Origin of the sequence: Sphaerochaeta associata (genome assembly GCF_022869165.1) — a bacterium.
In the GTDB taxonomy this organism is placed as follows: Bacteria; Spirochaetota; Spirochaetia; order Sphaerochaetales; family Sphaerochaetaceae; genus Sphaerochaeta; species Sphaerochaeta associata.
On record NZ_CP094929.1, the window covers coordinates 2362533 to 2420203 of the forward strand.

56 protein-coding genes (1 of these 56 only partly in view) are annotated in these 57671 nt (G+C 50.9%); 47 read left to right on the forward strand and 9 right to left on the reverse strand.

Annotated elements, in window-relative coordinates:
- Positions 1–42: 42 nt before the first annotated feature.
- The 5 genes from mcrC to MUG09_RS10955 form a co-directional block, all read right to left on the reverse strand.
- Positions 43–1101 (reverse strand): 5-methylcytosine-specific restriction endonuclease system specificity protein McrC, encoded by a 1059-nt coding sequence (gene mcrC / locus MUG09_RS10935; RefSeq protein ID WP_244771463.1) that lies wholly within the window; start codon positions 1099–1101, stop codon positions 43–45.
- Entirely contained in the window at positions 1098–3488 is a 2391-nt protein-coding gene (locus MUG09_RS10940) for an AAA family ATPase (RefSeq protein ID WP_244771464.1), read from the reverse strand. The genes mcrC and MUG09_RS10940 overlap by 4 nt, the downstream gene beginning before the upstream one ends.
- Before the next feature lie 507 nt (positions 3489–3995).
- Entirely contained in the window at positions 3996–7130 is a 3135-nt protein-coding gene (locus tag MUG09_RS10945; RefSeq protein WP_244771465.1) for a type I restriction endonuclease subunit R, read from the reverse strand.
- Between the two features lie 14 nt (positions 7131–7144).
- Positions 7145–8347 (reverse strand): restriction endonuclease subunit S, encoded by a 1203-nt coding sequence (locus MUG09_RS10950; RefSeq protein WP_244771466.1) that lies wholly within the window; start codon positions 8345–8347, stop codon positions 7145–7147.
- A 1-nt stretch (position 8348) separates the two neighbouring features.
- On the reverse strand, positions 8349–10916 hold the full coding sequence (locus MUG09_RS10955) for a type I restriction-modification system subunit M (RefSeq protein ID WP_244771467.1): 2568 nt from the start codon (positions 10914–10916) through the stop codon (positions 8349–8351).
- A 395-nt stretch (positions 10917–11311) separates the two neighbouring features.
- Here MUG09_RS10955 and MUG09_RS10960 point away from each other — a divergent pair, with 395 nt between their 5' ends.
- The 14 genes from MUG09_RS10960 (at position 11312) to MUG09_RS11025 (ending at position 23181) form a co-directional block, all read left to right on the forward strand.
- A complete protein-coding gene (locus tag MUG09_RS10960) occupies positions 11312–11695 on the forward strand; it encodes a helix-turn-helix domain-containing protein (RefSeq protein WP_244771468.1) in 384 nt (127 codons plus the stop codon).
- Between the two features lie 6 nt (positions 11696–11701).
- Positions 11702–12421 carry an ImmA/IrrE family metallo-endopeptidase gene (locus MUG09_RS10965; RefSeq protein WP_244771469.1) on the forward strand — a complete coding sequence of 240 codons (720 nt, stop codon included), beginning with the start codon at positions 11702–11704 and terminating at the stop codon, positions 12419–12421.
- A 760-nt stretch (positions 12422–13181) separates the two neighbouring features.
- Positions 13182–13673, forward strand: a complete 492-nt coding sequence (locus MUG09_RS10970; RefSeq protein ID WP_244771470.1) for an RNA polymerase sigma factor — start codon at positions 13182–13184, stop codon at positions 13671–13673.
- Between the two features lie 118 nt (positions 13674–13791).
- Positions 13792–14004 carry a hypothetical protein gene (locus tag MUG09_RS10975; protein WP_244771471.1) on the forward strand — a complete coding sequence of 71 codons (213 nt, stop codon included), beginning with the start codon at positions 13792–13794 and terminating at the stop codon, positions 14002–14004.
- On the forward strand, positions 13994–14515 hold the full coding sequence (locus MUG09_RS10980) for a hypothetical protein (RefSeq protein ID WP_244771472.1): 522 nt from the start codon (positions 13994–13996) through the stop codon (positions 14513–14515). Before MUG09_RS10975 ends, MUG09_RS10980 begins: the two co-directional genes overlap by 11 nt.
- Positions 14508–14900: a DUF2800 domain-containing protein gene (locus MUG09_RS10985; RefSeq protein ID WP_244771473.1), complete on the forward strand. Its 393-nt coding sequence runs from the start codon at positions 14508–14510 to the stop codon at positions 14898–14900. Before MUG09_RS10980 ends, MUG09_RS10985 begins: the two co-directional genes overlap by 8 nt.
- A gap of 154 nt (positions 14901–15054) precedes the next feature.
- Entirely contained in the window at positions 15055–16518 is a 1464-nt protein-coding gene (gene istA / locus MUG09_RS10990) for an IS21 family transposase (RefSeq protein ID WP_244771474.1), read from the forward strand.
- Positions 16515–17306, forward strand: coding sequence for an IS21-like element helper ATPase IstB (gene istB, locus MUG09_RS10995; RefSeq protein WP_244771475.1), 792 nt, complete (start codon positions 16515–16517; stop codon positions 17304–17306). The genes istA and istB overlap by 4 nt, the downstream gene beginning before the upstream one ends.
- Complete coding sequence (locus MUG09_RS11000) at positions 17296–17661, forward strand: hypothetical protein (RefSeq protein WP_244771476.1); 366 nt, start codon at positions 17296–17298, stop codon at positions 17659–17661. The genes istB and MUG09_RS11000 overlap by 11 nt, the downstream gene beginning before the upstream one ends.
- Before the next feature lie 96 nt (positions 17662–17757).
- Positions 17758–18522, forward strand: coding sequence for a DUF2800 domain-containing protein (locus MUG09_RS11005; protein WP_244771477.1), 765 nt, complete (start codon positions 17758–17760; stop codon positions 18520–18522).
- On the forward strand, positions 18522–19085 hold the full coding sequence (locus tag MUG09_RS11010) for a DUF2815 family protein (RefSeq protein WP_244771478.1): 564 nt from the start codon (positions 18522–18524) through the stop codon (positions 19083–19085). Before MUG09_RS11005 ends, MUG09_RS11010 begins: the two co-directional genes overlap by 1 nt.
- An 87-nt stretch (positions 19086–19172) precedes the next feature.
- The gene (locus MUG09_RS11015) at positions 19173–21113 is read left to right on the forward strand and encodes a DNA polymerase (protein ID WP_244771479.1); all 1941 of its coding nucleotides are present in this window, start codon (positions 19173–19175) and stop codon (positions 21111–21113) included.
- Positions 21114–21142: 29 nt separating this feature from the next.
- Complete coding sequence (locus MUG09_RS11020) at positions 21143–21544, forward strand: DUF7768 domain-containing protein (RefSeq protein ID WP_244771480.1); 402 nt, start codon at positions 21143–21145, stop codon at positions 21542–21544.
- Between the two features lie 209 nt (positions 21545–21753).
- Positions 21754–23181 (forward strand): hypothetical protein, encoded by a 1428-nt coding sequence (locus MUG09_RS11025; RefSeq protein WP_244771481.1) that lies wholly within the window; start codon positions 21754–21756, stop codon positions 23179–23181.
- Positions 23182–23528: 347 nt separating this feature from the next.
- On the opposite strand, the gene MUG09_RS11030 is transcribed toward MUG09_RS11025, so the two are convergent.
- Together MUG09_RS11030 and MUG09_RS11035 are read right to left on the reverse strand one after the other, a co-directional pair.
- On the reverse strand, positions 23529–24245 hold the full coding sequence (locus MUG09_RS11030) for a restriction endonuclease (RefSeq protein WP_244771482.1): 717 nt from the start codon (positions 24243–24245) through the stop codon (positions 23529–23531).
- A gap of 490 nt (positions 24246–24735) precedes the next feature.
- Positions 24736–26889, reverse strand: coding sequence for an AAA family ATPase (locus MUG09_RS11035; RefSeq protein WP_244771483.1), 2154 nt, complete (start codon positions 26887–26889; stop codon positions 24736–24738).
- Positions 26890–27126: 237 nt separating this feature from the next.
- Here MUG09_RS11035 and MUG09_RS11040 point away from each other — a divergent pair, with 237 nt between their 5' ends.
- The 5 genes from MUG09_RS11040 to MUG09_RS11060 all read left to right on the forward strand — a co-directional run bounded on the left by MUG09_RS11040 (position 27127) and on the right by MUG09_RS11060 (position 31973).
- Positions 27127–29547, forward strand: coding sequence for a virulence-associated E family protein (locus MUG09_RS11040; RefSeq protein WP_244771484.1), 2421 nt, complete (start codon positions 27127–27129; stop codon positions 29545–29547).
- A 165-nt stretch (positions 29548–29712) separates the two neighbouring features.
- Positions 29713–29994 carry a VRR-NUC domain-containing protein gene (locus MUG09_RS11045; RefSeq protein ID WP_244771485.1) on the forward strand — a complete coding sequence of 94 codons (282 nt, stop codon included), beginning with the start codon at positions 29713–29715 and terminating at the stop codon, positions 29992–29994.
- On the forward strand, positions 29975–31348 hold the full coding sequence (locus tag MUG09_RS11050; protein ID WP_244771486.1) for a DEAD/DEAH box helicase: 1374 nt from the start codon (positions 29975–29977) through the stop codon (positions 31346–31348). Before MUG09_RS11045 ends, MUG09_RS11050 begins: the two co-directional genes overlap by 20 nt.
- Positions 31345–31566: a hypothetical protein gene (locus tag MUG09_RS11055; protein WP_244771487.1), complete on the forward strand. Its 222-nt coding sequence runs from the start codon at positions 31345–31347 to the stop codon at positions 31564–31566. Before MUG09_RS11050 ends, MUG09_RS11055 begins: the two co-directional genes overlap by 4 nt.
- Positions 31563–31973, forward strand: a complete 411-nt coding sequence (locus MUG09_RS11060) for a DUF1492 domain-containing protein (protein ID WP_244771488.1) — start codon at positions 31563–31565, stop codon at positions 31971–31973. Before MUG09_RS11055 ends, MUG09_RS11060 begins: the two co-directional genes overlap by 4 nt.
- An 849-nt stretch (positions 31974–32822) precedes the next feature.
- On the opposite strand, the gene MUG09_RS11065 is transcribed toward MUG09_RS11060, so the two are convergent.
- Positions 32823–33137 (reverse strand): hypothetical protein, encoded by a 315-nt coding sequence (locus tag MUG09_RS11065; protein WP_244775411.1) that lies wholly within the window; start codon positions 33135–33137, stop codon positions 32823–32825.
- On the opposite strand from MUG09_RS11065, the gene MUG09_RS11070 reads away from it, so the two are divergent.
- From MUG09_RS11070 to MUG09_RS11110, 9 genes are all read left to right on the forward strand, one after another.
- Positions 33138–33254: an HNH endonuclease gene (locus tag MUG09_RS11070; protein WP_244775379.1), complete on the forward strand. Its 117-nt coding sequence runs from the start codon at positions 33138–33140 to the stop codon at positions 33252–33254. It begins immediately after the preceding gene.
- Positions 33255–33487: 233 nt separating this feature from the next.
- Positions 33488–33922, forward strand: a complete 435-nt coding sequence (locus tag MUG09_RS11075; RefSeq protein WP_244771489.1) for a P27 family phage terminase small subunit — start codon at positions 33488–33490, stop codon at positions 33920–33922.
- Between the two features lie 34 nt (positions 33923–33956).
- The gene (metK, locus tag MUG09_RS11080; RefSeq protein WP_244771490.1) at positions 33957–35120 is read left to right on the forward strand and encodes a methionine adenosyltransferase; all 1164 of its coding nucleotides are present in this window, start codon (positions 33957–33959) and stop codon (positions 35118–35120) included.
- A complete protein-coding gene (locus MUG09_RS11085) occupies positions 35110–36354 on the forward strand; it encodes a site-specific DNA-methyltransferase (RefSeq protein ID WP_244771491.1) in 1245 nt (414 codons plus the stop codon). The genes metK and MUG09_RS11085 overlap by 11 nt, the downstream gene beginning before the upstream one ends.
- A complete protein-coding gene (locus tag MUG09_RS11090) occupies positions 36347–36652 on the forward strand; it encodes a hypothetical protein (protein ID WP_244771492.1) in 306 nt (101 codons plus the stop codon). The genes MUG09_RS11085 and MUG09_RS11090 overlap by 8 nt, the downstream gene beginning before the upstream one ends.
- Positions 36649–36960, forward strand: coding sequence for a hypothetical protein (locus tag MUG09_RS11095; protein WP_244771493.1), 312 nt, complete (start codon positions 36649–36651; stop codon positions 36958–36960). Before MUG09_RS11090 ends, MUG09_RS11095 begins: the two co-directional genes overlap by 4 nt.
- On the forward strand, positions 36953–37243 hold the full coding sequence (locus MUG09_RS11100) for a hypothetical protein (protein WP_244771494.1): 291 nt from the start codon (positions 36953–36955) through the stop codon (positions 37241–37243). Before MUG09_RS11095 ends, MUG09_RS11100 begins: the two co-directional genes overlap by 8 nt.
- On the forward strand, positions 37221–37466 hold the full coding sequence (locus tag MUG09_RS11105) for a hypothetical protein (RefSeq protein ID WP_244771495.1): 246 nt from the start codon (positions 37221–37223) through the stop codon (positions 37464–37466). Before MUG09_RS11100 ends, MUG09_RS11105 begins: the two co-directional genes overlap by 23 nt.
- Before the next feature lie 64 nt (positions 37467–37530).
- On the forward strand, positions 37531–37779 hold the full coding sequence (locus MUG09_RS11110) for a DUF4314 domain-containing protein (protein ID WP_244771496.1): 249 nt from the start codon (positions 37531–37533) through the stop codon (positions 37777–37779).
- On the opposite strand, the gene MUG09_RS11115 is transcribed toward MUG09_RS11110, so the two are convergent.
- A complete protein-coding gene (locus tag MUG09_RS11115; protein ID WP_244771497.1) occupies positions 37736–38485 on the reverse strand; it encodes a hypothetical protein in 750 nt (249 codons plus the stop codon). The genes MUG09_RS11110 and MUG09_RS11115 overlap by 44 nt on opposite strands.
- A 207-nt stretch (positions 38486–38692) precedes the next feature.
- On the opposite strand from MUG09_RS11115, the gene MUG09_RS11120 reads away from it, so the two are divergent.
- From MUG09_RS11120 to MUG09_RS11210, 19 genes are all read left to right on the forward strand, one after another.
- On the forward strand, positions 38693–39598 hold the full coding sequence (locus MUG09_RS11120) for an amidoligase family protein (protein ID WP_244771498.1): 906 nt from the start codon (positions 38693–38695) through the stop codon (positions 39596–39598).
- A gap of 80 nt (positions 39599–39678) precedes the next feature.
- Positions 39679–40125, forward strand: coding sequence for a gamma-glutamylcyclotransferase family protein (locus MUG09_RS11125; protein WP_244771499.1), 447 nt, complete (start codon positions 39679–39681; stop codon positions 40123–40125).
- Positions 40118–40297 carry a DUF5049 domain-containing protein gene (locus MUG09_RS11130; protein WP_014271424.1) on the forward strand — a complete coding sequence of 60 codons (180 nt, stop codon included), beginning with the start codon at positions 40118–40120 and terminating at the stop codon, positions 40295–40297. The genes MUG09_RS11125 and MUG09_RS11130 overlap by 8 nt, the downstream gene beginning before the upstream one ends.
- Positions 40298–40433: 136 nt before the next feature.
- A complete protein-coding gene (locus tag MUG09_RS11135; protein WP_014271423.1) occupies positions 40434–40658 on the forward strand; it encodes a DUF7678 domain-containing protein in 225 nt (74 codons plus the stop codon).
- 107 nt (positions 40659–40765) lie between these two features.
- Positions 40766–42331 (forward strand): terminase large subunit, encoded by a 1566-nt coding sequence (locus tag MUG09_RS11140; protein ID WP_244771500.1) that lies wholly within the window; start codon positions 40766–40768, stop codon positions 42329–42331.
- 18 nt (positions 42332–42349) lie between these two features.
- Complete coding sequence (locus tag MUG09_RS11145; RefSeq protein WP_244771501.1) at positions 42350–43678, forward strand: phage portal protein; 1329 nt, start codon at positions 42350–42352, stop codon at positions 43676–43678.
- Positions 43611–44339, forward strand: a complete 729-nt coding sequence (locus MUG09_RS11150; protein ID WP_244771502.1) for a head maturation protease, ClpP-related — start codon at positions 43611–43613, stop codon at positions 44337–44339. The genes MUG09_RS11145 and MUG09_RS11150 overlap by 68 nt, the downstream gene beginning before the upstream one ends.
- A gap of 29 nt (positions 44340–44368) precedes the next feature.
- Positions 44369–45553: a phage major capsid protein gene (locus MUG09_RS11155; RefSeq protein WP_244771503.1), complete on the forward strand. Its 1185-nt coding sequence runs from the start codon at positions 44369–44371 to the stop codon at positions 45551–45553.
- A 12-nt stretch (positions 45554–45565) separates the two neighbouring features.
- Positions 45566–45814 carry a head fiber protein gene (locus tag MUG09_RS11160; protein ID WP_244771504.1) on the forward strand — a complete coding sequence of 83 codons (249 nt, stop codon included), beginning with the start codon at positions 45566–45568 and terminating at the stop codon, positions 45812–45814.
- Positions 45815–45883: 69 nt separating this feature from the next.
- Positions 45884–46429, forward strand: a complete 546-nt coding sequence (locus MUG09_RS11165) for a hypothetical protein (protein WP_244771505.1) — start codon at positions 45884–45886, stop codon at positions 46427–46429.
- Position 46430: 1 nt separating this feature from the next.
- Entirely contained in the window at positions 46431–46949 is a 519-nt protein-coding gene (locus tag MUG09_RS11170) for a hypothetical protein (RefSeq protein ID WP_244771506.1), read from the forward strand.
- Positions 46946–47404 (forward strand): hypothetical protein, encoded by a 459-nt coding sequence (locus MUG09_RS11175; RefSeq protein WP_244771507.1) that lies wholly within the window; start codon positions 46946–46948, stop codon positions 47402–47404. Before MUG09_RS11170 ends, MUG09_RS11175 begins: the two co-directional genes overlap by 4 nt.
- An 18-nt stretch (positions 47405–47422) precedes the next feature.
- Positions 47423–48382, forward strand: a complete 960-nt coding sequence (locus MUG09_RS11180; RefSeq protein ID WP_244771508.1) for a phage tail tube protein — start codon at positions 47423–47425, stop codon at positions 48380–48382.
- 5 nt (positions 48383–48387) lie between these two features.
- On the forward strand, positions 48388–48837 hold the full coding sequence (locus MUG09_RS11185) for a hypothetical protein (protein WP_244771509.1): 450 nt from the start codon (positions 48388–48390) through the stop codon (positions 48835–48837).
- Positions 48838–49061: 224 nt separating this feature from the next.
- Positions 49062–51386: a hypothetical protein gene (locus MUG09_RS11190; RefSeq protein ID WP_244771510.1), complete on the forward strand. Its 2325-nt coding sequence runs from the start codon at positions 49062–49064 to the stop codon at positions 51384–51386.
- The gene (locus MUG09_RS11195; RefSeq protein ID WP_244771511.1) at positions 51387–53192 is read left to right on the forward strand and encodes a hypothetical protein; all 1806 of its coding nucleotides are present in this window, start codon (positions 51387–51389) and stop codon (positions 53190–53192) included.
- A 12-nt stretch (positions 53193–53204) separates the two neighbouring features.
- On the forward strand, positions 53205–54251 hold the full coding sequence (locus MUG09_RS11200; RefSeq protein ID WP_244771512.1) for a hypothetical protein: 1047 nt from the start codon (positions 53205–53207) through the stop codon (positions 54249–54251).
- 15 nt (positions 54252–54266) lie between these two features.
- Complete coding sequence (locus tag MUG09_RS11205) at positions 54267–57584, forward strand: hypothetical protein (protein WP_244771513.1); 3318 nt, start codon at positions 54267–54269, stop codon at positions 57582–57584.
- A protein-coding gene (locus MUG09_RS11210) for a hypothetical protein (protein WP_244771514.1) crosses the window boundary here: on the forward strand, positions 57563–57671 show its start. The gene runs 239 nt beyond the window's last position; 109 of the gene's 348 nt are visible here — the first part of the coding sequence; the start codon lies at positions 57563–57565; its stop codon lies beyond the right edge, outside the window. Before MUG09_RS11205 ends, MUG09_RS11210 begins: the two co-directional genes overlap by 22 nt.

Below are 57671 nucleotides of genomic sequence, written 5' to 3' on the forward strand. Positions count from 1 at the left end.
TTCGCTTAAGTAAAATCGATGTTTCCAACATCAATACTTAATTCATGCTACCCCGAAGTATTCCTCCACAATTGCATTTAGCTGGTTAGCGATAACTTGGAATTCGCTGTTCAAATCTAACGTCTTCACACTGATTTTGTTCCCACTCATGCGGTACCCAGCATCCGGCTGGATCATTTCATCCGTCTTTGCATATAGAAGCATTCCGGCCACTTCGTAAGGTTTGTCGCCAATACTTGCAGTCTTGTTCTTCACATACGTAAATATCTGATAAAGGTTGCCGGAATGGATGGTATGCTTATCATATTGGGACTGGGTGGATTGTGCCCAAAACTTGGCATCGATGATAAGAATCTTATCTTCGTGCGACAGTGTAATATCGCTTTTCATTTTCGGGAGCATGGTTTCGAATCCGTCATCGAGTGCCCAGGGAATTTGAGAGGCGCTCGCTTTTAATCGAGGGTATTTCTTGCTGTAATACTCAAGGATGAATTTTTCATATAACTGGAACATTTTCTGTTGATCCACGTATGAGGCCAACTTGTATGCTCCCTGATCAGTTGACAGGAGCATGCCCTCGAGGATGAACTGGCAGAGACCTATCAGCATCCGGTAGGTGTTGTTGTTGCGATGGAACCTTAGGTCAAACCACCGTATCGATGATGGCTCGATGGTGTCCACATTCGAGAAGAACAACATCTCCTTTTTCAGCTCATCCTTGTATGTTGTCTCTACATTGGCATGACGCAGGAGGATCATAACGGTAGTTTTCAGGATTTGGTTGAGTTGGTTGTTCTCAGTCAGCTCATCGTATTCGCAGGTCAACACCTGTTTGTGTTCAACCTTGTTTCGGACAGTTCCTGGCATGTCGATCTTTCCACGCATCACTGCCAGATCTTCTGTGAAATTCTGATACTCCCGATACAACCCCTGCTTCAATTGGAGTCCGATACCCTTTGCCAAGATGGAAGCAAACAGATTATGGATGTTGTCGAATTCTTCCTTAGCGATGTCCTCAAAGTTTTCCTGATGCAACGCGGTGAATGCGTAGGACAGCATATAGTAGATATTCTTGATAAAGACATTCCCATATTTCTTCATTGGAACACACCGAGCAGCAGACTCTCCCACCGCTGCAGTTTATTGGGATCATCGAACCAGTATTCACTCAGCATGGGAAGGATTTCAAACTTGACTACTGATTCAAGCCACTCTTCAGAAAATTCATTCTGACCGCAGAAATAGCTGTGGCCGATGCAGAATCCTTTGCCCAGTGATTTGTCCAGCGAGATTTCCTTATTCAATTCCTTCACCCTGGCCAATAACTCATTGAGAGTCTCTTCATCTAAGGAATCCCGATACCGTAAAAAACCATCCGAATCAAATCCCGGTTCAAGTTCAAAGAAGCTGAAACGACGGCGAAGGGCGTAATCGATCATAGCGAGACTACGATCGGCCGTATTCATCATGCCGATGATATACAGATTCTTTGGAACAAAGAATGACATCCCGTTATACGCTAGCGTCACCTTAGCCCCCCGGTAATCACGCTCTAACAACATGAGGAGCTCTCCGAAAATCTTGCTTAAATTCCCCCGGTTAATTTCGTCTATAATGAAGAAAAACTCTTTGTTAGGTTGGTTGGCGGCCTTCTGGCAGAATCGGTAAAAAATCCCAAACTTCAGCTCAAATTTGTCCTCCACCGGCTTATATCCCATCATGAAATCTTCGTATGAGTAGCTTTGGTGGAACTGTACAAACTCGATTCGGGTATCGTCCTTCTCTCCGATGATAGAATACGCAAGACGCTTTGCAGCGAAAGTCTTACCCACTCCTGGGGGGCCTTGGAGTATGATGTTCTGCTTGTTCTTCAAGACTGCTACCAGTGTATCGTATCGGTTTTCTGGCATGTATACTTCCTTCAGAAAGTCATTTTTCCCATAGGCCTCGACATGGTCCTTTGCAGCAACCGGATTCTCCTCACGTATAAGATCCATTATGAAATCAAATTCCCCGTTGGTGAGCTTGAAAAGGCTACCCTGCGGATTCCTGAAATATTCCATCCTCTCAAGCTCGGGACACTCTTTTAATGTTTGGTAGTCAATCGGTACGGAAAGGCCTTCGATCTTTTCAAAATAGATCTTCTCACCATCCTGCTCAGCGACAACCTTCCCGAGCGCAACAATCTTCTTGATCGGATTGGATTCATACCCAATGATTTGATCTCCTGCTTTGGCATCCAAGAAGTTCTGAAAAATACGACGTTTATTTCCGTTGTCGTTATAGAGTGTATATGACTGTTCCTCCCCCACAGCGATATCTGAGAAACTCCAGATCTTGGGATTTGCATTCAACCACCAATAGCCGTGTATATCTTTCCCATCAGGCGGGGTAGCATATAATGCTACCTTGCTCAAATCGACTTTATCCAGGGCAACGGCTAGTTCATCCCTAAGTTTCCACACAAAACTGCCTTGATCATCTTTACTTGCTTGACGGCCAACATAGAGTATCGGCCACCAGCGTAAGTTCTCATGGTCGTCTTTCCTGTGAGGACAGCCTGTTTTTTCGGCTATACGACGAGCGAGGGAGACCGACCCGCTATTGTAGAAATTTTTATTCTCTCCATATTTAGTCTCAAGTTGAGTGCATGTTGCCATACCACCGTAATCCTTAAACCTCTTCATGATCTCAAGACTGCTAGGGGTAAAGATCTCTTTGTCATTGAGAAGCTCAATCCATTTTTCCATTGAAATTTCTGGTGAGTACTCTACGGGGATCCATGAATCATCTGAGATCAAATCCTTCTTTGAATAATAGCGGCTGATGTAGAAACCAACATCGATGGTCAACGTCTTTAATTCTGGATCCGGATAGCAACTGGGAGTCAAGTGCTTCTCAAGAAGATCTACCAATTCCTTGTCTTTATGCAGTTCGTTGCAGATTTCGTTATACAGCAGAATGCTGTTTCGAATATTGTCGGCATATGCACCTTTTTTGAATCGGTAGTCACTGGACAACTCGTGGGCTACAGTCTTCATCTCTCCAAATTTATAGATGTAGTACTTGTCCGGATACCTGAGCCATAAATACGTACTTATTGCGTTTTCATTCTGATAATGTTGCTTCGCTCCTTCTCCATATTTTTCAAGCAGGATGGCAGATTGTGTTTTAAAAGCTTCAATGCGCTCAAAGACTTCTTCGTTTTCATCGAACAGTGCAATGAACATTGCCCGAACTTCCTCAGGAGCCCGAACAGCAAACTCTTTAATCATGTTGGAGGGAAGAAAGTTCATTGAGGCGAGCAGGTTCTCTGTCTTGGCAAGCGAGTTTGTCAGCATGGAGGCAAAATCTACTGAGTTCACCTCCCAATTGTCTTGGAAACATTTCACAGCTTCCCATTTATATTTCTCATCAGTCCATTGGGTGGTTGCGAAATCCTGTTTATACTTCTCTAGTACAGTTTCCAAGTGAACTTTGTCAATCATGCTACGACTCCTTCTTCTATACGCGTACGACAGCCTTTTAGAAATTGGGTTCCTTAAAAATCCAGAAATCTACCAATGTATCGTCATATCGCTGTAGAGCAAGGATGAAGAACCTAAATACGGATACACCACCATATTGCGAGGAGACTTGTCGGGCATTACACGTTCCGAGTTAGAAAACTATTTCTTCCAGCAGATCCGAGGCTTCTCCTTTCAATCATCACGGGTTGTGGAAAACCCATACAAGATTTTAACACAGAAATGTTTATAGAGGTGATTTTATTCCCTTCCAGTAATTATAAAGGCAATCCCAAATTTAACCCTAAAATACTGCCACAACATCGTCTTCGTTTTTTCTTCACTGAATGTAATTTCATTCTAGCCAAGACCATGTTATACACATATCTTACAGTAAACTTCAGCAATCACCTTTGTTTGTTCTCTATCATTATGTAGCGCAAAATCCGGAAATGAGACTTTTTTATGTTTTTTAAGTCGAAATACTAATCAAACTTCAAACCCACCTTTAATGATAAACTCCCTCAGGAGCTTGTCAATTTTCGCATTGACTCTGTACTCCTTGATTTTTGTTTTTTCCTCACTTTCGAAATATATTCTTGCTTTCGTCCTATCTACAGTGCTTTTCAAATCCTCGAATCGTCCATACTCATTGATATTTATTGCTGTCGTTCGGGGCTTCATAAGTCTCCTCAACTTTCTCTCATCCAAACCGAATACCGAAGCTAGCTTGTGTATCTGATCGTTCTTGATCCTTGCCTGGTATTCAACTACATAATCCCTAAATGATTTCCCTGTCTCGATAATAACGCTCCCTCTTTGGACATCGTGCAAAAAAAGAGCTGCATACTTTTGTTCTTCCTGCGTAAGTGCGGCAAATGACTTGTGAAGGTCGTCCAGTGTTTTCTGCTTCTCTTTCTCATCGCCTAGGTTGAGAGCTTTTAGATACTTCTCGAACCGTGAATCCATGTATTCCCTATCAATCCTTCCGGTATCAATTTCCGTAAGGTTTCCGTCTATCGGATAGGGAATCTCATCAGGGATTCCTCCCCCACCGCCATCACCATTGAAAAGTTCCTTGTATCGTTGTGCAAGTATGAGATATTCATTTTCATTGAACGCCACCCTAAGAGTTTTCTTGTCATCACCCTCGCCGAAGGAATATATGGATTTTTCCCACACGAATCCCTGTACTCTTGCAGCTTCAAGGTAATCATTCAATTTCTTGAAAAGAGATGCAAACTTCGCCTTCTCAGAATTGCTGTCAGGGAGCTTTTCACGATCTGGAATTCCGGCTTGGATGAAAAGATCGGAAATCTCTGCATAAATAGAATTCAGCTTCTCCAAGTTCATATCCAGCTTTTCGACGAAAAGATCGAAAGGTCTGTCACCAGAATACAGTTTCACTGCCTTCTCAATATTCTTTCCCATCGTGTGGGGTTGCCTGTAGTATCTGATAGTCCCAAAAGGCTTGTCTTGACCGAATATCCGGTTAGTCCGAGAAAATGCCTGGATGATATTCTCGTACTTCAACACCTTGTCAAGGTACAAGGTGTTCAACCATTTGGAATCAAACCCCGTAAGCATCTGATCCACAACGATCAAGATGTCAATCTGCTTCTCAGGGGTCCGTTCTATCAACCGATAAGGATCCTTGTGGGCTAGCCTGTTTGCAATATCCTTTTTAAACTTACCATAATTGGAAAGGGTAAAGTCTTGGCCGTATCGAGCATTGTAGTCCCTTACGATCTCAATAAGACCCTCCTCCTTGAATTCAGACCCCCCGTTATTATCTATCCCAGGATCGAAAAGACAGGTCACTTTCACATATGATCCCGCCGGCTTCAACAGCTTGTAGTAGGTGATTGCCTCGTTTATACTACTGGTCGCAAAGATCGCATGAAACTTATACCCATGACTTAAGGTTAGCCAATTTTCAAGAATATCTGTGACTACTGTTTTCTGATGTTCGCTGGAAAGATATTGCGATTGGGGAATGTAGTCCTCGATCCCCTTGATTCGTCTTCCGTCCGCAGTTAAATAGCCCACCATGGGAACATTGTTCATGTAATGGTAATAGATCCTGCTTTTCTTTGGATTCATCACCGCCTCAGCTTCTGTTGCTGCTTTTGCTTTATCCAATGCAACGGATTTCCTCAGGTCCTTATCCCTAAACGTAAGCACCTTGTATGGATCAAACCCAAGGACATTCCGATCACGTATCCCGTCTGCAATACTATATCTGTGAAGTTCATCCCCAAATACTGTAGACGTAGTGCTTTTCTTTTTTTGGTTATCGTCGAGAATCGGAGTACCTGTAAACCCGAAGAACATTGCCCTAGGAAAGGTTTGCTTTATAGTCAGGAGCATCTGCCCAAAAGTGGAACGATGCGCTTCGTCCACGATGATCACCATCCTCTTGGAGTTGATCTTGGCCAAGTCCCTGGCACCGATTCCATCATCATTGATCCTGCTCATCTTCTGTATCGATGTGACTATGAGTGTGTCAGCGGGATCAGTACTTTTCAATCTCGATATTAGAACATAGGTATCCTCTGTTGCTTGGACATCCTCAGTTTCGTTTGCGAATGCTCGGTATTCCTTGAGTGATTGGGTTCCAAGTTCAATCCTGTCCATGAGGAACACTACCTTATCGGCATCCTTGGAGTTGGCTATCAGCTGGGCAGACTTGAAGCTTGTCATGGTCTTCCCGGATCCTGTTGTATGCCAAATGTACCCGCCCCGCATTTCTCTTCCATCCCAGAGGGCTTTCGAGACGCGATCCGAGATCGCGCTAGCTGCATAATACTGGTAGCTCCGCATTACCTTGAGAATGCCGTCGGAGCCATCGGCCACAGTATAGAAGCCAATCAGCTGATGCGCCATCGGTATTGAGAGGAGCGAAGATGCAATATCTTGCCATCCATTGATCGGCTCATTATTGAAATCCGCCCAGTGAAAGTAATAGTCTTTGACAAAATTCCCTTCAGGACCCGGATTTGCGAAGTAAACCGTCTCGTTCGGCTCCATAGCTACAAATACCTGTATAAGCGAGAAGAGTCCTGAAAAAACTCCCTCGTATGCATACTTTTCAATCTGGTTGTACGCTTGACTGACTGAGATACCGCTCTTCTTCAATTCGATATGGATCACGGGCATCCCGTTAATCAACAACATCAAATCACCCCTTCGATCATTAGCGACGGCCTCACATGAGGGAAGGTCTGGTTGTTGTGCTATTTGATACCTGCTTTGTCCAGCTGCAATCTCGTTGCGGTCATATATTTTGAGGCTAATTTCCTTTCCAAGGTGCTCTATATCATTCGGGTTGTCTCGCTTGATGGAGACGGTCTTGCCGTTGATGAAACCATTCAGCCTGAGAGGAGTTCTCAAAGCCACGATTTGTTCCAGTATCTGCTGCATCTCACTATCGGTCAGTGGGTAGCCATTAAGCCTATCACGAATCATATTGTTGTTATTAAGAATACGTCGCCAGTTCTCAACCAGATCTTTCTCAGTTGGATGCTTGATTACTTGATGTTCCCATCCTTTCCGGGAAAGGACTTCTATGAGAGCCTCTTCAAATTCGGATTCCTTCGTGAATACTGTAGTAGCTTGAGGCATATTTATAACCACCTTTATATAAACATTTTATCGAGCATTGATTTTTTTACATTCGTGAGCTTTTCAAGTTTTCGATGATGAAGGGTGATAAGGTTATCAATAGATAGAAATAATTCCCCAATTCTTTTTTGCTCAACGGTAATGGGTGAATTATATGTAAAAGAATTCAGCTCATCTCTGTTGATCTTGGGCATACCTGAGCGCTTAGAAACGGATACGGTGTAACGGTAAAAATAGTCTGACTGAATTAAGGCAAAAAGGAACTTTTGATCAAGCCCATTTTTTGAATTTAAAACATAAGCATCTGCACTTGTAAGCCCTTCAAACCTCATGAATGCGTACTTTCCTAGCTGTGGGTTGATTTTTCCATATATGATATCTCCATCATAGAAATGAAACTTTCCGCTTATTAAATTCTCTTCTTTTACGGTCTTCACATTATCAAATACACGACCAGTAAAGGACTCAATATTCCCAGGTGCGACATGAGGCAAATCATCATAGTCACCACATTTTGGATCAACCATTTCTGTTGAAATATCAACAGTATCTGACCACTTACGCTGTTCCCAAGGGTCAGTAAAACCACCGAATCTTATTTCAGGAACATTTGAACCGTTTTTGGGGAACATTTTCTCAAGCATGGCTTTCTTGACCGAAACCAGTTTGTCACACTTACGCTGATGAAGGGTGATAAGATTGTCTAGGTTTTTGAAAGTGATTCCAATACGTTCCTGCTCTGCTCTATCAAGAGGAACTCGGATCTCAATCTCAGCCAAATCGCTTGCATTGATTGCAGGATAGCTCGTACCGGTACATCTATCCAAAACATTTTTCACAAATCTATCTTCTTGTATCCGGCTAAACAGAAACCGGCTGTCAATATGCGGCCTCATCTGAGCATAGCCAGTGGAAAAGACGAAGTTATCATAAGGTAATTCAAAGAGATAGTTGTTTCTCTGATATGGCCTGACAGTCTGATAAAATACATCGCCCTGTTTTGCAAGACGTTGTGCCCGAGATGGTGCGGATTCACGTTTTTCTGTTCGATGACTTATCATGTCAGTACCAACAACCGATTCCAGGTCTACATACTCAAAGCTATCTGGCAAAACAGAATTAGGATTGAAGTCAGCAATTTTTCCCAACTTACGCTGTTCCCAAGCATCATCAAATTCAGCAAATCGAATTACAGGTTTCTTTACATTCTCTAGCATATCACTCCACTCCCAACAATGACATGAATTCGGCAAGACCTTTCAGGTCATGGTTGCTACCCGTGAGTTCTTTCACCATGGAACCCAAGGCAAATTCGGTCTCACATAGGTCATCCTCAATTTCTGAGAAGGTAGTTTTGTACTTCTCAGCAAGCGACCTAACCTTAGTTACAAGCTCATCCAGGATTGCATTGGGAATTGAGTGGATGCTAGCCAATAGAGGGGCGATCCATTTAGCCTCGAGCAATGATCTTGCATCCTCATAAGACAAGCCCTCTATTACAGTTTTAGTCTTATTGTGGAGCGCAATACTCTCCTTTTTTAGTTTAGACTTCAACTGTTTCTCTTCCATCATAAGGCTATTAATAAGAAGCACCTTTTCTTCAAACGAATCCTCAGGTATTAAATATCCTTTCTTTTTATCAGCCATCAATTTTTTTGCTTCTTTGACAATCCAGGATGAAAGGAAAGAATCTTTCGCTTCATTGATCCCCTCTGACTCTTTTTCTTCCTCAGATAAACCATCCAATATCTCTGCATAGGTGCCATTGATCTCATATATCCTATCCTCAATCGCATGTAGGTGGTCACTCTCATCTTTGAGCAGAGTCTTTTCAACCAGTTCAAAGGGGATCACACGCCCCCTCCAACCATCCTGGACCTCTTCTTCCTTCTTGGTGACCATCCTTGGGTCTGCCTTTTTGGTTGCTTCAAATCCTTCCGTCTGCAGTATCTCCAAATCTATCGCTATGTTTGTCCATTCATCATCCAACAATTGATAAACATCATATTTATCGACCAGAGGAAGACCTTCAAAACGTGCAAAAATATCATCACTGAGAAGTAACTCTTCGTTTGTGATTTTTACACTCTCGAATCCATCAATCAGATCATTCCTGAGTCTATCTTCAAAACTTTCAAAGGAACTCTTAAAACTCTCGACAAATTTAATAACGCTAGGATGAGTCTTCACAGCCTCCCGTATATCATCCACAGCCAAAGTTCTGGGACCATCACCTTTGATAAACAATTTTTCCTCAAGACCAGGAAAAGCTTTCCAATATTCATGCAGGTCTTCAATCTCATTTTCAGGAATTCCTCCAAGCATCAATGAGTAGATGTCCCATTTCTCAGATGCCTCGGAAGAGTCAACATATCTTGGAATGTTAAGATTGTATTCATTCAGGCGTATCTCTTCTTTACTAACCAGCCTCGCAAACTTTGGTAGACTTTTCCGTTCCGTGACGACATCAACAGTTTTCTTGATGTCGCAAGCCCTGAGCTTATTTTTCTTTCCAACCTTGGTAAATCCTTTGGATGCATCTATGATCAGCACATCATCTGTATTCCTAGTCATCTTCAATATCATGATAATTGTTGCAATTGGTGTACCAAAGAAGATATTCTCAGGAAGCCCAATGATCGCATCAATATGGTTGTACTCAATAAGATTTCTCCTGATCCTCTCCTCCTCCCCACCACGGAACAACACTCCGTGGGGCAGGACGATGGTCATGATCCCATTGGGTTTTAGATGGTAGAGATCATGCAGAAGAAAGGCATAATCGGCCTTGCTCTTGGGAGCAAGACCAAAACGTGCGTACCGGGGGTCTGATTCTTTGTTGGAAGGATCCCACGCCTGGGAATAGGGAGGATTGGAGACCACCGCATCCACGTAGAGCGGGTTGTAGGTATTCAGCGGATCATTGTCCTCGAAATACGGCCAATCTTCCTCTAGAGTATCTCCATTTCGTGTGACGATGTTGTCGGGAAGAATCCCCCGCATCACCATGTTCATACGAGTAAGATTATAGGTATTTTCCTTGAGTTCCTGCGCGTAATACTTGATGCTATTCTCATCATCAATATGTTTTGCAACCGACTGCCCAATATTGATAAGCAATGATCCAGAACCACTGGTGGGGTCATAGATCTTTATCTCTTTCTTGTCCTTGAGGTGGTCGGCAACTATCTCCGACATCAAGAGCGACACCTCGTGAGGAGTATAGAATTCGCCCGCCTTCTTGCCGGCATTTGCGGCAAACATGCTGATCAGGTATTCGTAGATGAATCCCAACACATCATAGCTCTGTCTACCGTCCATTGGGATAACCTTAATCAATTGGATAAGATCCCGTATCGCCTTGGTCTGGGAGCTAGAGCTGTCACCAAGTTTGCTCAAGCCGGTCTGCAGCGTATCAAAGATCTTCTCGAACACTTTCTTGTGTGATGGGTTGATATTACGGTTGAACGCAGAAAGCGCATCCCTGACATTGGAGACATCGAAGTCCGAGCCCAACTCTATCCAAGTTGAGAAAAGATGATCGTAAGAGATGAAATAGCCTACATTTTCCTTGATGAATTTCACATCATCAATCTCAGCTTCTGAAAGTGCCTGTATGTCTTCTTTTTTAAAATGATTGTTTATAAAAAACTTCATTTCTTTATCAGATAAATATTTATAGAATATAAAACCTAAAATATAATCCTTATATTCATGGGCTTCAATCTTTGAGCGCATTCGATTTGCGGCTTCCCAAATTCTTGAAGCCAACTGTTGCTTATTCATAATAATCCTCCAGTTAAAATCCACCTTATTCAAAGCTGTGGTCGATAAAGCTGGAACTTACCAACTCAATGACTAGATAAACGTCCTTGCGAAAAGGTTTCTATGTGCATATTTTGTATGTAGGATACCCCTTAGCTCGGGATAATTGCAAGAAAAATAGCCCAAGTACACATTTAATGACCCTTTCCTATTCCCTTAAGATGTGTTGGAAACCGAGTCTGAGCGAAAACCAGTTGACACCTCCCCTCTTATCCATTACCCTCAAGCCCATCCAAATACTACTTAACACCTGTTTATACTATTTTCCAAAATCCTATTGACCCTCAACCATCTTTCGTACTATCTTGCCTTCATTGAGCCTGATGACTAACAGGCTTACAAGGATAGTAAGGATTATGAAGAAGACTACCGTGACTTTTGGCGAGTACCTAAAGCACAAACGCGATGAAAAGCAGATTAGCTTGCGTGAGGTGGCTCGTACTTTGGGGGTGTCAGCACCGTTTCTCAGCGATGTGGAGAACAATCGGCGTGCACCTTTGACCGAGGAAAGACTGGCAGATTTGGCAAACGTGCTGAATCTGAATGAAAAAGAGAAAGCCGAGATGTATGACATAGTCGGCAAGCAAAAAGGCCTGCTCGCACCGGATCTGAATCCGTATGTGACCGATAGGCCGTATGTGAACGCCGCACTCAGGACTGCAAGAAACCTGGAAGCGAACGAGGAAGATTGGCAACGATTTGTCGATGATCTGATCAAGAGGAAACACGGGGACAACTGAGGAAAGATGAAAAGATGCGCATGTAGACTCGACGCCAACGGGATACCCCATTTGAGCAAGAACCAGCTGGAAGCCTATGGAGAACGAGTGCTGCGTGACTTTTCCCCTGAGGTCTTGCTAAAACCACAACCCATGGATATAGACAGGCTTATCACCCACTACATGGGCTTTACCCTGGAATACCAATACCTGTCACATAACCAGGTGTATCTGGGAATCACGGTTTTCGAAGATACCGAAGCCCTGCCCGTGTATGTCCCTGAGTTGGACCAAGCCAAGTTCCTCTCGGTGAAGAAAAATACCATCATCATTGAGGGAACCCTTGCCGACAATCCATCGTTCATCCATCGTGAGCGGTTCACAGAAGGGCATGAGGCATCGCACGGGTTGATCCATCCCGAATATTATCAGCGGAAGGCCCAGATTGCCAGCTTGCACGATTACTGTGGTGGTATCTACTCAAAACCTGCCTTCCCTGATCTCAGCGGTGTCGATACCGACGGCAAACGCTTGAAAGGTGAGGCATGGCTCGAATGGCAGGCAAACTATCTGGCATCAGTATTGCTGATGCCCAGACATGCAGTCAAACGACTGAGGAATTTAATCGAACCCAAGGGTAGTCCATTCTGGCATCAAGAGCTGATCCAGACGATGGTCGAGGTGTTCAATGTCTCTGAGGAAGCTGCAAGGGTACGTCTGATCTCACTGCACTGCCTTCCCACATAACCAACAACCACCGGTGTCCGCCATGCAATCCCTGTGATCGTTAGCGGATTGTCTATCATAAAGATTCCTGACTGCCACTTCGCAGCAGGTTTCTTTTTCACTTCTATGTTAGCTTTACAGCTAACAATCTACAACAAGAGGAGTTGCGATGAGTATTCCTATGAGATGCCCCAACTGCGGAAAGCGGGCATTCGATGCTTCCGGATTTCACAAGGCGGATGAACCGGTGGAGATCTCGCTCAAATGTCCGCAGTGCGGTCGATTCGTGAAAGTTCCTATTGCACAGCACATGTGCCTGCGCACGAGAAAAGGAGGAAAGCGCGTTCATATCATAAATACATAACACTGAGGGAAGCTCCTCCACTTAATATACCGACATCTTGCAAGTCGGACATACCGAGCAATGGGACCGCATGACGAGTCACCGAATAGCCGGATGATGCACAAGACACACGTTTTGTAATCATCCGGCTTTCTTTTGCCCGAAAATTCTTATTCAGGATCATCAAGACCCTTTGCTCCATAGGCCGAAGAGTGATGGTCATCATCTTCTGGATTCGTTGGATCCAAACGACAGCATCCCTGTGCCAGGCCAGGATTCCCCACTGGGATGCACCATATCAATCACTGAACGCCGGATGTAGGGAATGCGCCGGTCGAAGGTCAAAACGGAGATGCGTTTTGATTTCGGCCAGCATGCCCTCGTCGCTGCATACCCGAATGCCTGTCTCCGTTTTGCCCGAACCCCAAGGAGGGGAACATGGCAAAGGACGCCAGGACAGAATTCTTTTATTGCATCGACGGAAAACCGTACCGACTTACCCCAGGTAAGGACGGAATTACAGAGGAGATCGTCACCGTTCTCCGTGACTCATACCATGCCGAGAAACTGAACGATCGGTATGAGGATGAACTGCAAGATGCAAAGTTCAAATTCTCAAAGACTCTTCACGATACCAATCCGGTAGCTCATCCTACCGACCCTATTGAGCACCTTGTGGATATTTCCCAAGCCCCAGAGGAGGTTCTCTTCCAGGAGGAGTTATCTCCCTCGATCAGGGATCAGGTACACGCGATCATTCCCCAATTGATCCCTGCCCAACAGGAGCTTTTCTGGAAGCTTTGCGAGGGTAGGCAACTCGTCGATATCGCCCGAGAGGAAGGGACCACGGACAATGCGATCCGTAGCCGCCGCAGGAAGATGTTCGATCGCATCAGGGCTCTCTATGCCGAGGAGTTCGGGGGTGCATAGTCCCCGAATTCTCCTTGGGGTACGGATTTCAGGTATTAGGCAGAGGCTGTACACACGGGGTGATGCCACACCGAAACAGCTTCCGGGGAAACACCCCGTACAGCGATGGAGAAACACAATGAAACTTCAACACAGGGTCCAAATCAATGTGGCCCAAGGCGGGGAAGGAACCCAGGGGGTGCTGGGTAGCCGTGGACGAAAGTTACCCGCAAGGTTGCTGCGATTCCTGTTCGGACAGTACAGCGAAGTGCTCGTACTTACACCGGGCAAGACGGTCAGGAGCGTCGAGATACATGAGATGCAAGAAGGAGTGAATGAAAATGGAAGGTAAAGCCCAGTTGTTGCTTGATGGAGCCAAGGGATTCAGATCCCTTGCGGAGGCGCTCGAGTTAGCCGCCGAAGTGCTTCGCACACAAGACCTGAAGAACCTGCTTGGACAAAAGGATATCCAACCAGACCTTTTTGAAGCGCAGGACTCACCAACGATTCAAGAGCCCCCAAAGGATGAAAATCCTTTGTCTTTGATCGATGTGCGCAAGATACTCGCAGAGAAGTCACGTGATGGTCACACGGACCAAGTGAGGCTGCTCCTACAAAAGTATGGAGCTGACAAGCTCTCAGCGATCGATCCCTCCCATTACAGAAATCTTGCCGATGAGGCTTTTTGTCTGGGAGCGACATTGGAAGATTTGAAGGCTGCCGTCGATGCAATCACCTCGAAGGACGAGGCCGATCAGCTGCCAGCCATCTTCGAACACCACTACGCCACCAGCCTTGAGGATCTGAAACCGGAATATTACCCGGGTTTCCTCCGGGATATCAGGAGGCTTGCCGATGAGTAGGCATGCCCTTCTCTCTCCCTCATCGGCCTCACGATGGACAATGTGTCCGCCATCGGCACGCCTATGCGAACACATCGAGGAAAAATCCAGCGTCTTTGCCGAGGAAGGAACCGAAGCCCATACCCTATGCGAGTACAAGGTCAAGCTTGCCCTGGGAATCAAGATAGAGGACCCGAGACCCACCTTGCACTACCACAATGAGGAAATGGAAAGCTGTACCGATGAATATGCCGCATTCGTCCTCGAGGCATTGCAGCTTGAGAAGGATGCTCAAAAAGATCCGTTGATACTCCTTGAACAACGCCTGGATATCAGCACGTATGTACCTGAATGTTCCGGGACCGGAGACTGCATCATCATCGCCGACAGGAACTGTGTAGCGTAAACTAAAAATCCCTAGAAAGATCACTTCATCTTCCTTGGTCTGATCACGGGAAATTCCCGGGATTGTTCAAAGGGACAGTTGAGAAGCTGCCCTTTGGAAAGTAACCTTTGATGTAGAAACAAATACATTAAAGGAGAAAGGAGAAGTGCTCAACATGTCCCAAATCAATTGTATCAGAGATTTGAGGAAAGAGGGATACTCAGTGGCAAGGATTGCCAGGGAAGTATCGGTCGATGAGAAGACGGCGAGGAAGTACCTCTGCATGGAAGACTTCTCACCGAAGCCGCCTCAAAAGAAGGAGGGGTTGCCCAGCAAGCTGGACCCCTACAAGCCGCAGATAGACGGATGGCTTTCCAACGATGAAAAGGAGAATTCGAAACAGCGCCATACCGCCCAGCGCGTCTATGACAGGTTGGTGGAGCTGCATCCGGAATTCGGTTGCTCCTACCCAACGGTATCGCGGTATGTGAGGAAAACACGTGCACAACGCTCGAGTTACAGGGCCTGCCAGGAGCTGGTATGGCATCCGGGTGAGGCCCAGGGGGACTTCGGCGAGGCGGACTGCTATGAAAGAGGCGTCAAGCAGCGCAAGCATTATCTTGTCTGCGTGTTTCCGAATTCAAATGCGGATTTTCCCCAGATGTTCAACGGAGAGACCAGCGAATGCATCTGCCAGGGCTTTCAGGACGTCTTTGAGTTCATCGGCGGAGTCTTCCCCCTGGTTGTGATAGACAATGCCACCGGAGCAGGTCGTCGCATCGGGCAGGAGATACGGGAAGCGAAGCTCTTCGCCCAATTCAGGGCTCACTACGGCTTCTCCATACGATTCTGCAGTCCGGGTAGTGGATGGGAAAAGGGGTGCGTCGAGAATAAAATCGGCACGGTCCGCAGGAACCGGTTCGTTCCCCTGCCCGAGTTCGACGACCTGCAGCAATACAACAAGGGCTTGCTGGAGCAGGCGACGAGCTTTCAGGGAAATACCCATTACAAGAAGAACACAATCATAGGCGAGCTTTTCGAACAGGACCGCGAGGCACTGCTGCCGCTGCCCCGACACCGTTTTGATGTCTGTCGGTATGTGTACGCCAAGGCCGACGGGTACGGGAAGGTGGAGATTGACGGCAACCACCATTACTCAACCCGTCCCGAATACCGGGGAAGCGAAGTGCTGGTGGGCATCCGGGCCCACACCGTCGACATCTATGACGAGAAGCGCAAGATCCTGGTGAGCCACGTCCGCAAATTCGGCAAGGAGCGGTCCGACAGCGTCGACCCAAGAACCTCCATGGCCGTACTCATGAGAAATGTGGGAGCGTGGCCCAACAGCGGTGTGAGGGAGATGGTGTCCTCCCCCGTACGCGATTATCTCGATGCGCTGGACAGGGAATCGCTGAAGGATGCCCTGCGAACGATGAACCTGCTGAGCGAGCGCTACAGCTTCGAAAGAGCACTTGATGCGTTCGACCTGGTGCTGAGGAACCCCGGCAACGCCCCGTTCAGCGATGCAATGGTGTTTGCGGCGAGGATGGCGGAGTTCGGGGACCAAACCGACCTGGACGCCGGTCCCGACCTTTCGTTGTACGACCAGCTTCTGGAACAACGGAGGGTGCAGCCATGATGATGACTTCAACCATCCGCATCCAACGTAGGGAAGAGATATCGGACATGTGCCGGAAACTGTTCCTTTCCCAACAACTGGTAGCGTTGTGCCAGCAGGCAACGCCGAGGCAGGAAGAGTTCCTGCATGACGTGCTGTCAATGGAGGTGGAGAGCCGGGAACGCTCAAAACGCTCCAGGCTGCTCAACCGGGCCCGGTTTCCCATGCCCAAGAGCATGGAAGGCTACGACTATTCTCATGTGCGCCTGCCGCCTTCCATTACCAGGGTGGAACTGGAAGGCTGCGAATTCATTGGCAGGAAGACCAACCTGGTCTGCTATGGACCGGTGGGAACCGGGAAAACGCATATGGCCATAGCACTGGGGATGAAGGCCTGCGAGATGGGCCTTGCAGCCCGGTTCTATACGGTGACCGAGCTGGTGCTGAAACTGGCCGAGGCACGGAAGAACGGAGTCTTGGAACGCTTGGTGTCGGACATACGCAGACTGGATCTGCTCATTCTTGATGAGTGGGGGTACGTACCGGTGGACAAGGAGGGGTCCCAGCTCCTGTTCCGCATCATCAGCGACAGCTACGAGAGCAAAAGCCTCATTCTTACGACGAACCTCGAGTTTTCCAAGTGGGGTGGCATCTTCACCGACCAGCAGATGGCTGCAGCAATGATCGACAGGCTCATCCACCATGGGCACCTGCTTGTGTTCGAGGGGCAGAGCTACCGGATGGAGCATGCATTGATGCGGAAGACCGCATCCGAGCGGTCGAAAGGGGGTGACGAACATGGTCGTTGACAAACAATACTTGCGTGAATTGCGTTCGTGTTACCGATACGACGGTACAAAATTCACCGAGGAGCTCGAGCAGATCATATTGGACCGGTTGGGGATAGAACCCAGCCCGCATGAATACTCGGAACAGGACCTGCATGAGCAGGCCAGAAAGATAGTAATGCAGTACCAAAGCCCTGAAGGAAGGCTTCGACTGTTGTACGGCTTGGACAAGATCGAGAACGAGATGGCTTACCTGGGCAACAAGCTTGCCTACCTGAAAGGTAAAATTGCACATCAGCTGCATGGGGAAACGGATCCAAACGTGATCTTTGTGATTGAGGATGAATATGAGGATGTCCCTGATTACAAGCCATAGTTTCTGGATATCTGCATAGATTCCTGTGCAGATGATAAAACCCGGGAATTTCCCGTGATTAGACACGGGATTCCCTGGTGATTAGACCAAGGATTTTTGCTTGACAAAACACAGAACCTGCATATCATCGACTTCAAGTACGGACAGGGGGTCGAAGTCTCTGCAGACCACAATACCCAGATGATGCTCTACTCCCTCGGAGCTCTTGATATGTTCGGCTCGCTGTATGAGGTGGAAGAGGTATCGATGACCGTATTCCAACCCCGCCTTGCAAACGTGAGCACATTCACCATGACTGCCGATGACCTAACCAACTGGGCTGAATCCTATCTCAAACCAAGGGCTGAATTGGCATTCCGAGGCAATGGTGAATTCTGCTCTGGTCCCCATTGCCGCTTCTGCAAGGTGAAAGCCACCTGCCGTAAGCGTGCCGAGGCAAACCTGGATCTCGCTCGCTACGAGTTCGCCGAGCCTGTACTTCTGGGAGTTGACGAGATTGCAGAGATCCTGAGGCAGGCTGACGAGTTGGCTTCCTGGGTAAGCGATATCAAGGGGTACGCTCTTTCGGTATTGGGTAGAGGAGGAAAACTGGAGGGATTCAAGCTGGTCGAGGGTAGATCGATACGCAAGTACACCGATGAGCAGGCTGTCGCCGAGGCAGTCAACTCATCCGGGTTTGATCCCTACGAACACAAGGTACTGGGAATCACGGCAATGACCGATTTGCTGGGAAGGACACGTTTCAATGAGATCTTGGGCCCATTCATCTACAAGCCCAAAGGCAAACCGACGCTTGTACCGGAAAGCGATAAAAGACCGGCTATCACAATCAACGACTTTGACGACATGGAGGAAAAGTAATGTCAACAATCGCTAATCCAATGAAGGTAATCACCGGAAAGAACACCAGATGGTCCTACGCGAACGTGTGGGAGCCCAAGTCCATCAACGGGGGAACTCCGAAGTACTCGGTCTCCCTGATCATCCCCAAGAGCGACAAGGCTACAGTGCAGAAGATCAAGGCTGCCATCGAGGCTGCCTACAAGGAAGGCGAGGCAAAGCTCAAGGGCAATGGAAGAACAGCCCCGTCGCTTGCATCGCTGAAGACTCCCTTGCGCGATGGTGATATCGACCGCCCGGATGACCCAGCTTACGAGAATGCGTTCTTCATCAATGCCAATAGTGCCACCGCACCCGGTATCGTTGATGCGGATTGCAATCCCGTGCTGAACCGCAGCGATGTGTATTCGGGTGTCTACGGACGGGCCTCGATCACCTTCTATGCGTTCAACTCCAACGGCAACCGCGGCATCGCGTGCGGGCTTCAGAACCTGCAGCTGATTAAAGAGGGAGAGCCTCTGGGCGGTAAGGCGAGTGCCGAGAGCGACTTCGCCACCGACGACGAGGATGATTTCCTTGCCTGATCCCTTCGGAAGAGGACGGTGGCAATATGCTGCCGTCCTTTTCATATGTGTTTACTTGAAGCCCAACTTCGTTACCAGGAGATCAGGATGAACTACCTTAGCATCGATATCGAGACATATTCTTCGATCAATCTAGCCAAAAGCGGAGTTTACCGTTACTGCGAGGCAGAGGACTTCGAGATCCTCCTGTTCGGTTACAGCGTGGACGGCGGGGAGGTGAAGGTCGTCGATCTCGCCCGGGGAGAGAAAATCCCCAAAAACATATTCAGTGCTATCTCCGACGATGGCATCATCAAATGGGCGTTCAATGCAACCTTCGAACGTATTTGTCTTTCCCGCCATTTGGGGTTGCCGACAGGTACCTATCTGGACCCGGTCTCTTGGCGTTGCACGATGATCTGGTCGGCGTATCTGGGACTACCCCTATCGCTGATGGGCGTCGGTGCAGTGCTCGGTCTTCAGAGACAGAAGCTCTCCGAGGGCAAGGATCTGATCAGATACTTCTGCACCCCATGCAATCCTACTATCACCAACGGCGGACGTACCAGGAATGCAGCTGATGATGCACCTGACAAATGGAAATTGTTCATCGAGTACAACAAGCGCGATGTCGAGGTTGAGATTGCCATCCATCAGCGCCTCTGTCGATTTCCGGTTCCCGATGCCATCTGGGATGAGTACCACCTTGATCAAGGCATCAACGACCGGGGTGTGTTGATCGACAAGAATCTCGTGGGTAATGCAATCAGGATGGATAAACGTGCCCGAGAAGAGTTGATTGCGAGGATGAAGGATCTCACTGATTTGGAGAATCCCAACTCGGTATCCCAGGTAAAGACCTGGCTGTCAGAGAACGGTCTTGAAGTCGATTCTCTTGGCAAGAAGGATGTGAAGGCAGCTTTGCAGGATGCCCCGCGCCAGATACAGGAAGTGCTCGAGCTCAGGCTTCAGCTTGCCAAGTCGTCGGTGAAGAAGTACCAGGCGATGGAAAACGCAGTTTGCAGCGATGGCAGGACTAGGGGCATGTTCCAGTTCTACGGGGCAAACCGTACCGGGCGGTGGGCCGGAAGACTCGTGCAAATGCAAAATCTACCCCAGAACCATCTGGAGGATCTGGAGACTGCAAGAACCTTGGTGAATAGCGGTGGGTATGAAGCGGTGCAGATGTTGTATTCCGATGTTCCCAACACATTGTCACAGTTGGTCCGTACTGCATTCATCCCCAGAAACGGATATCGATTCATTGTTTCGGACTTCTCAGCCATCGAAGCAAGAGTGCTCTCCTGGCTTGCAGGGGAAACCTGGCGCATGGAGGTCTTTGCGGGCAATGGCGACATCTACTGTGCATCGGCTTCACAAATGTTCAAGGTCCCTGTAGAGAAGCATGGCCAGAATGCCCATCTGAGGCAGAAAGGGAAAATTGCCGAATTGGCACTCGGTTACGGCGGATCGGTAGGAGCTCTGAAGGCGATGGGCGCCCTGGATATGGGCCTTGAAGAGAATGAGCTCAAGCCATTGGTGGATGTGTGGCGGCAATCCAATCCAAACATCGTCCAGCTTTGGTGGAATGTGGACAAGGTGGTTAAGGAAGCGGTCAAGGATAGGATGTCGACCAACACACATGGCATCAGGTTCTCGTATGAGAGTGGCTTCCTGTTCATCACGTTGCCATCAGGCAGACGGCTTGCCTACGTGAAACCCCGTATGGGTACCAATGATTTTGGCAGCGATTGTGTGACCTATGAGGGCGTGGGAGCCACAAAGAAATGGGAACGCATCGAAACCTATGGGCCCAAGGTGGTGGAAAACATCGTGCAGGCAATCAGCCGTGACATTCTCTGCTACTCGATGCAGCAACTCAAGGATCATCGGATCTGCATGCACATCCATGACGAGATTGTCATCGAGGCACCTGATGAAGTGGAACTGAAAGACATCGAGGCTTCCATGGCGGCATCGCCATCATGGGCGGATGGATTGCTGCTCAATGCGGATGGCTTTGAGACCAAATTTTACAAGAAGGACTGAATATGAATATTCGCAACAAGGAAGGATATATGGATAGGACCCCTTATGAGGCCATGAAGGCTATTGAGAAACAAGCTAGACCACACTTTGATTATCATCCCATGGTATATATCTGCTCCCCGTATGCTGGAAATATCGAAGAGAATGTGTTCCATGCCCGACGTTACAGCCGTTTTGCAGTCGAAAAAGGTTATCTCCCGATAACCCCTCACCTGCTCTATCCACAGTTTCTTGATGACGGTCTTCAGAGCGAACGCGATCTGGGCATGTTCTTCGGCATTGTGCTCATGAGTAAATGTTCGGAGGTTTGGGTGTTTGGTGAAAGGATCAGTACAGGAATGCAAATTGAGATTGAGAGGGCTCGCTGCAAGGGATACAAGGTGAGATTTTTCGGCAGTGATTGTATAGAACTCAGTTGCAAGAAGGATTAATAATCTGAATCTTAAGTTGCTTATCAAACAGTCAAAATAACCAATCTGCATGACTAAACACAAATAGTAATATTTATCAATCAAACATTTGACAAAATCAGCATCAGACGAAAACAATGCTAAAATTAAATGGGCTAAATAATATGCATAATATTTTTGCCCCATCATTCATAGTATGTTACAATTTATTTTTAGAATAAGGATAAATCATGATTGATAATGATGTTGTACCTTTAGAATCTCAAGAACTTGCTGCCGAAACGGCAATTTTTACAAGTTATTTAGAAAAATTTGGTCTACCAACAGAGAATATTATCGCTACCACGGATGAAAGGAAAATTGTAGGACAAAATTTACCGAGCTTTCTTGAAGCTCTCCCAATTGAGGAAAAGCGAGAAGCACGATACTTATCAAAGTTTATCGGTGCAACTGCAATTGGTCTATTTGATGCTGCCTTGAACTATGTTTGGAACGAAGTTGTCCTGAATCTTAGAAAAAAAGCAACAATCTACGGTATTGATTTATTTTTTGACGCGTCAGTTGGGGGTTCGAACAGAGCTTCATATAAGGATGTATCTGATCTAGGAGGTCTAAAAGATAGCGTTCTTCTGGATACTTGTCGTAAACTAGAGCTAATCTCTGATATAGTCTATCGCAAGCTTGACCACATTCTAACTATGCGAAACGAAGTAGCTGCTTCACATCCAAATGTAGAAAGCATTGGTGGATTTGAGTTATTAGGTTGGCTCCAAACTTGCGTAAAGGATGTACTACAAGATAGGCCATCAGATTCTGCAATAAGAATCCGCGCCTTGGTGGACAATTTGAAATCTAGGCAAGATGTAATAGATAAAGATTCCATAACACGCATCTCACATGAATTAACTAATCTTTCATTAGCTCACGTTCACAACCTTCTAGTAAGCATTTTCGGTATGTTTGTTGACCCCTCCACGAGTCAGATTCTTAGAAAAAACATTTCTCTTATAGCAATAGACGTTTGGAATTGCGCAGACACGACAGTAAAGTATAAAATTGGTGCAATGATAGATGGCTATCGAACAAACCTACAACAAGATCGTCTTGAAAAAGGAATTTTATTCCTAACAACTGTTGATGGAAGAATGTATGAAACCCTTCCCGCAAAAACAGTCGCTCTCGAGACGTTAGCTGATAAGCTGGAAGATGCTCATGAAGGTTGGGATAACTACTATAATGAACCGCCGATAATGCAGGAGATTTTTGGATACTGCCGATCTTCAAATGATATTCCTAAAGAAATATTACCAAAACTGATCAGAGTAGTATTCCGCTGTCGAATTGGACGTGGCCTTACTTATCGTAGTGGCGTAAGTCCTGACGGAAGACCTCTCTATGATAATTTCTTTTCTTTGATGGATGATGATGGGATTATCAATTGTATTCTTATAATTTTCCACCCAACTATCAACTCTAAACTCAACAATACTATTTGCCAAAATCATTTAGAGGCAATTTTAAAAATTTTACGACCGTTAGCAATCTCAGACCGTCTTAAAGAGATCCTTGAATTCCTAATTAGCGACATACCGAATGCAAGTAAAGCAAACAGAAACCCAAGATTCCGAGAGCTTTCTTCCCCATTCATTAGTTGGTAATAAACAAAGAATTCAGCGAATCTTACATAACTAAAAAAAGGTTACTAACTCTAGAGGGTCCATAATATTTGTCCCACTACCTATATGCAGATCTCACTTTATTACATGAGTTTTATGTGTTTTTATACTATAAAAGCCCCACGAGTCTCTTAAATTCTTCTTTGATAAGGAGAAAGATATATTGGTGCTGATTATGACAGGCTTATAATACAGTATAAATTATACTACAAATTCAACAGATAGATACATAGCTTAGGGAATGCTATTTCATTTAGATAGAATCATTTAGTCCCATGAAAATGAGTTTATAGTATAAAGCTGATTAAAAGTCACGTTTATTAGAGAGTCTAGACTTCTTCTCTGTATAAAATTTTGTAATGCTTAAGTGCTTTTTCTTTATTTTCATTTATAAAATTAAATAGTTCCCTATAGGTGGTTATTGTCAAAGATCCAATTACTTCAAGACTATCATTGATAATTGGCAAAACGAAAGGAAGATTCTTTGTATACGTACTTACCAAGTCATCACCTGGGCCAAGTTCACATATTGGTCGATATGCTTGATGAACCAAAATCCATTTCTTTGAGTCTATTGCTCCACCATCAGCTACCCGTTTACCAGGGTAATCCCAATATGGAAATAAGGGGTCAGCATACTTCCTATATTTTCTTGCCAGAGCTTTTTTCCATCTCTCAAAATACTGATTCTCAATATCTTTCAACGTCACAAGTTTAATGTTAGTTTTCATGGCTGCATCGATGCATCCTTGCTGAAACCCCACCTTTGACACGATATAACCAAGGTTAGCACCATAGTCATTCAATACTGTTCGGAAAGAATGAATTACCTCTTGATCAATTGGCCTATTCCAAAACTTACATTCAACTAGTATTACAGGTTTATACTCACTTTCAACATCTTGGACAAACACATCAATTTCTTTTTTGCCCCGTACAAGCTCAACTACTTTTGAAACTTCAGCGTTAAATCCACATTCACTGAACAATTGCCCTACAAATTTTTGGAGTTCTTTCCAGTCTTTCGGTTCTCGATCAAATATCATAACAACCCCTACGTCAAATATTGTCTCCTATCACATCATCCGATACAGCTGAAGTTAATATTCATTGAAACACTGCCTTCGTTTTTCACAGCATTAGCATTTCATTTTCTGTCCCTACTGAATATTTAAACAATTTACTACCCATACTCTACAGTATCTAAACAACCTCATCTACTAAATATCTCCGGGAAAATAAGTTCTTGATTAGAAATCTGGGTGAATAATTTTATATCCTTACAATATTTTTACCATCTTCGCACACAATGACGTACTGTGGTACAGGGGATCATCTTTTTTGCAATTCTAAAGGGAGGCGTTCTTGCTGGTAGATAAGAAGTACATACCCGGCATGAATAGGCTCCATCTAAACGCAATGAAAATCGAGATTTATGGGACTCGTTGTAGCGGATAAAAGGTTAGATATTTCAGGGATGATTGCAGGGAATATCCACCTTAAACTTTGCGACACGATCTGTACTGAAGCTACTTGCTAGGAAGTTCTTGCACTATAACAAGTCATTTTCAGATGATGGTATTTATCACACTCTCTAATTGTATTTCGTAAAAATTTGGCTGCTTTATGTATCTCCGATGGATTGTGAGGATGTGTGGCCTTATGTGATAAGATGTTACAAACAGAAAGGAGTAAATCAAGTTTTTGTTTCTTACTATTTGACAAATCACTAATCTCACACTTGAATAAGGCTTTAGCGATGTCCCCAGTATGAGTTGCAGTAGCATAGTCTAGGTTTACATTGAATTTGACATACTCCTCCAAAACTCTTCTCATCGTATTTGGCATGTGAAGTGATTCTTGGGGAGGAATTTCTTCAACTTTCTTGTTGCAGAAAGCGTCCACCTCGCAATACATTTGCATATATGGACTTAGTAGCTTGGATCCTTCAATTTCATTAATCCTGCTTACTTGAGATTCCTTTTTAATCTCAAAAAATGCATAGGTATCTCTATCATTCCGACCATATGTCATGGCACAAAAATCATCCCAAGAGTGAGTGAGAATATAGATCTTAGGCAAATCATAATCCAGCAGAGATTTTATTAGTTCTAATATATAGAATTTATTATTGTCATCTAAACTGGATATTGGATCATCCAATACAATGCCTTCAATATCTTCCTTCAACGAGATTTCGTTGTCATCAAGCATTTCGTAGTAGAAATAAATCAATGAAAGCAAATTCCGTTCTCCTTCACTGACATCATCTAGTCGCAATGTGGTTCCATCATTATGTTCGAGACGATATACATCCCCATCCAACTTGAGAAAGAAATCCAGGTTCATATCCCTCAATGTCGCATTCAAAAATCTGGCGAAATTAGACAAATCCGATTTTTCCGCTGTAAGGATCTCATTCTTATTCTCAAGGTCTGCCTTTTCCTTTTTAAGTCTTTGGACCTCATCTTCCCACTCAGCAATCTTTGCTAAATTTTCATTAACGATCTTTGAATTCTTTAATTCATACCCAATAGCACCTTTGACAAGAAGCTCTAACCGGTTTACCTTTTCAAGAATATTTTGTGAGTAGGCAATCTTAGAATCTTTTATGAATCTAACGCTATTGTTGACATCTAGAATTGCTTTCTTAAGTGAGTCAATCTCAATTGAAACTGATAAATCCATCCTATCAGTTTTCAAATCAACAGCAGAGAGAGCATTATGAATCTCTCTTTCCGCGGCACTTATTACATTAAAATGATTGTCATCCTCTTGTTGAAGAAACAAGTCTCTATATTTACCAAAATTCCTTTTTAATTCCTCAACTACTTGTTGAATAGCCACTAGTTCGTGATGAATCTCTGTTAGCTGCCTAGAGGCCTTTTGTTTCTCATTCTGTAAATATGAGGTTATATGATCATAAATATCATCGTAATGGATTGAGGATCCACAAAATTCGCACTTTGTTTTTCCCTTATGAATTTTTAGTCCTGTTTCCAACCAAGAAATTATTTCTTGGCTAGGAATATCAATATCCTTGAAATTTTTGCTGAGCAGCTCACTCAAATTTTCAATCTTCAGCTTATTAATATCTATAGTATCAGGAACTATACATAAATTAACATTCTCACTCTCCACAGAAAAATTTGCATCACCAGTAATTTCATTATATTTTTCATCTGGAAATAATTTTATGCTGTCGTCATAATCCTTAATCCATAAATTGACTTTCTCATGTACCGTCTTTGCTTTAGGCTTATTGTGAATTTTATTATTTGTTCCCCTCCTTCGATTTAAAACATCTTCCATGAACTTTTCTGTGGTCTGAATAGAATCTTTTATTTTTTCATCATATCGGTTCATCTGTACTTTCCGGTCGTTGATTGCACTCAGGTTACCTTCGATTTGCTGCTCAATATCTACATTCTTCTTTCCAAAATTTGAGATTACACCGCGGATTCTGCCATCCTTCAGTGAAAGGGTTTCCTTCACATAGTTCTCACTGAAAATTCGGAAATGCTTTGGATTATGTTTTCTGAAAAAATTGGCTTGTAGTATATTCGCAAGAGAACTTTTCCCTGAACCGTTTAGACCAAATATAATATTCTTTTGTTTAAAATTAACTTCATCAATATTCGAATTCAACTTCCAAGACTTCAAAATTCTCTCATCTAAACCTTCTGACATGATTCGGCCACCTAAAATTAGTTAATTCATTAAATTGTTAACAAATAAAGATTACAGCGCAATCAGACCAAACTCAATCTTTTTTTCGACAACAGTACTATTTATCACTCATCCTATCAGAATTGAGCTTAAGTAATAGCTAATCTTCCACAATCATGGGTACGGTTTTTCGGTGGTAGGTAAGGAGTGTCTATTCGTCATGAAAACTCTCTACCTATCTACCAAGGAGGATACGATATGCGTAACCTACCCATAGCCTATGGCAACAGCTGTTATGCGAAAACCTGGACAAACAAGACCACGACATTCGATGAACTCTGCATGCGATTGTCTGAAACCATACGCACCACAGAATCAGTGGAGGAATACCCAAAGCTGTTGAAAGCAGAGCGCGACCGCATCAAGGACAAAGGTGGATTCGTCGGAGGACAGCTAAGGAATAACCGCAGAAAACGGGAATCCGTAGCTAGCCGCTCCATGCTCACTCTTGATGCCGATCATGCGACACCTGAGTTAATCTCATCATTCAAGACCTCTTGTGCATACGCAGCGTGCCTTTATACCACGCACGGACATACCACTGAGGCTCCTCGAGCGAGGATCATCGTACCGATGGTCCGTGATGTCACACCCGATGAGTACATCGCGATCGCACGCTATTTCACCGATAGTCTTGGAATCGACCAATTCGATGAATGTTCCTACCGCCCGCACCAATTAATGTATTGGCCAACCACTCCATCAAACGGAGAATTTATTTTCTTGAAGACCGATGGGCAATGGCTTGATCCGGATGCCTACCTCGCGTCACACCCGCATTGGGACGACTGCTCACTTCTTCCTACTTCCAGCCGAGAAAGTACAGTACATAATGCCACGGGAAGAAATGCAGAAGACCCTCTGAAAAAACCGGGGGTGATTGGAGCTTTTTGTCGGACATACACTATACAGGGAGCAATTGAACAGTTTCTTTCAGATATCTATGAACCCTCAATTACCCCTGGCCGATATGACTATATCCCTGCCGATTCCAGTGCCGGCGTGGTGATCTATGATGAAAAATTCGCCTACTCACATCATGCTACCGATCCCGCCTCAGGCAAACTCCTCAATGCGTTTGATCTGGTGAGGATCCATCGCTTTGGGGATGACGATCCGAAGAAATCCTTCAACGCGATGGCCGAGCATGCCAGCAAGGATGAAAGGGTTAAATTGCTGATTACCCAGGAGCGCCGTGCGGAGGCTGATGCCGACTTTGCACCCGAGGGGGATTGGGAAAAACAACTGCGGTACATGCCCCGAAGTAGCCTGTTGGAGAACAGCGTATGGAACCTCAACCTGATCCTCAACAACGATCCTGATTTCACCGGCTTCGCTTTCAACGAAATGGCGGGACGCATCCAAGTCACCTCCAAGATGCCTTGGGGCAGGCCTATAGGAAACCACTTCTGGCGCGATGCTGATACGGCCCAATTGAAATCTCTCATCGACTCACGCTATCTCGCGTTCTCTGGTCGCAACCATGATGTCGCTTTCACAAAGGTCGCAGATGACCGTCGGTTCCACCCCATCCGTAATTACTTGGATTGCTTGCCGCCATGGGATGGTATTTCACGGGTCGAAGAACTGTTCATTCGTTTTCTGAAAGCCGACAACACTCAATACACGCGGGCGATAACCCGAAAAACCTTTGCTGCAGCGGTGGCCCGCGTCTACCACCCGGGAATCAAATTCGACAGCGTTCTCGTACTCGATGGCGAACAGGGAATCGGCAAGAGTACGATCGTGAAGGATCTGGTAGGTAGCGATTACTACTCAGAGTCCCTCTCCCTGACCGATGTGAATGACAAGTCGGCTGCTGAGAAGTTGCAGGGTTTCTGGATTGTGGAGATAGGCGAGCTTGCAGGAATGAAGAAGGCCGACATTGAGAAGGTCAAGGCATTCTTCTCAACCTCGGACGATCAATATCGTCCAAGTTATGGCAGGACGGTCGAAAGCCATCCCCGCCAATGTGTGATCATCGCGACGGTCAACGGGGAACATGGATACCTTCGGGATGTCACCGGGAACCGACGATACTGGATCGTCAAGTCCAACCAGCCACGCCATAAAATGACTTGGCGATGCACCGAGGAATTCCGATCACAATTCTGGGCAGAGGCCAAGTCCATCTGGGAAGCGGGGGAAAGACTCTACCTCGAAGGTGATCTTCTGTATGAGGCAGAGGATGTCCAGACTCAAGCCATGGAAACTGATGACCGCGAAGGTCTTGTCAGAAAGTATCTCGACACCTTGTTGCCTGAGAACTGGGATGCGATGGACATGTACGAACGGCGCGCATATTTCTCCGAGAGGGGCAGCGGCATGGTGGCCAAGGGAACTGTCAGACGAACGGCTGTATGCAACATGGAAATCTGGTGCGAGTGCTATGCAAAGGACCCCTCTACGATCAGCAAGAACGACTCATATGGCATCACTGCCATCATGCAGAAAATCGGAGGTTGGACCAAATATTGTGGAACGAAGAATGGAACGATGTACTTCCCGATCTATGGCAAGCAGCGAGCCTTCGTTCTACAGGATGTGGAACAAGAATCAGCTCGTTCCAAGCTTGTTCCAGAGCTCGTTCCACAAGAAAACGACGAAGTACCATTCTAGAATGCAGGTTTTCAAGGTTTTGGAACGATGGAACAAGAATATACCAAAAAGACTTTTTGAGGAAGAACAGAGGGAATGGGAAACATGGAGACGCCTATACGCACGCGTATAAATATATAGGAATTCTTGTTCCGGTCGTTCCGTCGTTCCATAGGGAGATTTGGAATGCTTGAGAAAGAGATCGAGTTGCAGCTGCTTAAGGCTGTGAAGAAGAAGGGAGGTCGGGCTGTGAAATTCATAAGCCCGGGCTTCGATGGGATGCCGGACCGATTGGTGCTGCTGCCCGATGGGCGGTGCGGCTTTGTGGAAGTGAAGGCCCCAGGCAAAAAGATGAGGGCACTCCAACTGGTAAGACATGAAATGTTGAGGGCCCTGGGATTCAAGGCATACGTGCTGGATGCAAAAGAGCAGATAGAGGAGATCATCAATGACATATACACCGCATGACTACCAACAGTATGCGAGCGACTTTATTGAGCAACACCCCGTAGCAGCGATTTTGCTGCAGATGGGACTTGGCAAAACGGTCATCACCCTGACGGCCCTTTCCAACCTCCTCTTCGATTCGTTTCTGGTACGCAAAATACTGATCATCGCGCCCCTTCGGGTTGCACGGGATACCTGGCCTACGGAAATCGGCAAATGGGATCACCTTGGGGATTTGATTCCGTCAGTGGCCGTGGGAAGTACCGCCGAGCGCCTTACTGCTTTGGAGCGCAAGGCTGACCTGTACATCATCAACCGCGAGAACGTTCAGTGGCTGATTGAGGAGACTACCCTGCCCTTCGACTTCGACATGGTCGTCGTCGACGAACTCTCGTCGTTCAAGAACCACCGCTCCAAGCGCTTCAGGGCTCTGATGAAGCGCCGTCCCGTGGTAAAGCGCATCGTAGGGCTCACAGGAACCCCGGCCAGCAACGGCCTGATCGACCTCTGGGCCCAGTTCAAGCTGTTGGACAAAGGTGTGCGCCTAGGCAGGTTCATCGGAGCTTACCGTGATGCGTACTTCTCCCCAGACAAACGCAATGGACAGATCGTGTTCAGCTATAAACCCGCCCACGGTGCGGAGGAAAGGATCTACCAGGCAATCGAAGACATCACGATCTCTATGAAGGCTCAGGACCATATCAGGATGCCCGAGCTCATGACCAATGAGTATAAGGTTACCCTCAGTGATGAGGAGCGGATGGTCTATGAGAGACTAAGGAAAGATCTGGTCCTGGATTCCTCGGGCGGACAAGTGACGGCTGCCAATGCAGCAAGCCTGTCGGGCAAACTGCTGCAACTGGCAAATGGGGCTGTGTACACCGACGATGGGGCGACGATCGGCATCCATGACCGAAAGCTTGATCTATTGGAGGACCTCATCGAAGCAGCAAACGGACAAAGCGTACTGGTGGCCTATTGGTTCAAGCATGACCTTCAGCGGATTGCGGGGAGGCTGGAGAAGCTTGGCGTGTCGTTTTCAACTCTGGATACGAGCGAAAGCCTCCAAAAGTGGAATGAGGGAAAACTCCCGGTCGGGTTGATCCACCCCGCATCCGCTGGGCATGGGCTGAACCTCCAAAGCGGTGGCAACTGCCTGATCTGGTTCGGCCTGACCTGGAGCCTCGAGTTGTACCAGCAGACGGTGGCGCGCCTGTGGCGCCAAGGGCAGCAGTCCGAGACGGTGGTGGTCCAACATCTCATCACCGAGAATACCATCGATGAGCGCATCATAAAGGTTCTTTCAGGTAAGGCACTAACCCAGGATGCTCTGATCGAGGCGGTGAAGGCCGAACTTACAGGGGGTAGCCGATGACCGAGGCAAGTATGAGACATCTGGCAGCGGCCATCGTGGAACGTGCAGTCACCGACTGGCACAAGGCGGTATCCCAGCTGGAGAGCAACCCCGATTATGTATACGCATGGGCGACCAAGGATGAGATTGAAAGGTTTTTCGAGAGCAAGTGGTTCGAACTCCTGTGCGAGATCAGCCCCGACTTCACCAAGATTCACCTACAGGAGGCAAGAGCATGAAAGCAAAGGAATATCTGTCGCAGGCATGGTATCTGGACAAACGCATCAAGACCAAGGAACGCCAGCTCGATTGGCTCAAAAGCCATGCCGTCTACGTATCCCCCAAACTCACAGAGGTGGCCAAGGCTCCGTCGATCCGTCGATCTCCCGTGGAGGAGGCGGTGGTACGGATCACCGAACTGGAAAATGAAATCAACACCAGCATTGCCCAGTTAATGAGACTGAAGACTGAAATCGCTGAAGCGATCCGGAGTGTGAACAGCATGGAGTGCGAGACGCTGCTGGAGATGCGTTACATCACCTTCCTAGGCTGGGACCAGATCGCATCCCAACTGAACTATAGCCAGGATTACATCTATCACCTGCACCGGAAGGCGCTGGCCCTGGTGAGGGTTCCTGGATCCTGACGGATCCTCCTATGAGATTCAATAATCCACTATGGAGGCTCGCACCCCACCACACTACACAATCCATGCAGTCATTCAATCAGATGGAGAGCGTATTCCTTCGCTTCAAAAAGCACTTATCAGCTGCAGAAAAGGGTAAACGGCGTGAACACCCGCGTGGTGTGTGCCAATATCGAGCTGGGTGATGTTGAGGATGATTGCTCGGAATTTCTTGAGTCGGGTGAGAGTTTCTTCGCCCTCCAACAGGTAGGGTAACGCAGTAACGCGGTTTTTTCACATATACCCATGCTATAGGAGAAAAAAAACATGAGGGTGCCACACGCCACGCCACAGGTGAAAAATGGCGGGTGGGAGTATACTTTCTTTTTTTCCCTATACGAGCTTATCAATTTTACGTTACTTACGTTACCTAGAGTTTTCTTCTTTCTAATTGCTTTCAATGATAACACATGGATAGGGTAACGTAGTGGTAGCGTAGCACCAGTTTTACGTTACCTTTTTAGGGTTTTGGCCGGTTTGAGCCCCGGTGGCGGAGCCTCTCCGGTTTTGCCTGTGGTTCGGCACGCCATTCGGATCGTCACGCCACAAGGGCTCTTCTTGGCAGGTAACGCCCGAGGGTACCGCTGGGGAGGCCTTTTACGTTACGTTCACAGCCTAAACCACACAAAACAGGGAGAAGACTCAACCGCAAGATTGATTCCATTGTGGGGACTAGGCGAGCAAGGTGCTGTGCCTTTATCACAGGGTGCATGAACTGCGCTGGAATGTTCACGATATGTATGAAACCCAATCGTTAAAATATCAGAAAATAACAGTTGTGCTCAGTTCGTCTTGTACGCTACTGTACACTCAGACAAGTCCAATCGAGAGCTCGGGAATTCCTCCCGGGCTTTCTTTTTGCCCCAAGGAGTACCCCTCATGCCCTACAAGCCCAAGCGACCGTGCAGCCACCCAGGCTGTCCACATCTCACCGACGGTCGGTACTGCGAGGAGCATGCGAAAGAGGCTGCGAGCACCTACGAACGCAACCAACGAGATCCCGGCACCCACAAGCGCTACGGATCCTCTTGGAGGAAGGCCCGGAAAACATTCCTTGAAGGGCATCCCTTCTGCGAGCTGTGCAGGAGAGAGGGACGCCTTACACGAGCGACGGTTGCCCATCATATCACTGCCACTAGATATGGTGGTACGGATGACGAGGAGAACCTCATGGCACTATGCAACAGGTGCCACTCAGCCCTCCACGGGCGCCAGAGAGACCGATGGAACGTTAAAAGGTAACTATTAGTAGCGCCAACCCTAGGGGTATCTGAATCTCTACACCATATGTAGTGTACAACAGGCAGGGGCAATCACGCGTAAAAACGGGAATTCAAACGGGGTATTAACCCCCTCATAATCGAAGGCGGTGCAACATGGCAAAGGACGGTACCAACCGTGGCGGTGCCCGCGTCGGTGCAGGGAGGAAAAGCAAGGCTCTCTCAGAGAAGATCCACGAGGGCAGAGACGCCCGCGTGGTTCAGCTGCCCGAGGCTCCCGAGCTGCAGGGCGCGGACATGCCTCCGGCCAAGTATTACATGACGGTGACCCAGAAAAGCGGTATCGAGCTCGATGCCGCAGAGGTCTACCAGGAGACATGGGACTGGCTTAAAGCCAGGCGGTGCGAAGAATTGGTGAGCAGCCAGATCATACACCAGTACGCGATGGCGGTGGCCCGATGGATCCAGTGCGAGATGGCCGTCAGTGAGTACGGCTTCCTCGCAAAGCACCCTACTACAGGTGCTGCGATAGCCTCTCCTTACGTGGCGATGAGCCGCGAATACATGAAGCAGGTCAACCAGATCTGGTACCAGATCTTCCAGATCGTGAAGGAGAACAACGCCACCTCATACCAAGGAGCGAACCCTCAGGATGACCTGATGGAACGACTGCTCACCGCACGCCGGTAGCGCAAAACAATCAAACAACCAAAGGAATTCAAACATGAAGAACCACCTCACATCCGAGAGTGTCTGCCAAGGACATCCCGACAAGCTGTGCGACTATATCGCCGATTCGATACTCGATGCCTGCCTAAGCAGCGATGCATATTCGCGCGTGGCCTGCGAGGTCATGGCGACCAAGGGCCGGATCATCGTCGCCGGTGAGATCACCAGCCGCACCAAGGTCAATATTCGCGAAACAGTACGTACGGCCCTCTCCGAGAGCGGCTACAATCCCAAGGAATTCACCATCAGCGTGTTCCTCCACAACCAGAGTTCAGACATTGCAGGTGGCGTCGATACCGCCCTTGAGATCAGGGAGGCCGAGGGTAAGGTGGATGAATTGGGAGCCGGGGACCAGGGTACTGTTTACGGATATGCAACCGATGAGACACCCACCTGCATCCCGCTGCCGCTTGAACTCTCTCACCGCATATGCAGCATCCTGGACAAGTGCAGGAAGAACGGTACCATCATGGGTATCCGCAGCGACGGCAAGGCCCAGGTTTCGGTGGAGTACGATGATGGCATTCCCGTCAGGGTTGCCGCCGTCATCGTCTCGGTCCAGCATGAGCGTGACAAGAACCTGGACACCCTCAAGGGAGAGCTCATCGAAAAGGTGCTCGAGCCTGCCTTCAGTCACTTCCCTCTCGATGCACACACCCGCATCCTCATCAATCCCTCCGGCCGTTTCGTCGAGGGCGGGCCTGCTGCCGATACCGGCCTTACAGGCCGCAAGATCATGGTCGACACCTACGGGGGTCTGGCATTGCACGGAGGCGGTGCCTTCAGCGGCAAGGATGCGACCAAGGTCGACAGGAGCGGTGCCTACATGGCACGCATGATCGCCAAAACCATCGTAGCCGCCGGCCTTGCCAAACGCTGCGGGGTAGCAATCTCGTATGCAATCGGAAAGGCCGAACCTGTCGCGGTACATGTACACACCTTCGCTACAGGAAATATCGACGATGAGCAGCTTGCGGATGCTGTCCGCACAGTCTTCAGCCTCAAGCCGAAGGACATCATCGAGGAGCTGGGGCTTCGCAGTCCCATATACAACCTCACCTCCTGCTACGGCCATTTCGGGAACTCCCTCTTTGCATGGGAGCAGGTGAGCGAACGGTATATAGAGGCGCTCAAGGGAGAACTTGATCATGACCATTGAACAGAAACACATCGATGAGCTGCTGCCTGCAGACTACAACCCGCGCAAGGACCTCAAGAGCGGTGATGCCGAGTATGAGAAGCTCAAGCGCTCGATCGAGCAGTTCGGCTATGTGGAGCCGGTGATCTGGAACAGGACCACCGGCCGGGTCGTTGGGGGCCACCAGAGGTTGAAAATCCTCAGGGACGCCGGGCATACCGAGCTCGAGTGCGTGGTCGTGGATCTCTCCGAGGACAAGGAGAAGGCCCTCAACATTGCATTGAACAAGATCAGCGGCGAGTGGGACAAGGACAAGTTGGCCTTGCTCATAACCGATCTGCAGGGTCTGGACTTCGACGTATCGCTCACCGGCTTCGACCCGGCCGAGATCGACGACCTGTTCAAGGACTCGCTAGCCGAGGGCGTGCACGACGACGACTTCGACGTGGAAGCAGAACTGGAAAAGCCCGCGCTCACCAAGAGCGGGGACCTGTGGAAACTGGGAAGGCACCGCCTGGTATGCGGGGACAGCACCAAGGCAGAGACATTCTCCCTTCTCATGGCAGGGTCCAAGGCGAACCTGGTGGTCACCGACCCGCCGTACAACGTCAACTATGAGGGCTCGGCCGGCAAGATCAAGAACGACAATATGGCAAACGAGGCCTTCGCCCAGTTCCTGCTCGATGCCTTCACCAACACCGCCTCTCATATGGCCGACGATGCCTCCATCTACGTATTCCATGCCGATACCGAGGGACTTAACTTTCGTAAGGCCTTCAGTGAGGCGGGTTTCTACCTCTCGGGCACCTGCATCTGGAAAAAGCAGTCGCTGGTGCTCGGCCGCTCGCCCTACCAGTGGCAGCACGAGCCGGTGCTCTTCGGATGGAAGAAGAAAGGCAAGCACCTGTGGTACACCGGGCGCAAGGAATCGACCATCTGGGAATTCGACAAACCCAAGAAGAACGGCGAACACCCTACCATGAAGCCGGTGGCCCTCCTGGCCTACCCGATCATGAACTCCTCGATGAGCAACACGCTGGTGCTCGACCCGTTCGGCGGCAGCGGAAGCACCCTGGTCGCCTGTGAGCAGACTGAACGGAGCTGTGCCACCATCGAGCTGGATGAGAAGTACTGCGATGTGATCGTCAGGCGCTACATCGAACTCATCGGCTCGACGTCAGGGGTGACCGTCCAGCGCGACGGATTGGATTACCCCTATGAGGTAGTCGCCTCCCAGGAGGCCCAGGATGGATGAGATCACCCTCGTCACCACCCTTTCGGTATGCCTGTTCGGCTCGGGGGGCATCGTCCTGTGGCTGCTCAACCGTCTTGCAAAGAAAAGCGACGACAGGCTTGCCTATGCCAAGGACCTCAGGGAAATCAAGACCACCATCAGCAGGATCCAGATGGGACTGGTGATGGCCCTGGAAAACGACAAGGTCATCTTCAAGTCGCTGAGGACCCATGAGATCAACGGGGAATCGGAGGAACAGGAAGCAAAAATGGACGAGTACTTCCTGTCGCTGCTTGGGAGCAAGGGGGAGCATACATGATCCTCAGTGCCATATTACTTGCCTTCGCCGCCTTTTTAGGCTTGGTGATGGAGCTCTACAAGAAAGGCCTTCGCCGTGACAGGGCAAGCGAGAACGAGATCAAGCTGGTCGCCCTCGCCTGCTCGGCGCTCCTGGGGTATGTGACATTCCGCATCGTTGCGGGGACCGGCATGGACGGCGGCCTGAACCCCACGCCATACCTGGTGGTCCTGTACACCATTGTGATCTACCTGCTGCAGCTTCCTGCGTGCATGGCATTCTGGAAACCACTGGTCAAAAAGTTTATGGAGAGAAAAGCCGATGAATGAAATCATGCAGATGCTCATCCTCATCATCCTTGGGTTGCTGGGGATCACACGATTGCAGGCACACAAGACCAAGGACCTGAAAAAGGATATCCAGCAAGCCCAGTTTACGGTAAAGAAAAGAGAACAGGAATTGGAGAAGATCGATGAAGTACAGCAGAAGATCACCACCATCACCCAAGAAAAACCGCCTGAAAAGATCGAACCTCCTGAAAGCGGTGATTCTGCCGGCCGTCTTGATCGTCTCAACCGGCTGCACGAGCGTGCCAACAGTAGAGGAGAATGACCCGTATCGCCAGGTCCTGGTCTCGATGGCACCCGAGGCTCCAACGATCCCGGCCTTCCCCACCCTGAACTGGACATACCAGAATGGATTGTACTGCATATCGGAGACGGATGCCGACAAGCTTTTGTACTACGGGGAGAACGAACTGCCGCTTTTCGCTCACCGCTACAAGCAATACCTGCGCCAGATCGGCCTTATCTTGGAGGCGTTGTCAAAACCTTAGGGTATGGGACTTGCTATTAGTGGAAACCTAGGCAATCAATGCAGCCTGACAAGGAGGGTACACCATGGATGAGATGAACAAGAAACGAATTGAGGTACTCAAACTCCAATACCCAAAGGGATGTACGGTTGAGCTGGTGCACATGGATGACGAGCAAGCCCCACCCAAGGGGACCAAGGGAATCGTGATCCAGGTGGACGACATTGGGACCATGCACGTTGCCTGGGAGACCGGCTCGACACTGGGTGTGGTGCCGGGTGTCGACATGGTCAGGAAACCGGGTGAGGAGATCCCCCGGCATAAGATCTTCTAGTGTGCCTTTTCCACTTGAGACGGCAGGTTTCCTGAAGGTCGTCGTAAAGGGAAAGGAAATCCTCAAGGCTCATGACAAGGGTCGACGGATCCTCATCAAGTGCATTGCTGGCGGCGTCGCCCCATGAGAGGATGAAGGTCTTCCATTCCATATCGCTGGCCCTTTTTTCAAGCAACAGCGATGCCAGTTCCGTTGCCTCATCTCTTTCCAGCCTTCGGTCCTTCAATGGGCCGGAGGCATTGTATCGTGCCCCAAGCTCTCTTCTCACTCGTTTGAACGGGTTACCCGGATAGCATCTCACACCCTTAAGGAGCCGCCAGCCGTCGTTTCGTGAACGGAAGTACAGATGGTACAGCTTCTCCACGATCATCGGAGGCAGCATCGTAGGCGAGAGCAGAAGGGACGGACAGGCCGGTCCCATCAGGGCGAACAGAGGCTCGAGGTTCATCTCGAAGGCAGGAAGATCACCCAGGGCTGCCTTGCCGACCTCCATCACTCGCACTGATAGCGGGCTCAGCTCCAGGACGAGCATGTCAGCCTCATACAGATGTTCGGTCCTCCCAAAGCCCAGCACGAAGAGCGATGGATTGACCGGGTCGATCGTACCGCAGCCCATGAGAAGCTGGAAGGTTTTCATGCTGGTACTGTCCAGTGCCCTGAAAACGGGCACATCATGCATCGTGAATATCGAATTGGTGTTGCTCAAGAGGATCTCCTAGGTTGTTTCTGGTATGGAATCCGGGTTGGGAACCTCATGCATTGTCATACAGGGTCCGTAAAAAGGCAACAAAAATTCGATCCATTCATAATACTAAAATAGTGTATCTTATTTGCTTATATATACTTGCTATATATCCCTCTTTGAGTGATTACTACAGTACGAAGAAAAACACACCAAAGAGAGGTAGACGGCATGGAAAAGACAACACGGTTCGGAATCGAGATAGAGATGACAGGCATCACCCGCAAGGACGCAGCCCTGGCTGCCCAGACGGTCCTCGGTGGAGAGCTGCTCTACGGTGGTTCCTACTACGACACCTACGAACTGAAGACCTTCGATGGCCGCACATGGAAGTTCACCTATGACGGATCCATTCGATGCGAAACCAAGACTCGAGGGATCAAAGAGAGTGCATCACGCCTGTATAGCGTCGAGTTGGTCAGCCCGATCCTCACCTACGAGGCTGACATCGAGAACCTGCAGGAGGTCATCAGGGCACTGCGCAAGGCCGGGGCCTTCACCAACAGCTCCTGCGGCATCCACATCCACCTTGATGGACAGGACCACACACCACGCTCGATCAGAAACTTCGTGAACATCATCTACGCCCGAAACGACCTGTTCTACAAAGCCCTCGGCATAGAGGCTTCACGGGCACGGTACTGCAAGAGGATGGACGAGCACCTCGTGGCGACCATGAACCGAGCCAAGCCGACCACCTTCGCCAAGATCGAGAGCATCTGGTACGAAGGCTACCGGGGAAACCGGGATGCTCACTACCACGAAAGCCGCTACCATTTCTTGAACCTGCACTCATTCTTCCACGGCCACAAAACCGTCGAGCTACGCGGTTTCAACAGCACCCTCCATGCCGGAGAGGTCAGAAGCTACATCGTCCTTGCCCTCGCGCTGAACAGCCAAGCACTCTCACAAAGCTCGGCGAGCACCAAGAAGCCCCAAGCCGAGAACGAGAAGTTTGCGATGCGCACATACCTCAACCGCATCGGTTTCATCGGCGACGAGTTCAAAGCCTGCCGGGAGCACCTGACCAAGCGCCTCACCGGATCCGCCGCATGGAGACGGCGGGTTGCCGCCTGAAAGGGCGACGGATCTGCAACCTGAGGGCGGGACAACCGCCCTTGGGGTGGTAGAAGACCAAGTGAAGGAGTGTAACAACGATGAAGAAAGTCTATCTGGCCTATGGAAGCAATCTGAACCTCGAACAGATGGGAGAGCGATGCCCCGATGCCGCAGTCATCGGAACAACAGTACTGCACGATTATCAGCTGTTGTTTCGGGGAGGCCGACATACTGGCGTGGCCACCATCGAGATGAAACGAGGAGCAAGGGTTCCTGTGCTCCTGTGGCAGATCACCGAGAAGTGCGAGAAGGCCTTGGACCGCTACGAGGGTCACCCCCACCTGTATCGCAAGAAGAAGCTGATGGTGAATCTGGACGGTGATGAGTTGGTGGCGATGGCCTACGTCATGAACGAAGGACCTCCGCTGGCGATGCCGGATGCATACTATTACTCGACCATCCTTGACGGTTACTACGACTGTGGCTTCGATGAAGGTATCCTCAAGCAGGCGGTTATGGAATCGATGGAGGCCGCCAATGACTGAGCAGATAAGGGATCAGATCCTCAAGGTACGTGACAGCGGTCTGACGAACATGTTCAACACGGGGGCGGTCCAGTGGATCGCCTCCCAGATGGGACTTACGGAACTTGTCGACTACCTTGATGGGGACAACACAAGGGAATACGCTCACTTCATACTCACAGGCGAAGGATGACAGGAGCCTTCACAAGGTGTCATACCCGACTCTGCACCAGTAGTGTGTTTCTTCAAATTATTGCTCTGTAACAGGTTGCTATAGTTTCCGATTTGAGGGATATATACACCAACAAAACGGACACGGAGGCAAGAGCATGTGGAGAGAAGGAACTTTGGAGATCGGGAAGAGCGTTTTCACCTACTGTATCAAGGTGTACGGGGAGGGTTCGGAATACGGGATCGACGAGGGCAGGATCTCCAAGCTGATGCTCAAGAGGAATGGCAACGTCGTATGCAACTATGACCGCGGCTGGGACATCAGGCCACGTGACACTGATACCAGGCAGGCCCTTGTGAGCCTGAAGAAAACATACAACTGACAACAAGTACCCACCACTTGAAGGGACCCACGCCGGGTCCTTTTTGTTTGCCCTGAGGAATGAAATAAGTTATGCCGAAACCGAAGAAATACACTCCTACACCCTTCATGGCAAAGGAATCAACCTACGACAAGACCCTGGCCGACCGTGCAGTTGGGTTCATCGAATGCCTCTGCCACACCAAGGGGGTTTGGGCGGGAAAGCCCTTCAAGCTGCTTCCCTGGCAGGAGAGAATCATCCGCGACCTGTTCGGCATCGTCAAGAATGATGGATATCGGCAGTTCAACACCGCCTACATCGAGATCCCCAAGAAGAACGGAAAGAGCGAACTTGCAGCAGCGGTGGCGCTGTTGCTCACCTGCGGGGACTTCGAGGAACGCGCCGAGGTCTACGGGTGTGCAGCCGACCGCCAGCAGGCATCGATCGTATTCGAAGTGGCAGCGGACATGGTGCGCATGTGTCCCTCGCTGAATCGACGCGTCAAGATCCTCGCCGCTACCAAGCGCATCGTGTACCTGCCGACCAACAGCTTTTATCAGGTGCTGAGCGCCGAAGCTTACTCCAAGCACGGATTCAATATCCATGGGGTGGTCTTTGATGAACTGCACACCCAGCCCAACCGCAAGCTCTTCGATGTCATGACCAAGGGCTCGGGCGATGCCAGGGCCCAGCCGCTGTTCTTTCTGATCACCACCGCAGGCACCGACCAGCACTCCATCTGCTACGAGCAGCACCAGAAGGCCAAGGACATCATCGAAGGTCGCAAACACGACAAGACCTTCTACCCGGTGATCTACGGCTCAGAAGAGGACGACGACTGGACCGATACAAAGACATGGAAGAAAGCCAACCCGTCGCTTGGGCATACCATCACCCTCGAGAAGGTGAAGGCGGCCTGTGACAGCGCAAGGCAGAACCCGGGCGAGGAGAACGTGTTTCGTCAGCTCAGGCTCAACCAATGGGTCAAGCAGGCGGTGCGCTGGATGCCGATGGAGAAATGGGACCTGTGCAACTTCCCCGTCGATGCCGAGGAGCTCGAGGGCAGGGTCTGTTACGGGGGACTGGACCTCTCAAGCACCACCGATATCACTGCGTTCGTGCTCGTATTCCCACCCAGGAATGAAAATGACAAGTTCGTGATCCTCCCCTGGTTCTGGATACCCGAGGACAGCCTGGGCCTGCGTGTGAGGCGTGATCATGTGCCCTACGACGTATGGGAACGAACCGGCCACGTACAGACCACCGAAGGCAACGTGGTCCACTACGGCTTCATCGAGGCCTTCATCGGCGAGCTCGGCAAGAGATACAACATCCGAGAGATCGCGTTCGACCGTTGGGGAGCGGTACAGATGGTGCAGAACCTTGAGGGCATGGGCTACACGGTGGTGCCCTTCGGACAGGGATTCAAAGATATGAGCCCCCCGACCAAGGAGCTGATGAAGCTGGTATTGGGGCGGAGTATCGCACATGCAGGCCATCCGGTGCTCCGCTGGATGATGGACAACATTTTCATTCGCACCGACCCGGCTGGGAACATCAAGCCCGACAAGCAGAAGTCCACAGAGAAGATCGACGGCGCGGTTGCCACGATCATGGCACTGGACCGGGCGATCAGGTGCGGCAACGAAGTGCGCGAATCGGTCTACGAGGACCGAGGCATCCTCTTCATCTAGGAATCAGGAGATACACATATGGGACTCTTATCCAAGCTTGTCACCAGAACGCGTGACAAACCGCAAAACAGGACCAGCGGGTCCTCATACAGTTTTCTCTTCGGAGGATCGACATCCGGCAAGGCGGTGAACGAACGATCGTCGATGCAGATGACCGCAGTCTATGCATGCGTGCGAATCCTCGCCGAGGCGATCGCAGGACTGCCGCTACACCTCTACCGTCACGACGATGACTCGAGCAAACACAAGGCCAAGGATCATCCGCTGTACACCCTGCTGCACAGCGAGCCCAATGCGGAGATGACCAGCTTCGTGTTCCGCGAGACGCTGATGACCCACCTGCTGCTCTGGGGCAATGCGTATGCGCAGATCATCCGAAACGGCAAGGGCCAGGTTGCCGCGCTCTATCCGCTGATGCCTAACCGCATGCAGGTCGACCGCGACAAGAGTGGCAAGCTCTACTACCAATACACCACCAGCGCCGAGGACGCTCCCACCATGCAGGGAAACTCGGTGGTTCTGGACGCCTCAGAGGTGTTGCACATCCCGGGCCTGGGCTTTGACGGGTTGGTGGGCTACTCGCCGATTGCTATGGCAAAGAATGCCATCGGTATGGCGATAGCCTGTGAGGAGTATGGGGCGAAGTTTTTCGCCAACGGGGCTGCCCCAAGCGGGGTGCTGGAGCATCCGGGAACGGTGAAGGACCCTATACGCCTGCGCGATACGTGGCAAGGCCAATTCGGCGGCTCTTCCAATTCGCACAAGGTCGCGGTACTCGAAGAGGGAATGAAATACACCCCCATCTCGATCTCGCCCGAGCAGGCGCAGTTTTTGCAGACACGCAAGTTCCAGATCAACGAGATCGCACGCATCTTCCGCGTCCCCCCTCACATGGTGGGGGACCTGGAGAAGTCCTCGTTCAGCAACATCGAGCAGCAGTCCCTGGAGTTCGTCAAGTACACACTCGACCCGTGGGTCATCCGCTGGGAGCAGGCGCTTTCGCGAGCACTGTTGGCCTCCGATGAGAAGCAGACGCATTTCTTTCGCTTCAACGTCGAGGGTCTGCTGCGTGGCGACTACCAGAGCCGCATGGGCGGGTATGCCACCGCACGCCAGAACGGTTGGATGAGTGCCAACGATATCCGAACGCTGGAGGACATGGACCAGATAGCCGACGAGGACGGGGGGAACCTCTACCTCATCAACGGAAACATGCTCCCCCTCTCTCGGGCAGGGGCATTCGCAGACAAGGTTACCAACACATCCCAGGAGGAGAGTAATGAAGAACAAGAAGTTCTGGCAATGGAAAAACCAGAGCGAAGACGAAGGCAGAGCGAGAATCCTTGAGCTTTCGGGCACGATCGCCGAGGAGAGCTGGTTCGATGATGATGTCACCCCCGAGCAGTTCAAGGATGAGCTGTTCGCCGACAACGACGAGGTGACCATCTGGATCAACAGCCCCGGTGGGGATTGCATCGCAGCGAGTCGCATCTACGCGATGCTCATGGATTATCCGGGAGCAATCACGGTGAAGATCGACGGGATCGCAGCGAGCGCAGCTTCGGTCATCGCGATGGCGGGCACCAAGGTCCTGATGGCACCCACCGCACTCATGATGATCCACAACCCCATGACGCTCGCCTATGGCAACCATCAGGACATGCAAAAGGCCATCGGCATGCTCGATGAGGTCAAAGAGAGCATCGTGAATGCCTACGAGATCAAGACAAATCTCACCCGGGCGAGGATCAGCCACCTGATGGACAACGAGACGTGGATGAATGCAAAGAAGGCCATCGAGTTGGGCTTCGCCGATGCGATCCTCGAGGACGCGAAGAAAGCGTCCAATGAGGCATCGTATGCATTCTCGATGCGCACCTCGCAGCTCTCACTGATGAACAAGATCACCGAAACCTATGCAATCGCAGAAGACCAGGAGCCACCTGAGGAAGGCACAACCGGGCTTAACGAGCTCGAGAAACGACTGAATCTCATCAAACCCCAATAGGAGAAGACACAATGGGAAAGATCAACGACATGCGTGCACAGCGCGCGAAGACCTGGGAACAGGCAAAGGCATTCCTCGACTCCAGGCGCAACGACAAGGGCATCCTGAGCGCCGAGGATACCGCGACATACGAAAGGATGGAGGCCGAGATCGTGGATCTGGGCCACGAGATCGAGCGCCAGGAGCGCATCGAGGCATTCGAGCGCGAGCTGAACGCACACGTGGGCTCTCCCATCACCAGCCGCCCCGATGGAGCACAGAAGGCTGAGAAGAAAGCTGGACGAGCTTCGGACGAGTATCGAAAGGCATTCTGGAACCACCTCAGGCGCCGCGAAAACGCACCAGAACTGCGTAACGCATTGCAGGTGGGAACCGACACCGAAGGCGGCTACCTGGTGCCCGACGAATTCGAACACACCCTCGTAACGGCACTGGAGGAGGAGAACCTGTTCCGCTCAATTGCCAGGATCATCCAGACTGCCAGCGGCGATCGCAAGATTCCCATTTCCGCATCCAAGGGCGAGGCGGCATGGATCGACGAGGAGGGAACGTATCCTGAGAGCGATGACAGCTTCGGGCAGGTGAGCATCAGCGCCTACAAGCTGGGTACGATCATCAAAGTTTCCGAGGAGCTCATCAACGACAGTGTGTTCGACATCGAGAGCTACATCGCCACCGAGTTCGCCCGCCGCATCGGGGCCAAGGAAGAGGCAGCGTTCTTCACCGGGGACGGATCGGGCAAGCCTCTGGGTATCCTCGCGGCCACCGGAGGGGCGCAGATCGGCGTCAACGCGGCTTCCGCAACCGCCCTGCATGCCGACGAAGTCATCGATCTGTATTATGCACTGCGATCTCCGTATCGCAAGAATGCGGTGTGGGTGACCAACGATGCCACCGTCAAGGCGCTTCGCAAGCTCAAGGACGGCAACGGGCAGTACATCTGGCAGCCTTCGCTGACTGCAGGCACCCCCGACACCATCCTCAGCTGTCCGGTGAAGACCTCGGCTTACATGCCCGAAATCGCAAGTGGAGCCAAGACACTGGCATTCGGGGACTTCTCGTACTACTGGATCGCCGACCGCCAGGGACGTACCTTCAAGCGTCTTGGCGAACTGTTCGCCCCGACCGGGCAGGTGGGATTCCTGGGAAGCCAACGTGTGGATGGGCGCCTGATCCTCGGTGAGGCCGTCAAGGTCCTGCAGCAGAAAGCCTAAGGGAGGTAATTGATGTCATACAACACCAAGAACTACCGCGAGCAAGGCGGTGAGAAAACTGTAATCGGCGGCGAGGTGATCCTCGCTGCGAATGCGAAGGTAACCATCGATCCTGCGGCAGTCATCGAAGGGCTGCCCGGTGGAAACTTCACCCCCGCTGCCAGCCAAGCAGATAGCACGGCTACCACCATCGAAGAGCTGGTGCTGGATTTCAATGCACTGCTGGCTAAGCTCAGGAGTGCGGGTCTCATGGCCAGCTGATAGTAAACGATTATGGGGGCATCCCGGTGAGAGCTGGGGTGTCCATCACCTTGATGATGGAGGAAGCGCATGATCGCCAGTATCGCCATGTTCAACACCTACAGCGGCAATTATGAGGACTCTCCTGAGGCCGTAGAGCTCAAGGGCGCTTTCCTCTGTACTGCCGAGGATATCGTGAGCTCGTACCTGGGCTTCGATCCAAAGCAGCAGGAGTATACCGATGTGGTTGCCTCGGGCTCGGGCTCCCGTCGCCTGTACCTACCCTGTCGCAACATCACCGCTGTCCAAGCGCTCACCGTAGGAACGACCGCTGTGGACACTGCCCTAGTAACCGCATGCGACGACCACATTCGCTACATCGACTACGCCACAAAGTTCCCCGTTGGCGAGGACAATATCCGCCTCAGCTACACCGCTGGATGGGAAATCGGGCAGATGCCTTCGGTGATCGTCGTCTCGATCCTACGCATCGCCACGCTCATGCTCAGCGAGACCGGGGGGAACATCGGCCTGACAGGCAAGAGCTTCGCCGACAACAGCCGCACGTTCGTCAACTACAGCAACTACCGCAAGTACCTGCAGCCGCTGGACAGCTTGCGTATCCTGGGGTTCTGACATGTTTGAGAGACGAAAACGGTACAGCACCGAAAGCGTATCGGTCGAGACAGACCTGGCTGAAGCATTAGGGTACCTCGAATCCCTCGGGGTAAATCGGCACAAGGCGATGCGACGTATCCTGGGCGGCATCGGCACGGCCGCAAGAGCCCAGGTACGCAAGGCCTACAAGTCCCAAGGGCTCTCCAAAGGTAGTGGGGCGCTGTACAAGAGCATCAGCCGCCGCGTGATCCGTAGCGGCAAGGCCGTCATCGTCGAGGCGAAGGCCGCCTCCGATAAGACCAAGGTCTTCTACGGCTACGCGCTGGCCAAGGGAGCTCGGATCACAGCAAAGGACGGCGGGTATCTGACCTTCCAAAAGGACGGCAAATGGGTGCGCGTGCACTCGGTGAAGCTTCCCGAGCGCGACTTCGTGGCCGCTCCGGTGAAGAATTACCTGAGCACGACGGCCTTCAAGACGAAACTCGATCAGCTGGTGCAGCGGGAGGTGGCGCGCATCGAAAAGGAGAGTAAACGATGATAACTGAAATGCAGGTGCTTGAAAGGCTCAAGACAGTGATCACCACTGATATGATCGGATTGCAGGAGAGCGAAGAGGGGATTTCCATCGAGCACTTCGATGAGAAAAACATTGAGATCGATTTCCCCGATGTGGACAGTATGCGGCGCCCCACGATGCTCTACATCCAACCCGATTATGAGAACCTTGAGCCGCTAGGAATGCATAGCGACCTGGCCACCATGCGCGCAACCATCTTTCTCCTCTGCAAGAGTGCACCCAACGCGATTCTGGTCAAGCGTGTATTCGCACTGTATGGAGCCCTGTACCTACTCGTACGAGGTGATCCCACGCTGGGAGGATTCATCGAGGACGCGCGCATCACCGACATGGACTACTACCCTGCCGTAACTGCAAGCACGACGGTCACCGCCATCGAGGCAAGCATTGATTTGCAGTGGTCCAAAGAATTCTAAACAAGAGAGGAAACGCATATGGCATTTTACACAGGAACGGGATCGCGGCTTCAGGCGGGCAAGGAAAGCTCCTTCGCCCAAGCGGCCAGTCCCACGACACTGGTCGACCTGACCAGCGAGAGCATCAAGGTGGCTGTCGAGAAAGGTGACGAGGGCTCGCTGCTGGGAAGCAAGACCGCATCAAATAGGGATCTGTTGGCAGTGACGGTGGAGGGCTCGGTGAGCTTCATCCTCCGGCCCGAATCGGCCGGTCTCATCCTGCACGCCGCCCTGGGGGGAGAAGACACCTGCGCCCAGGTGGGAGACTCGGAATCGTACACCCACACCATCGGCCTTTGCGATGTGAACGAGGCACTTCCCAGCCTCACCTTCACCATCGACCGCAAGGCGGCAATCAAGCGCTACGCGGGGTGCACCATCAGCGCCCTCAGCCTGGATTGCGCAGCCGGCGATTATGTGAAGGGCAGCATAGACATCAAGGGGACCACTGAAGAGAACGGAACCATTGAAGAGGCACTGAAGAGCTTCTCCATCCCCTCGTACCGGTGCACCAATGCGACCTTCACGGTCAACGGAAGCACGTACGACATCACCAGCGCATCGTTGAAGATCGACAACGCGCTCGAAAGCTCCCCGCGTACCTATGCCTCGGGCCTGTATGCAGGCAGGCCCCAGCATGGAAAGAGAGCTGTGACCATCAACTTCGAGATCCCCTACAGCGCCGAGGTGGAAACGCTCAAGAGTTCGTACCTGACCAGCGAGGAGAACGCTTCTGTTCAGCTGACCTTCTCATCCCCTACCGCAGGGCACAGCATCACCATCACCCTCTCGCATGTAGCGATCAGCGAGGTGGATGCAAATGTCGGGGGAACGGGCATACTCAGCTCCACCGTTGCAGGCGAGGCACTCAGTGTGGGAGAAGCCGAACCGATAACCATCGTGATCACAGACAAGATTTCCACACCCTACGGAGGATAAGAACCATGTTCATCAAGACAAAACATTATGACACGTGCATACAGAAGGTACGCATCGAAGTGGGAACACTGGTGGGACTGGAGGCGGACGATGAGGCATACATCGTGCTCAAGGAGCTGCCCACCTTGGAGATGCTCAAGCTGAAGGAAGCCTCCGAGCAGGGGGAGAACCAGACGCTCACCCTACTTCGCGACCTGCTTCCCTCAATCCTGGTTGATCACAACTTCTACGAGGATGCGGATGCGAAACGCAAGATGGACAACCGCGAAGTTGCCTCACTGGTGTTCGAGTCGCTGGATCTGACGGTGAAGGTCGTCAACGAATACACCCATGCCGCTTTTTTTTCCCGTGCGGACACCAGCGGAGGCAGATCGCATCTCTCTGCACAGAAGTCTTCAACGGAAGGCGTAGCGCCGAACTCTACCGCGAGTACGGCCACTGGCTCTTCTACATAACCGACATCTATCTGCCCTGCTGCGACTCTGAGAGCGGGGACTTCAGGCACCTGCCATTCGCCGGCAGCCTCATGGACCAGCCGTACATGAGCATGCAGATCCTCAAGCTCATCCAGCTCAACTACCGGCGGCATTTGCATGAGCAGGCTAAGAAAATGACACAAAAACACTAATCACAAGGCGTCCATGGGGCGCCTTTTTCATTGCATAAGGGGAACACGAGTATGGCAGCACAAGCGAAAGTCATCATCAAAGGCCAGAACGATATCGGAGGGGCTGTCAAATCGGCCGCAGCCGACCTGGGAAGCCTCAAGGGTGCTGCAACCAAACTGGGTGGAGTGCTCAAAGGGGCCTTCGCTGCCACTGCGATCATCGCTTCAGTGAAGGCTTTGGGCAATGCAGTATCGGCAACATTCTCCGAGTTCTCCGTAGCCGAACGATCCTACAAGCAACTCGCACTTGCTCTTGGCGACAGCACCTCGTATGAGAAGGTTACCGCCGTGGTCGAGCGGCTGAGCAGTCAGACCCTCTCGGGCAAGGGCGATATCGAATCCATGGTCGCCCAGTTGGCCGCGCTGGGCAAGAGTGCCGACGAAATCGAAAGCATCTCCGAGGCTGCGGTATATCTGTCAAACGTGACGGGCAAGGACCTCAACGGCTCGATGATGAACCTGTTGGATTCGTACACCGGAGCTACCGGAGAGCTGAGGAAGCTTGGCATCGAGCTCGATGGCCTCACCAAGGATGAGCTCGCACACGGAGCGGCGGTCGACAAGGTGATCGATAAACTAGGTACCTACTCGGCAATGATGGCTGATGGGGATACCGCCCAGCACCTGACGAACATGAAGAACACCTGGGGAGACATCCGCCAGCAGGTGGGCGGTATCATCGATTACAACTTCGGTCCGTGGTTGGGAGGCCTCGATGTAGCCTTCAGCGGCATCAAGACCAACCTGACTGCTATCATCAACTACGTGGGGGCGGTGATGAAGAACCTGCCCTCTGCCTTCAAGCTGACGCTGTCCACCGTGTGGGAACTGCTCAAGCGTACCTTCGAGTGGGACTCGCTCAAGCAGATCATCACCACCACAGCCCAGAATATCGGCATCGTCATCAGCGCCATGCTCAAGGCGGTGTTCGAAAGCATTCCCAAGCTGCTGGGCAATGCAGTGGTGGGCATCATCAGCTGGGTCACCTACATCGCGTTGAACATCGAAAGTGCGATCCTGGGGGCATTCCAGAATGCGATCAACAAGGCGGGGGACAAGATCCAGGGCACCTGGGTGGGAAAGATCTTCGGTTTGGGTGACAAGCTGGCAAACCTTGATATGGGAGCCCAGGCGAGCAAGGATGAGGCGACCTTCTACAAGCAGCAAGCCGACCAGAGCTTCGAGAATCTGGGACCGCTGTTGCGTGATGCGCTCACCGATGCGATCGATACCGCCCAGACGGTCGTGCTCAATAGTGCCGACATGGTCTCTTCCCTGTACGGCGATATCGGCCTTGATTTCAAGACTGCACTCGATGAGATTGTCGCACCTGACCTTGAGGCGATCGCCCAGAAGGCCGATGCGGCGAACCAGAGCAAGCTGCTTTCTCAGATCGCTTCCAGTGGCGAGGGTACGGCAGCATCCACAGCCGAGACAGCCGAAAACACCAAGCAGACCGACACCCGCATGGGCTCTCAGATCGCCTCGATGCTCAGTGAAGGATTGACAAGTGTGTTCACCGGCCTGTTCGGGGACGTCACCGGAGGCCTTATGGGAATGGTGGCCACCGAGATGCTGGGAGGGGTTACCGCGATCATATCAACGTTGCAGCCGATCATCGACATCATCTTCAACACCCTCTCTCCCTTGGGCATCCTGCTCACCATCCTCCAAGGGTTCGTCTCGGTGATGGAGCCGGCGCTCACCGCGGTATTCCAACCGCTGGTGGACGTGTTCACCTGGATCGGGACCACCTTGGCAAGTCTGTTCCTGCCGGTCTTGGATGTGCTGCACACAGCCTTCGCCTTGGTGGGAAACATCCTTATGGCGGTCCTTACCCCTGTATTGCAAAGCCTTGCCCCGGTCTTCCAGGTCATCAGCGGCATCATGATGGCATTCTCACCCATCCTGCTGTTGGTGGCCAAGGCGTTCACGATCCTCATGAGCCCACTGCAGTACGTCGCGGACCTGTTGTCGTGGCTCGGAAGCTGGGTGCAGTACCTCGGGTCCGTGATTGCCACCGCGGCCTACAACCTGGTGCACCCGTTCAGAAAGAAAAGCTATGCATCCAGTCCCGGATCCTTTTCCAGCGACGCCTTCAGCGGTCTTGCCGATCGCCTGGCAAACATCGATGCGATCGCAGACCAGGGGAACGTGGCAACCGACGCGGTCTCCACCACCACGGCAGTGGGAAACGCAGGGTATCAGGGAGCGACGCAAGTAACCATCAACATCTACCAGCAGGCGCCGGTCGTCGGCAGCGACGGGATGCGCGCCTTCGCCCAGATGATCCGAGGCGAGTTCGAGCGGCTGGACTACTACGGAGTAACAACCTAGATGAGCATCATACACAGCCCCTCTCTCACCCTCACCTTCCTGGGAGGCGACCTGGAGGCGGGACACTCCTTGGTACAGACGATCGGCGAACAGCATATCGCACGCAGGTCGATCACCTTCCACCAGCAGCTGCTGTCCGGCTTGAAAAGCGCTTCGAATCAGGTTGATCTGCTCTTGGATAAGGCTTGCCTTGCAATCGAGGACATCATTGCCACAGAAGGCGATGTGAAGGCCGTACTTGCCGACGGCACAGAGACCTTGTTCACAGGATATCTCTCGACCAGCTACAACTGGATGCTCACCCACAGCGGAAAGCAAGCGCTGGCGATCACCATCGAGGACACCGGCACGCGGTTGTTGGGAAAAGCCTTCATCGATAGCGGCAGGCACTTGTTCAACTGCATGGCCAGCGAGGCGATCGAGGCGATCTGTACAAGAGCGGGCATCACCGTATCACCGGATTGCATTTCCCTCACTGCACCGGTCACCCGAAGCGTGGATGGATCTGCAACCTGCGGCGAGCTGCTGGACCAATTGGTGTATGAGCTGGGTCATGTGCATTACTTCGATGCACTGGGACACCTCAGGCTCTTCAAGGTGGACTGCACTTCCACTGAGAACCTTCCCACCCTCGATAAGGACGACTTGGTTGTGGTGGGAGGCAAGGCGATCACGCTTTCCAAGAAGATCCGCCAGTACAAGAGTGCGCGGGTTTCATTTACCCGTTTAGGGACGGCAGGCGACTATTTGGTGTACCGCAATACCACAGGAAGAGGGGATGGGCACCCGTATTGTTACCTCAAGCTGGAAGGTGGTGCGCACTTCGACGGCAGTGAAATCTATACCCAAGGAGAGTGGACCGAAGCCCAGACGGACAGCTTTCGCACTCCCGCTCTGATCGAAGCCTGCAACGCCGCTAGTGAGATCGATATCGTGGGATCGAGCGACATCATCGCCGTCTCGAACGTGCGCACCGAGTTCACCGCCGAAAGCGGCTACATCACCGCCAACATCGCTGCGGCAGGCGGTCCGTACCTGCAGGTGGCGGCACACAACAACGGGACGCTGACCTACCACATCACCAGACTCGATGCGTATGCCGACATCATCTATGTGCGTGACACGAACATCGTCAGGACTGCCGACAGTATCTACGAGGGAGAAAACTCGGACAACCTGCTTTCCGAGGAGCTGCTGTTCGTACACGAACGCACCTTGGCCCAAGAGCATGCAAACCTGCTGGGCCAGTTCCACCGCCATGCTGGCAGCCAGTACACCTTCTTCTCTGCTGTCGACTTGAATTGCGGCACCCTGGTACGCCTGATCGACGATGCCTTCAGCGGCCTGAATGTTTCAGTGCTGGTAACCGCACGCACCTTCACCGATGAGAGTGCGGTGTATCGCTACGAGGCGGTGGGCATCTCGGCATTCGACCTGAGTGCCCCAGCCTACCTAGAGGTGCTCGACAGGGGCAAGAACGACACCGTCGGTTCCCCAGGGCTACCGGGGGTAGACGGCTCGTCGTACACCGTATCCATCCAGTCATCCAACGGTTCGATCTTCCGACCCGAGCAGGTCGATACGATCCTAACCTGCCACGTCTTCCAAAACACCACCGAGATCACCGAAGCGCTGGATGCCTCGCGTTTCCAATGGAAGCGCCTCAGTGCCGATGTGGTCGATGACGGGCGGTGGAACACCTCATCAAAGGCAATCGCCCATAAGAGTGTCGAAATCAAAAACGCAGACTGCGTCGGGCGTACGGTCTTCTTCTGTGAGATCGACCTGACCGGCTACGAAGCATAAGGAGCACATACAATGGCAAAGACAAGCGCCAGTTTCACGCTGATGGATTATACCGACGGTATTTCCCTCATCACCGGTATCGACAGCAATCTGCCCCTCACCAGCCTGTACGATACATCGAACCAGACCCTCAATCCTTCGTGGGCAGGAGACACCTCGCTGCAGCTCTCCCCCGTGGTGCGCAAGGCAGGAGGGACCGATGTCGTTTCTACCATGACAGCCAAGGCCTGGAAGCGCCGCATCGCAGGTTCGGCCACCTGGACTACGGTCACCAGCGGTTCCAACGGTGAGACGATCAATGCCACCAGCGGGGTACTCACGGTGAGCGAGGACAAGCTCACGACCGATGTGTGGCAAATCGACTACCAATTCAGCGGCACCTACACCGATCCGGTTCTGAACCTCGCCTTTCCCGTCACGATCGTCATCACCCTCTCGCGGGTGGCAAACGGAACCTCATTCGTGGTCGCCCGGGCCTACGCCACCGGAGGCAGCCAGTTCAAGAACCACAGCCCTTCATCGCTTTCAGTCAAGGCTGAACTCATCCGCGGTACCACCAAGGACACGACAAACCTCGACTACCAGTGGAAAAAATCGATCAACGGGACCGTCTGGGAGGATATCGCAGGAGCAACTGCGGCCGCCTTGACGGTCACTCCTTCCATGGTGGATTCGTTTGCCATGTTCAAGTGCTCGATTCTGGACACCGACGCCACTTCCGACACTTTCAACATCAGCTACGACACCGAAGCCGTTTCGATCCTGGACGTCACCGATCCCTACCAGGCGGTCATCGAGTCCACCGCGGGAAGCTATTTCAAGAACGACACGGGCAGCACCACCCTCATCTGCCGCGTATATCAGAACGGCGAGGAGATCGACGGGACCGGGGTGAGTCTCACCTACACATGGACCAAGACAGACAAGGACGGAACAGCGGTGGCGTTCACCCCCACGGCGGTTGCCCATGGGTCGATCGTGACCACCAAGAAGAAGGCCATCTCCGTCTCGCACGATGATGTGACGGTCAAGGCCACTTATTTCTGTTCGGTCAGCTGACAAAAAGGAGAACACATGGCACTAACCGGCGCAAGTTATACCCTTACATCTCTCAGCGATGCTCCCTCGTACCAACTGCAGTTGACGATGTCTTCTGCCTCCTTGGGGACTTTGGATCTGGCTTTCTACAAGAACGGGTCTTTGTTCACTCCCTCGGTATACGTGCATGCACGCAGCTGGGACGGCAGCAGCTGGGCCCAAAGCGGTGCAAGCGGGACCATGACAGGGGGAGTTCGCTCGTACAGCTATAGCTCGGCGGGTGCCTTCGATGTGCAGATCTACACCGATTCGTCCAAGACCGAGCTGCTGGCCACCTCATTCGTCTCCTATGGTGAGACCGGAGAAGCGGGCTCTGACGGGGCGGCGGGATCCAATGGGCTCAGTGTCACCTCGATCCACCAGTTCACGCTTCTTGAAGAAGGGGTATCACCGGGGGCCGCTACACAGTGGAGTGAAACCTTGCCCGGCCCTTGGTACTACGGCTATGAGTACTGGACGCGCGTCAAACAGGTTTGGAGCGACTCGACTCCCCAAGACCCCCATATCACCTACGCAGAACCGTTTTTGGATGTCGGGGCGAACACGCTGCTGCGCAATTCGATCTCGTTTGCCATCAGGAGCAACCGAAGCACCTATGAGCGCAATGTACGCAGCGTGGAAAACTCGGTCGTGGTTCTCACTGCCGACAGCCGAGGGTACGAGAACGCTACCTTCCAATGGCTGATCAACGCCGAATCCTATGCGGGAGGAGAGCTGACACTCACCATCCCCAAGAGGCAGGCGCCACCCCAGATCGATATCACCTGCACGATGTCTTATACCCGTCTGGGTAGTACCGAGACGATGATACGTTCACTCACCCTCTCGGCCAACGATGTGACCGAGTACACCAAGAGCTACGGGATCCTGGGGGGTCCCGGGACCATCAGCGATACGATCGAAGGGGATTGCTATGTGCTGCAGACGGGAGACGACTATGTACCCCAGGTGTTCGCCAGCGGTTCGTGGATTCCCATCACCAGCCAGAACGCAGCCCAATATCCTGAGGCGATGAGCAAATGCGGCAACGCGGTGCTCCTCGGTGGGGCGAATATTCCCGTCACCTCCACCGCACTGTACGCGTACTATCGTACCCTGTATGCGCAGTCGGCGAATATCGATGTGCTCTCCACACAGGATCTGCAGATTATCGATACCGGACGCATCCGCTCGATGGGAAAGCATGCTATCGGGGATGGGAATTCGGGTTTCATCATCAACAGCGACGGAACCAGCGAGTTCGTCGGTACGGTCATCCGTAACGCCGATCTCTCGGAGACCCGCATCGAGCGCCTTGATGCCGATGTGCTGCGTACCGTCAACGAGGTGCGAACCGGCGAATCATTCAACGGCTCGTTGTCCTCCACCCCGTATTGGGACTTGGGGACGGTGATGGGGGATCTCATCGCCCAGGTCACGCCCAACGCTGTGGTGCACAAGGGCGGCTCGTTCATGGCTACCAAGGTGGAAGGGGGCTCTGTATCCACCGTCTTCGAGAACGTGTTGCATGTCACCTCGTCTGGTGAGCGCGATCAGGACCGCAGCCTGCTCAGCCAGCAGATCACCACGGCAAATGCGGAAACCGCTTTCACCGTCCCCTCCCTGCCTGCTTACACCCAGTCTCCTCTAAAGCTTGGAGGAGTCAACTACCTTGCGAAAATCACCTCCACAGGTGCTGAGGTTGCAGGCAAGAAGCAGTACTCGCTCGATGGAGGGGGCACCTGGACCGACTACGACAGTCGCACACTCGATCATGCGACGGTTGCGGGCAAGACGGTCAAGGTGCGCCAAGTGCTCAGCGGCACCTTGTATGACCCAGGCAGTTGTACGACCGGACGAGTATCTGGCATCAGTTCGACATCCTCATCAACCCCTCACTTGGCGGAGGGAAACGGCAGGATGGTAGTCGCTTGGGGCTCGACGCTCAAATCATTTCCCACCGGGAACGTGGGCTCGGTCTCATCCTATTCGCTGAGCACCGCGTATCCTTCCACCATCGGTCTGGCATTCGGCAATGGTATCTTCCTGGCGCTCTGCTCGGGCTCGGTCCAACGCCGTGTACTCTCAGGTGGAGCGAACGGCACTTCGTGGAGCGAGCTGTCCAGCGAAGCTTACGACAACCTGTTCTTCGCCAATGGATACTTTTACGCCCATGTGCTTGGCGGAGGGGCCTCCGATTGGAAACGCTCGACCAACGGAAGCGGGTGGACAGCCGCAGGTTTCACCTGTGCCCATCCATTCCCATCCTACAATAACGATTTCATGAACTCACGCATCGCATACGGAAACGGCGTCTATATCCAGGTAAGCTATGTCACCCTCTCATCAGCATCGGTGTATCGAAGCACCGATGGGCAGAACTGGAGTGCGATCAATATCGCCGCTACGTGTCCCACCGCCATCGCCTACGGATCCGGATTCTTCATCGCCTATGAATACGGCAGTGCGTATTACTATGTCTCGGGCAACGGAGGAACCACCTGGTCCAAACGCTCCCTGGGCTACACGCCCACCAAGATGGGTTCTGCCGTCTATGCCGCCAGTGGAGCCAATCCCGCTTCGACGGGTACCACGCTACAGCGGGTGTTCTACGCCATCGACAGCGCGGGGTATCTCAGTGCCCTGACGCTGGGTGAGGCAACACCCACCTCCTATACGGCCGGGACACTCAGTGCAGCCTACAACTACAGCGCCTATGATGTGGGAGTGAACCTCCTGGATGGGCAGGGGGCAAAGATCGGCAGCCATACCACGGCCAAGGATTATTATGCCGGTACGTTCATCTTCGATGGGACCAACCTCTCTGCAGCCTTGGGTTCGTACTACTACAAGTTCGCAGGCATCTTCAAAGCCGGCACCCAGGTGGCTGCCGGGGCCTTCGACATGTTCCAAAGCATCGCCATTGCATGGAACCGTATCTACAACAGCATCGAAAGTCCTGTGGCAAGTCCTGCGATCGTAAGCTGGTCGGGAACCAGTTTGACGATAACCGGTGCCGGGGGAGCGACCTCTCGCATCCGCAGCAACGACCTGTTCTCAGCCCTTTCAATCTCCTTCACCGTGATCGCCGAGGCGAAGGGAGCGTACACCAAGGCCCTGTATCCCCAACAAGCAGGCCAATATGACATCGGCGTGTCCTCGAATCCATATGCGAATGTCCATGCGAACACGTTCCATGGGAATCTGCAAGGGAGCGTGAGTGGGAATGTGAGTGGCAACGTCACCGGTAATGTGACGGGAAATGTGAATGCACAAGGCACCCCCAACAAGGTGTGGGGGGCTGTGTGGAACTAGGAGGAACAACCATGCAATGCAATGAATGTGGACGGCAGCTGACCAAGCTGCCCTTCATCTTGGACGACAGTGAGATCGCCGACATGC

Coding starts and splice junctions, on each gene's coding strand:
- mcrC (WP_244771463.1), bottom strand. CDS start 1,101: ATGAAGAAATATGGGAATGTCTTTATCAAGAATATCTACTATATGCTG.
- MUG09_RS10940 (WP_244771464.1), bottom strand. CDS start 3,488: ATGATTGACAAAGTTCACTTGGAAACTGTACTAGAGAAGTATAAACAG.
- MUG09_RS10945 (WP_244771465.1), bottom strand. CDS start 7,130: ATGCCTCAAGCTACTACAGTATTCACGAAGGAATCCGAATTTGAAGAG.
- MUG09_RS10950 (WP_244771466.1), bottom strand. CDS start 8,347: ATGCTAGAGAATGTAAAGAAACCTGTAATTCGATTTGCTGAATTTGAT.
- MUG09_RS10955 (WP_244771467.1), bottom strand. CDS start 10,916: ATGAATAAGCAACAGTTGGCTTCAAGAATTTGGGAAGCCGCAAATCGA.
- MUG09_RS10960 (WP_244771468.1), top strand. CDS start 11,312: ATGAAGAAGACTACCGTGACTTTTGGCGAGTACCTAAAGCACAAACGC.
- MUG09_RS10965 (WP_244771469.1), top strand. CDS start 11,702: ATGAAAAGATGCGCATGTAGACTCGACGCCAACGGGATACCCCATTTG.
- MUG09_RS10970 (WP_244771470.1), top strand. CDS start 13,182: ATGGCAAAGGACGCCAGGACAGAATTCTTTTATTGCATCGACGGAAAA.
- MUG09_RS10975 (WP_244771471.1), top strand. CDS start 13,792: ATGAAACTTCAACACAGGGTCCAAATCAATGTGGCCCAAGGCGGGGAA.
- MUG09_RS10980 (WP_244771472.1), top strand. CDS start 13,994: ATGGAAGGTAAAGCCCAGTTGTTGCTTGATGGAGCCAAGGGATTCAGA.
- MUG09_RS10985 (WP_244771473.1), top strand. CDS start 14,508: ATGAGTAGGCATGCCCTTCTCTCTCCCTCATCGGCCTCACGATGGACA.
- istA (WP_244771474.1), top strand. CDS start 15,055: ATGTCCCAAATCAATTGTATCAGAGATTTGAGGAAAGAGGGATACTCA.
- istB (WP_244771475.1), top strand. CDS start 16,515: ATGATGATGACTTCAACCATCCGCATCCAACGTAGGGAAGAGATATCG.
- MUG09_RS11000 (WP_244771476.1), top strand. CDS start 17,296: ATGGTCGTTGACAAACAATACTTGCGTGAATTGCGTTCGTGTTACCGA.
- MUG09_RS11010 (WP_244771478.1), top strand. CDS start 18,522: ATGTCAACAATCGCTAATCCAATGAAGGTAATCACCGGAAAGAACACC.
- MUG09_RS11015 (WP_244771479.1), top strand. CDS start 19,173: ATGAACTACCTTAGCATCGATATCGAGACATATTCTTCGATCAATCTA.
- MUG09_RS11020 (WP_244771480.1), top strand. CDS start 21,143: ATGGATAGGACCCCTTATGAGGCCATGAAGGCTATTGAGAAACAAGCT.
- MUG09_RS11025 (WP_244771481.1), top strand. CDS start 21,754: ATGATTGATAATGATGTTGTACCTTTAGAATCTCAAGAACTTGCTGCC.
- MUG09_RS11030 (WP_244771482.1), bottom strand. CDS start 24,245: ATGATATTTGATCGAGAACCGAAAGACTGGAAAGAACTCCAAAAATTT.
- MUG09_RS11035 (WP_244771483.1), bottom strand. CDS start 26,889: ATGTCAGAAGGTTTAGATGAGAGAATTTTGAAGTCTTGGAAGTTGAAT.
- MUG09_RS11040 (WP_244771484.1), top strand. CDS start 27,127: ATGCGTAACCTACCCATAGCCTATGGCAACAGCTGTTATGCGAAAACC.
- MUG09_RS11045 (WP_244771485.1), top strand. CDS start 29,713: ATGCTTGAGAAAGAGATCGAGTTGCAGCTGCTTAAGGCTGTGAAGAAG.
- MUG09_RS11050 (WP_244771486.1), top strand. CDS start 29,975: ATGACATATACACCGCATGACTACCAACAGTATGCGAGCGACTTTATT.
- MUG09_RS11055 (WP_244771487.1), top strand. CDS start 31,345: ATGACCGAGGCAAGTATGAGACATCTGGCAGCGGCCATCGTGGAACGT.
- MUG09_RS11060 (WP_244771488.1), top strand. CDS start 31,563: ATGAAAGCAAAGGAATATCTGTCGCAGGCATGGTATCTGGACAAACGC.
- MUG09_RS11065 (WP_244775411.1), bottom strand. CDS start 33,137: ATGATGGGCAACCGTCGCTCGTGTAAGGCGTCCCTCTCTCCTGCACAG.
- metK (WP_244771490.1), top strand. CDS start 33,957: ATGAAGAACCACCTCACATCCGAGAGTGTCTGCCAAGGACATCCCGAC.
- MUG09_RS11085 (WP_244771491.1), top strand. CDS start 35,110: ATGACCATTGAACAGAAACACATCGATGAGCTGCTGCCTGCAGACTAC.
- MUG09_RS11090 (WP_244771492.1), top strand. CDS start 36,347: ATGGATGAGATCACCCTCGTCACCACCCTTTCGGTATGCCTGTTCGGC.
- MUG09_RS11095 (WP_244771493.1), top strand. CDS start 36,649: ATGATCCTCAGTGCCATATTACTTGCCTTCGCCGCCTTTTTAGGCTTG.
- MUG09_RS11100 (WP_244771494.1), top strand. CDS start 36,953: ATGAATGAAATCATGCAGATGCTCATCCTCATCATCCTTGGGTTGCTG.
- MUG09_RS11110 (WP_244771496.1), top strand. CDS start 37,531: ATGGATGAGATGAACAAGAAACGAATTGAGGTACTCAAACTCCAATAC.
- MUG09_RS11120 (WP_244771498.1), top strand. CDS start 38,693: ATGGAAAAGACAACACGGTTCGGAATCGAGATAGAGATGACAGGCATC.
- MUG09_RS11125 (WP_244771499.1), top strand. CDS start 39,679: ATGAAGAAAGTCTATCTGGCCTATGGAAGCAATCTGAACCTCGAACAG.
- MUG09_RS11130 (WP_014271424.1), top strand. CDS start 40,118: ATGACTGAGCAGATAAGGGATCAGATCCTCAAGGTACGTGACAGCGGT.
- MUG09_RS11135 (WP_014271423.1), top strand. CDS start 40,434: ATGTGGAGAGAAGGAACTTTGGAGATCGGGAAGAGCGTTTTCACCTAC.
- MUG09_RS11140 (WP_244771500.1), top strand. CDS start 40,766: ATGGCAAAGGAATCAACCTACGACAAGACCCTGGCCGACCGTGCAGTT.
- MUG09_RS11145 (WP_244771501.1), top strand. CDS start 42,350: ATGGGACTCTTATCCAAGCTTGTCACCAGAACGCGTGACAAACCGCAA.
- MUG09_RS11150 (WP_244771502.1), top strand. CDS start 43,611: ATGAAGAACAAGAAGTTCTGGCAATGGAAAAACCAGAGCGAAGACGAA.
- MUG09_RS11155 (WP_244771503.1), top strand. CDS start 44,369: ATGCGTGCACAGCGCGCGAAGACCTGGGAACAGGCAAAGGCATTCCTC.
- MUG09_RS11160 (WP_244771504.1), top strand. CDS start 45,566: ATGTCATACAACACCAAGAACTACCGCGAGCAAGGCGGTGAGAAAACT.
- MUG09_RS11165 (WP_244771505.1), top strand. CDS start 45,884: ATGATCGCCAGTATCGCCATGTTCAACACCTACAGCGGCAATTATGAG.
- MUG09_RS11170 (WP_244771506.1), top strand. CDS start 46,431: ATGTTTGAGAGACGAAAACGGTACAGCACCGAAAGCGTATCGGTCGAG.
- MUG09_RS11175 (WP_244771507.1), top strand. CDS start 46,946: ATGATAACTGAAATGCAGGTGCTTGAAAGGCTCAAGACAGTGATCACC.
- MUG09_RS11180 (WP_244771508.1), top strand. CDS start 47,423: ATGGCATTTTACACAGGAACGGGATCGCGGCTTCAGGCGGGCAAGGAA.
- MUG09_RS11185 (WP_244771509.1), top strand. CDS start 48,388: ATGTTCATCAAGACAAAACATTATGACACGTGCATACAGAAGGTACGC.
- MUG09_RS11190 (WP_244771510.1), top strand. CDS start 49,062: ATGGCAGCACAAGCGAAAGTCATCATCAAAGGCCAGAACGATATCGGA.
- MUG09_RS11195 (WP_244771511.1), top strand. CDS start 51,387: ATGAGCATCATACACAGCCCCTCTCTCACCCTCACCTTCCTGGGAGGC.
- MUG09_RS11200 (WP_244771512.1), top strand. CDS start 53,205: ATGGCAAAGACAAGCGCCAGTTTCACGCTGATGGATTATACCGACGGT.
- MUG09_RS11205 (WP_244771513.1), top strand. CDS start 54,267: ATGGCACTAACCGGCGCAAGTTATACCCTTACATCTCTCAGCGATGCT.